The sequence below is a fragment of the Amycolatopsis sp. PSD-21 genome, from assembly GCF_055561455.1.
In genome coordinates this window covers 8,589,553-8,647,223 of the sequence record NZ_CM145712.1, presented here as the reverse complement: position 1 = coordinate 8,647,223, position 57,671 = coordinate 8,589,553, and the positions used below count along the sequence as shown (strand labels likewise).

At 65.2% G+C, this 57,671-nt stretch carries 53 protein-coding genes (2 of these 53 only partly in view); 40 read left to right on the top strand and 13 right to left on the bottom strand.

Annotation, left to right across the window (positions count from 1 at the left end; genetic code table 11):
• The 5 genes in view from ACZ1DY_RS40645 to ACZ1DY_RS40625 are tightly spaced (at most 32 nt apart) and all read left to right on the top strand, a layout consistent with a single transcriptional unit that may run on beyond the window.
• Nucleotides 1-762 carry the 3' portion of an ABC transporter substrate-binding protein gene (locus ACZ1DY_RS40645; RefSeq protein ID WP_465482840.1) on the top strand. It extends 567 nt beyond the left edge of the window, so the window shows 762 of its 1,329 coding nt (coding positions 568-1,329); the start codon falls outside the window, past its left edge; the stop codon is at nt 760-762.
• Between the two features lie 32 nt (nt 763-794).
• Nucleotides 795-1,748 carry a carbohydrate ABC transporter permease gene (locus ACZ1DY_RS40640; protein ID WP_465482839.1) on the top strand — a complete coding sequence of 318 codons (954 nt, stop codon included), beginning with the start codon at nt 795-797 and terminating at the stop codon, nt 1,746-1,748.
• Entirely contained in the window at nt 1,748-2,602 is an 855-nt protein-coding gene (locus ACZ1DY_RS40635; RefSeq protein ID WP_465482838.1) for a carbohydrate ABC transporter permease, read from the top strand. Before ACZ1DY_RS40640 ends, ACZ1DY_RS40635 begins: the two co-directional genes overlap by 1 nt.
• Nucleotides 2,599-3,609 carry a hydroxyacid dehydrogenase gene (locus ACZ1DY_RS40630; RefSeq protein WP_465482837.1) on the top strand — a complete coding sequence of 337 codons (1,011 nt, stop codon included), beginning with the start codon at nt 2,599-2,601 and terminating at the stop codon, nt 3,607-3,609. Before ACZ1DY_RS40635 ends, ACZ1DY_RS40630 begins: the two co-directional genes overlap by 4 nt.
• A 2-nt stretch (nt 3,610-3,611) precedes the next feature.
• The gene (locus ACZ1DY_RS40625) at nt 3,612-5,447 is read left to right on the top strand and encodes a DUF2264 domain-containing protein (RefSeq protein WP_465485779.1); all 1,836 of its coding nucleotides are present in this window, start codon (nt 3,612-3,614) and stop codon (nt 5,445-5,447) included.
• Between the two features lie 14 nt (nt 5,448-5,461).
• Here the strand turns inward: ACZ1DY_RS40625 and ACZ1DY_RS40620 are convergent, their stop codons facing one another.
• The 5 genes from ACZ1DY_RS40620 to ACZ1DY_RS40600 are packed head-to-tail and all read right to left on the bottom strand — an operon-like array spanning nt 5,462 to nt 10,830.
• On the bottom strand, nt 5,462-6,463 hold the full coding sequence (locus ACZ1DY_RS40620; RefSeq protein WP_465482836.1) for a LacI family DNA-binding transcriptional regulator: 1,002 nt from the start codon (nt 6,461-6,463) through the stop codon (nt 5,462-5,464).
• A 2-nt stretch (nt 6,464-6,465) separates the two neighbouring features.
• The gene (locus ACZ1DY_RS40615; protein ID WP_465482835.1) at nt 6,466-7,788 is read right to left on the bottom strand and encodes a GH1 family beta-glucosidase; all 1,323 of its coding nucleotides are present in this window, start codon (nt 7,786-7,788) and stop codon (nt 6,466-6,468) included.
• On the bottom strand, nt 7,785-8,606 hold the full coding sequence (locus ACZ1DY_RS40610) for a carbohydrate ABC transporter permease (RefSeq protein WP_465482834.1): 822 nt from the start codon (nt 8,604-8,606) through the stop codon (nt 7,785-7,787). The genes ACZ1DY_RS40615 and ACZ1DY_RS40610 overlap by 4 nt, the downstream gene beginning before the upstream one ends.
• 3 nt (nt 8,607-8,609) lie before the next feature.
• Entirely contained in the window at nt 8,610-9,536 is a 927-nt protein-coding gene (locus ACZ1DY_RS40605) for a carbohydrate ABC transporter permease (RefSeq protein ID WP_465482833.1), read from the bottom strand.
• A gap of 7 nt (nt 9,537-9,543) precedes the next feature.
• Nucleotides 9,544-10,830: an ABC transporter substrate-binding protein gene (locus ACZ1DY_RS40600; RefSeq protein WP_465482832.1), complete on the bottom strand. Its 1,287-nt coding sequence runs from the start codon at nt 10,828-10,830 to the stop codon at nt 9,544-9,546.
• 293 nt (nt 10,831-11,123) lie between these two features.
• Here ACZ1DY_RS40600 and ACZ1DY_RS40595 point away from each other — a divergent pair, with 293 nt between their 5' ends.
• From ACZ1DY_RS40595 to ACZ1DY_RS40585, 3 genes are all read left to right on the top strand, one after another.
• A complete protein-coding gene (locus ACZ1DY_RS40595) occupies nt 11,124-13,337 on the top strand; it encodes a glycoside hydrolase family 9 protein (RefSeq protein ID WP_465482831.1) in 2,214 nt (737 codons plus the stop codon).
• A gap of 33 nt (nt 13,338-13,370) precedes the next feature.
• Nucleotides 13,371-14,315 (top strand): glycoside hydrolase family 6 protein, encoded by a 945-nt coding sequence (locus ACZ1DY_RS40590; RefSeq protein WP_465482830.1) that lies wholly within the window; start codon nt 13,371-13,373, stop codon nt 14,313-14,315.
• Nucleotides 14,316-14,466: 151 nt separating this feature from the next.
• Nucleotides 14,467-15,288 carry a sugar phosphate isomerase/epimerase family protein gene (locus tag ACZ1DY_RS40585; RefSeq protein ID WP_465482829.1) on the top strand — a complete coding sequence of 274 codons (822 nt, stop codon included), beginning with the start codon at nt 14,467-14,469 and terminating at the stop codon, nt 15,286-15,288.
• Between the two features lie 147 nt (nt 15,289-15,435).
• On the opposite strand, the gene ACZ1DY_RS40580 is transcribed toward ACZ1DY_RS40585, so the two are convergent.
• Nucleotides 15,436-16,527, bottom strand: a complete 1,092-nt coding sequence (locus tag ACZ1DY_RS40580; RefSeq protein ID WP_465485778.1) for a PucR family transcriptional regulator — start codon at nt 16,525-16,527, stop codon at nt 15,436-15,438.
• A gap of 228 nt (nt 16,528-16,755) precedes the next feature.
• Here ACZ1DY_RS40580 and ACZ1DY_RS40575 point away from each other — a divergent pair, with 228 nt between their 5' ends.
• From ACZ1DY_RS40575 to ACZ1DY_RS40530, 10 genes are all read left to right on the top strand, one after another.
• The gene (locus ACZ1DY_RS40575; protein ID WP_465482828.1) at nt 16,756-17,178 is read left to right on the top strand and encodes a nuclear transport factor 2 family protein; all 423 of its coding nucleotides are present in this window, start codon (nt 16,756-16,758) and stop codon (nt 17,176-17,178) included.
• Between the two features lie 159 nt (nt 17,179-17,337).
• Complete coding sequence (locus tag ACZ1DY_RS40570) at nt 17,338-18,480, top strand: LLM class flavin-dependent oxidoreductase (RefSeq protein WP_364148177.1); 1,143 nt, start codon at nt 17,338-17,340, stop codon at nt 18,478-18,480.
• 251 nt (nt 18,481-18,731) lie between these two features.
• Nucleotides 18,732-20,363: an amidohydrolase gene (locus ACZ1DY_RS40565; protein ID WP_465482827.1), complete on the top strand. Its 1,632-nt coding sequence runs from the start codon at nt 18,732-18,734 to the stop codon at nt 20,361-20,363.
• Between the two features lie 48 nt (nt 20,364-20,411).
• On the top strand, nt 20,412-20,780 hold the full coding sequence (locus tag ACZ1DY_RS40560; RefSeq protein WP_465482826.1) for a VOC family protein: 369 nt from the start codon (nt 20,412-20,414) through the stop codon (nt 20,778-20,780).
• Nucleotides 20,781-20,820: 40 nt separating this feature from the next.
• On the top strand, nt 20,821-21,135 hold the full coding sequence (locus ACZ1DY_RS40555) for a DUF1330 domain-containing protein (protein WP_465482825.1): 315 nt from the start codon (nt 20,821-20,823) through the stop codon (nt 21,133-21,135).
• A 46-nt stretch (nt 21,136-21,181) separates the two neighbouring features.
• Nucleotides 21,182-22,552 (top strand): NAD-dependent succinate-semialdehyde dehydrogenase, encoded by a 1,371-nt coding sequence (locus ACZ1DY_RS40550; protein WP_465482824.1) that lies wholly within the window; start codon nt 21,182-21,184, stop codon nt 22,550-22,552.
• A 108-nt stretch (nt 22,553-22,660) separates the two neighbouring features.
• Complete coding sequence (locus ACZ1DY_RS40545; RefSeq protein WP_465482823.1) at nt 22,661-23,137, top strand: flavin reductase family protein; 477 nt, start codon at nt 22,661-22,663, stop codon at nt 23,135-23,137.
• Nucleotides 23,138-23,257: 120 nt separating this feature from the next.
• The gene (locus ACZ1DY_RS40540; protein ID WP_465482822.1) at nt 23,258-24,499 is read left to right on the top strand and encodes a bifunctional 3,4-dihydroxy-2-butanone-4-phosphate synthase/GTP cyclohydrolase II; all 1,242 of its coding nucleotides are present in this window, start codon (nt 23,258-23,260) and stop codon (nt 24,497-24,499) included.
• A gap of 14 nt (nt 24,500-24,513) precedes the next feature.
• Nucleotides 24,514-24,948 carry a riboflavin kinase gene (locus ACZ1DY_RS40535; protein WP_465482821.1) on the top strand — a complete coding sequence of 145 codons (435 nt, stop codon included), beginning with the start codon at nt 24,514-24,516 and terminating at the stop codon, nt 24,946-24,948.
• Nucleotides 24,949-25,535: 587 nt separating this feature from the next.
• On the top strand, nt 25,536-25,745 hold the full coding sequence (locus ACZ1DY_RS40530; protein WP_465482820.1) for a hypothetical protein: 210 nt from the start codon (nt 25,536-25,538) through the stop codon (nt 25,743-25,745).
• Between the two features lie 300 nt (nt 25,746-26,045).
• Here the strand turns inward: ACZ1DY_RS40530 and ACZ1DY_RS40525 are convergent, their stop codons facing one another.
• The 6 genes from ACZ1DY_RS40525 to ACZ1DY_RS40500 all read right to left on the bottom strand — a co-directional run bounded on the left by ACZ1DY_RS40525 (nt 26,046) and on the right by ACZ1DY_RS40500 (nt 33,540).
• Nucleotides 26,046-27,764: a GMC oxidoreductase gene (locus ACZ1DY_RS40525; protein WP_465482819.1), complete on the bottom strand. Its 1,719-nt coding sequence runs from the start codon at nt 27,762-27,764 to the stop codon at nt 26,046-26,048.
• Between the two features lie 23 nt (nt 27,765-27,787).
• On the bottom strand, nt 27,788-29,806 hold the full coding sequence (locus ACZ1DY_RS40520) for a fatty acid desaturase (protein WP_465482818.1): 2,019 nt from the start codon (nt 29,804-29,806) through the stop codon (nt 27,788-27,790).
• Nucleotides 29,806-30,123 carry a ferredoxin gene (gene fdxA, locus ACZ1DY_RS40515; RefSeq protein ID WP_465482817.1) on the bottom strand — a complete coding sequence of 106 codons (318 nt, stop codon included), beginning with the start codon at nt 30,121-30,123 and terminating at the stop codon, nt 29,806-29,808. The genes ACZ1DY_RS40520 and fdxA overlap by 1 nt, the downstream gene beginning before the upstream one ends.
• A gap of 10 nt (nt 30,124-30,133) precedes the next feature.
• Entirely contained in the window at nt 30,134-31,087 is a 954-nt protein-coding gene (locus ACZ1DY_RS40510; protein ID WP_465482816.1) for an NAD(P)/FAD-dependent oxidoreductase, read from the bottom strand.
• Between the two features lie 29 nt (nt 31,088-31,116).
• Nucleotides 31,117-32,097, bottom strand: a complete 981-nt coding sequence (locus ACZ1DY_RS40505; RefSeq protein WP_465482815.1) for a R2-like ligand-binding oxidase — start codon at nt 32,095-32,097, stop codon at nt 31,117-31,119.
• 174 nt (nt 32,098-32,271) lie between these two features.
• Nucleotides 32,272-33,540: a sensor histidine kinase gene (locus ACZ1DY_RS40500; RefSeq protein ID WP_465482814.1), complete on the bottom strand. Its 1,269-nt coding sequence runs from the start codon at nt 33,538-33,540 to the stop codon at nt 32,272-32,274.
• Nucleotides 33,541-33,614: 74 nt separating this feature from the next.
• On the opposite strand from ACZ1DY_RS40500, the gene ACZ1DY_RS40495 reads away from it, so the two are divergent.
• The 13 genes from ACZ1DY_RS40495 to ACZ1DY_RS40435 all read left to right on the top strand — a co-directional run bounded on the left by ACZ1DY_RS40495 (nt 33,615) and on the right by ACZ1DY_RS40435 (nt 46,053).
• Complete coding sequence (locus ACZ1DY_RS40495; protein ID WP_465482813.1) at nt 33,615-34,292, top strand: response regulator; 678 nt, start codon at nt 33,615-33,617, stop codon at nt 34,290-34,292.
• A gap of 280 nt (nt 34,293-34,572) precedes the next feature.
• Nucleotides 34,573-35,619, top strand: coding sequence for an ABC transporter ATP-binding protein (locus ACZ1DY_RS40490; protein WP_465482812.1), 1,047 nt, complete (start codon nt 34,573-34,575; stop codon nt 35,617-35,619).
• A complete protein-coding gene (locus ACZ1DY_RS40485; protein ID WP_465482811.1) occupies nt 35,616-36,401 on the top strand; it encodes an MlaE family ABC transporter permease in 786 nt (261 codons plus the stop codon). The genes ACZ1DY_RS40490 and ACZ1DY_RS40485 overlap by 4 nt, the downstream gene beginning before the upstream one ends.
• Before the next feature lie 2 nt (nt 36,402-36,403).
• Nucleotides 36,404-37,264 (top strand): MlaE family ABC transporter permease, encoded by an 861-nt coding sequence (locus ACZ1DY_RS40480; RefSeq protein WP_465482810.1) that lies wholly within the window; start codon nt 36,404-36,406, stop codon nt 37,262-37,264.
• Nucleotides 37,265-37,311: 47 nt separating this feature from the next.
• Nucleotides 37,312-38,616, top strand: coding sequence for an MCE family protein (locus tag ACZ1DY_RS40475; protein ID WP_465482809.1), 1,305 nt, complete (start codon nt 37,312-37,314; stop codon nt 38,614-38,616).
• A complete protein-coding gene (locus tag ACZ1DY_RS40470; RefSeq protein ID WP_465482808.1) occupies nt 38,613-39,653 on the top strand; it encodes an MCE family protein in 1,041 nt (346 codons plus the stop codon). Before ACZ1DY_RS40475 ends, ACZ1DY_RS40470 begins: the two co-directional genes overlap by 4 nt.
• Complete coding sequence (locus ACZ1DY_RS40465; RefSeq protein WP_465482807.1) at nt 39,650-40,672, top strand: MCE family protein; 1,023 nt, start codon at nt 39,650-39,652, stop codon at nt 40,670-40,672. The genes ACZ1DY_RS40470 and ACZ1DY_RS40465 overlap by 4 nt, the downstream gene beginning before the upstream one ends.
• Nucleotides 40,669-41,841, top strand: coding sequence for an MCE family protein (locus tag ACZ1DY_RS40460; RefSeq protein ID WP_465482806.1), 1,173 nt, complete (start codon nt 40,669-40,671; stop codon nt 41,839-41,841). The genes ACZ1DY_RS40465 and ACZ1DY_RS40460 overlap by 4 nt, the downstream gene beginning before the upstream one ends.
• Entirely contained in the window at nt 41,841-43,016 is a 1,176-nt protein-coding gene (locus ACZ1DY_RS40455; protein WP_465482805.1) for an MCE family protein, read from the top strand. Before ACZ1DY_RS40460 ends, ACZ1DY_RS40455 begins: the two co-directional genes overlap by 1 nt.
• Nucleotides 43,016-44,251, top strand: coding sequence for an MCE family protein (locus ACZ1DY_RS40450; protein ID WP_465482804.1), 1,236 nt, complete (start codon nt 43,016-43,018; stop codon nt 44,249-44,251). Before ACZ1DY_RS40455 ends, ACZ1DY_RS40450 begins: the two co-directional genes overlap by 1 nt.
• Nucleotides 44,252-44,349: 98 nt before the next feature.
• Nucleotides 44,350-44,802, top strand: coding sequence for a hypothetical protein (locus ACZ1DY_RS40445; protein WP_465482803.1), 453 nt, complete (start codon nt 44,350-44,352; stop codon nt 44,800-44,802).
• Nucleotides 44,803-45,004: 202 nt separating this feature from the next.
• On the top strand, nt 45,005-45,484 hold the full coding sequence (locus ACZ1DY_RS40440; protein ID WP_465482802.1) for a hypothetical protein: 480 nt from the start codon (nt 45,005-45,007) through the stop codon (nt 45,482-45,484).
• Nucleotides 45,481-46,053: an RNA polymerase sigma factor gene (locus ACZ1DY_RS40435; protein ID WP_465482801.1), complete on the top strand. Its 573-nt coding sequence runs from the start codon at nt 45,481-45,483 to the stop codon at nt 46,051-46,053. Before ACZ1DY_RS40440 ends, ACZ1DY_RS40435 begins: the two co-directional genes overlap by 4 nt.
• 564 nt (nt 46,054-46,617) lie before the next feature.
• On the opposite strand, the gene ACZ1DY_RS40430 is transcribed toward ACZ1DY_RS40435, so the two are convergent.
• On the bottom strand, nt 46,618-47,586 hold the full coding sequence (locus tag ACZ1DY_RS40430; protein WP_465482800.1) for a R2-like ligand-binding oxidase: 969 nt from the start codon (nt 47,584-47,586) through the stop codon (nt 46,618-46,620).
• Between the two features lie 1,166 nt (nt 47,587-48,752).
• On the opposite strand from ACZ1DY_RS40430, the gene ACZ1DY_RS40425 reads away from it, so the two are divergent.
• From ACZ1DY_RS40425 to ACZ1DY_RS40385, 9 genes are all read left to right on the top strand, one after another.
• Nucleotides 48,753-49,190 (top strand): hypothetical protein, encoded by a 438-nt coding sequence (locus ACZ1DY_RS40425; RefSeq protein WP_465482799.1) that lies wholly within the window; start codon nt 48,753-48,755, stop codon nt 49,188-49,190.
• Entirely contained in the window at nt 49,187-50,005 is an 819-nt protein-coding gene (locus ACZ1DY_RS40420) for an MlaE family ABC transporter permease (protein WP_465482798.1), read from the top strand. Before ACZ1DY_RS40425 ends, ACZ1DY_RS40420 begins: the two co-directional genes overlap by 4 nt.
• A 10-nt stretch (nt 50,006-50,015) precedes the next feature.
• Nucleotides 50,016-50,882: an ABC transporter permease gene (locus tag ACZ1DY_RS40415; protein ID WP_465482797.1), complete on the top strand. Its 867-nt coding sequence runs from the start codon at nt 50,016-50,018 to the stop codon at nt 50,880-50,882.
• Nucleotides 50,883-50,896: 14 nt separating this feature from the next.
• Nucleotides 50,897-51,703: an ABC transporter ATP-binding protein gene (locus tag ACZ1DY_RS40410; RefSeq protein WP_465482796.1), complete on the top strand. Its 807-nt coding sequence runs from the start codon at nt 50,897-50,899 to the stop codon at nt 51,701-51,703.
• Between the two features lie 34 nt (nt 51,704-51,737).
• Nucleotides 51,738-52,937 carry an MlaD family protein gene (locus tag ACZ1DY_RS40405; RefSeq protein ID WP_465482795.1) on the top strand — a complete coding sequence of 400 codons (1,200 nt, stop codon included), beginning with the start codon at nt 51,738-51,740 and terminating at the stop codon, nt 52,935-52,937.
• Entirely contained in the window at nt 52,934-54,304 is a 1,371-nt protein-coding gene (locus tag ACZ1DY_RS40400) for an MlaD family protein (RefSeq protein WP_465482794.1), read from the top strand. The genes ACZ1DY_RS40405 and ACZ1DY_RS40400 overlap by 4 nt, the downstream gene beginning before the upstream one ends.
• Nucleotides 54,304-55,590, top strand: a complete 1,287-nt coding sequence (locus tag ACZ1DY_RS40395) for an MlaD family protein (RefSeq protein WP_465482793.1) — start codon at nt 54,304-54,306, stop codon at nt 55,588-55,590. The genes ACZ1DY_RS40400 and ACZ1DY_RS40395 overlap by 1 nt, the downstream gene beginning before the upstream one ends.
• Nucleotides 55,591-55,667: 77 nt before the next feature.
• The gene (locus ACZ1DY_RS40390; protein WP_465482792.1) at nt 55,668-56,927 is read left to right on the top strand and encodes an MlaD family protein; all 1,260 of its coding nucleotides are present in this window, start codon (nt 55,668-55,670) and stop codon (nt 56,925-56,927) included.
• A protein-coding gene (locus tag ACZ1DY_RS40385) for an MlaD family protein (protein WP_465482791.1) crosses the window boundary here: on the top strand, nt 56,924-57,671 show its 5' portion. The gene runs 512 nt beyond the window's last position; the window shows 748 of its 1,260 coding nt (coding positions 1-748); the start codon lies at nt 56,924-56,926; its stop codon lies off the right edge, out of view. The genes ACZ1DY_RS40390 and ACZ1DY_RS40385 overlap by 4 nt, the downstream gene beginning before the upstream one ends.

Sequence of the window (57,671 nt, the reverse complement as noted above, 5' to 3'; positions counted from 1 at the left end):
CTGGGCGTGTTCGCCACAGATGGCGCGCCGCAGTTCGCCGCGTTCTCCTGGCAGGCGGGTGCCCAGTGGTTCGACACCCGCGGCGGCGCGTGGAACGTCTCCATCGCCGACGCCCCGACCCGCGAGGTGGCGGGCTACTGGCAGCGCCTGATCGACGACGGCGATCTGTTCGTCAACGCCGCCACCGGCAGGCAGTACGACGCCCAGCTCAGCCAGAACCTGGTGCTCACCAAGCTCAGCGGCGCCTGGGATGCCGGTGCCCAGATGAAGGCGCGGCCAGGCCAAAAAGGAAAGTGGGCGATCGCACCGCTGCCGCAGTGGGATCCGGCGAACCCGGCCGTCGGCACCCACGGCGGATCGACGTTCGCCGTCACCAAGGACAGCCGGAATCCCGAAGCCGCCATGGAATTCATCGAATGGCAGGTCTCGCATCCCGACGCCCTGCGTGCCCGGCTCTCCAGCGGTGCCAGCAGCCAGTACCCGGTCGCGCCGGCGCTCGTCGACGTCGGCAGACAGGCCTTCGACCGTGCCTACTACGGCGGCCAGGACATCTACAGCCTCTTCGCCGAGGAAGCCGAAAAGGTCCGCGACGGCTGGACCTGGGGGCCGCGGATGACCGCGACCAACCGCGTCATGCAGGACGGCTTCGCGCGGGCGGGCGGCGGTGACGGGTCGATCCTCGACGCCGTCCGCGAGGCGCACAGCGGCACGATGCCGGATCTCGCCGCACTCGGCCTTGCCACCACCGAACACAGTTCCTGAACCGCCGCGACGAGAAAGGTGGTGACCCACCGATGACCGCGACCCTTTCCCCGCCCGTCACGCGGCCGCCCGCGCGACCTGGACCCCGGGTGAAGTCCCGGCGCCGTGAGAACTTCGCCGCCGGTGTGCTGATGACGCCGTTCTTCGCCCTGCTCGTGACGGTCTTTCTGATCCCTGTCGGTACCGCTGTCTGGCTGAGCCTCTTCGGCGCCGACCAGCCAGGCCTCGGTTTCGGCCCGGAAGCCACGGTGTTCGCCGGGCTGCGCGGCTACGCCGCCGTCCTGTCCGATCCGACGTTCCTCAGTGGACTCGGTGTCGTTGTCCTGTACTGCGCGCTCTACATCCCGCTGCTGGTCGTCGGCTCGCTCGTGCTGGCGCTGCTGCTGGATTCCGGCGCGGCGAAGCTGCGCGCGTCGGCACAACTCGCGCTGTTCATGCCGCACGCGATCCCCGGCATCATCGCCGCGCTGATCTGGATCTACCTCTACACCCCCGGCCTCAGCCCGGTGGTCGACCTGCTCGGCAAGGCCGACATCGAGGTGAACTTCCTCGGCGTGCACGGGGTCGTACCGTCGATCGTGAACATCGCGCTGTGGAGCAACCTCGGCTACAACATGGTGGTCTTCTACGCCGCGCTGCAGGCGATCCCGCGCGAGGTGATCGAAGCCGCCGTGGTCGACGGCGCCGGCCCGGTCCGGACGGCGGTGCGCATCAAGGCACCGCTCATCCGGTCGTCGGTGGTCATGGTCGTGCTGTTCTCGCTGATCTGGGCCCTGCAGCTGTTCACCGAACCGATGCTGCTCAGTCAGTCCACGCCGATGGTCGGCGCCCGCTTCTCGCCGAGCATGTACATCTACGACGCCGCCTTCACCCGCAACAACTACGGGCTGGCCGCGGCGGCGTCCGTGATCCTCCTGGCCTGCACGATCGCGCTCTCCTACGGCGTGACGCGCTGGTCCAACCGCGATCGGGGAGAGAACGCCTGATGACCGCTCCAGCGTTGAAACCCCGCCTGCTCGGCCGGTCGGTCGTCAATGTCGTTGTCGGCGTCTCGGTGCTGTACACCGTGTTGCCGATGCTGTGGCTGATCCTCGCCGCCTCGAAGGACCGCGATTCGCTCTTCGGCAGTGATCTGTTCTCCGCCAGAGGGTTCTCGTTCTTCCGGAACGTGGGCGAGCTGTTCTCGATGGACAACGGCATCTACGGCCGCTGGTACGGCAACAGCCTGCTCTATGCCGTCGTCGGCGCGGCGATCAGCTCGCTGGTGAGCGTCGCCTGCGGATACGCCTTCGACAAATACGATTTCCCCCACAAGGAAAAGCTGTTCGGGCTGGTGCTGGCCGCGGTGATGGTGCCGCAGACAGTGCTCGCGCTGCCGCTGTACCTGATGGCGTCGGAGGCCGGGCTGGTCAACACGTTCTGGTCGGTGTTCATCCCGGTGCTGTTCAACCCGTTCGGTGTGTACCTCGGCCGGATCTTCAGCCAAGGCTACGTTCCCGGCGAGGTACTGGAGGCCGCTCGGATCGACGGCGCCGGCGAACTGACGATGTACCGCAAGGTCGTCCTGCGTATGCTGGCGCCGGGGGTGGTCACGGTGTTCCTCTTCCAGCTCACCGCGATCTGGAACAACTTCTTCCTGCCGATGGTGATGCTCTCGGACCAGAAGCTGTACCCGGTCAGCCTCGGGCTCTATTCCTGGAACAGTTCCGCGTCGGTCTCGCCCGAATACTATCCGGTGGTGATTATGGGATCGCTGCTCGCGATCATTCCGTTGGTGCTCGCTTTCGCGCTGCTGCAACGGTTCTGGCGATCCGGGCTCACCGCGGGGGCGGTCAAGTGACCGTGCTGCCGCGCGCCGCGCTGGCGATGAGCAAGGAGGCGGCGTCCGCCGTGCTCACCCCGGACCCGCTGGCCGAATTGGGCCGGGTCTGTGACCTCGTCGCGGATCCGGTGCTCGACGACTTCACCGCACCTGAAGCGCTCGACGTGCTAAGGGACGTCGAGCTGCTGGTCACCGGCTGGGGTTGCCCGCCCCTCGACGCCGCCGCGCTGGCCGCCGCACCGCGACTGCGGGCCGTCGTCCACACCGCCGGTTCCGTGCACGGGCACGTCACCGGCGCCTGCTGGGACCGGGGGATCGCGGTCGCGTCCGCCGCGTCGGCCAACGCGCTCCCCGTGGCCGAGTACACGGTGTCGATGATCCTGCTGACCGGCAAACGTGTCTTCGAGAGTGCCCGCGACTACCGGGTGAACCGAGACCGGGAAGACTGGCTCTCGACCCCGCCGGACGTCGGCAACTTCGGCCGGACGGTGGGGATCCTCTCGGCATCGCTGATCGGGCGCCGGGTGATCGAGCTGCTGCGGCCGTTCGACCTCCGGATCCTGCTGCACGATCCCTACGTGACCGACGCGGACGTGGCGGAACTCGGGGTGGAGCGGGTGGGGCTCGGCGAGTTGTTCGCACGCGGTGATGTCGTCAGCGTGCACACCCCGCTCCTGCCCGAAACCCGTGGCCTGGTCAGCAGGGAACTGCTCACCTCGATGCGCGCTGACGCCGTCCTGATCAACACCGCACGCGGCGCCGTCGTCGACCAGGACGCCCTCGCCGACGTCACCGCCACCGGGCGGATCCGGGCCGTCCTCGACGTCACCGATCCCGAGGTGCTGCCCCGTGACCATCCTTTGTGGACCATCGAGAACGTGCTGATCACTCCGCATCTGGCCGGATCACAGGGCAACGAATGGCGGCGGCTGGCCGATCTCGCCGTCGCCGAGGTCGCCCGCTGGGCCTCGGGCGAGGAGTTCGCCCATCCGGTCAAGCGGGACAGGCTCGGGAGGACAGCGTGAAGATGCCGGCCGAAGACAGGGAACTGAGCCCGCACACGGGGTACACCCGGTGGCACTGGGAGGCGGCCGCCGACGGACTGCTCGGCGCCGCATGGCGTTGGGCGAGTCCGGGCGGCGCTTTCCTCGACCTGCCGGGCAGGCCGTCGGCCAGCGGCGTCCGCTCCGACGGGCTGGAGGGCTACGCCCGCACGTTCCTCGCCGCCGCGTTCCGGGTGACCGGTGCCAAGGGCGACGATCCGCACGGGTGGCTCGACCGCTATGCCGAGGGGATCACCGCGGGCACCAGGAATCCCGGCCGTGACGACGCCGAATCGTGGCCGCTCATCCTGGACCACGACGTACAGGGGCAGCCGATGGTCGAGTCCGCGTCCGTGGCGTTGAGCCTGCGTTTGACCAGGGAATGGCTGTGGGATCGGCTCGATTCGTCCACTCAGGACAGGGTGGAGCACTGGCTGCGGGGCGCGTTGCGGCATGTCCCAGCGCCCAACAACTGGTACCTCTTCCCGTACACCGTGGCGGGTTTCCTGGAGGCGACCGGCCGTGGAGACACGGAAACCACGCGTGCCCGGGAGCGGGCGCTGGACCTGCTGGAGACCTGGTACCGCGGCGACGGCTGGTACGCCGACGGCGACGGCCGCGCGTTCGACCAGTACAACGGCTGGGCACTGCACCTGTATCCGGTGCTCGACGGGTATCTCGCGGGGGAGACGCCGGTCCACGGGGAAAGGCTGCGCGAGCACCTGAAAAGCTTCGGGCTGCTCTTCGGCGGCGATGGCGCGCCTGTGTACTTCGGACGGTCGCTGACCTACCGGTTCGCCGCCGCGTCGTCGATCGGTCTCGGGGCGCTCACCGGGAACACTCCGCTCGCCCCCGGCGTCTCCCGCCGTTTGATGAGCGGGACCCTGCGGTACTTCCTCGACCGCGGTTCGGTGGACGAGGACGGGTTGCTGAGCCTCGGCTGGCACGGACCGCATGACGCGTCGCTGCAGTATTACTCGGGACCGGGTTCACCGTATTGGGCCTCGAAGGCGTTCGTCTGCCTGCTCGTACCGCCGGACGATCCTTTGTGGACCGACGTCGAGGGAACGGCGCCGAGCGAAGGACCGGACACGGTACTGGCCGTCCCGTCCGCCGGATTGCTCGTGCAGACGACGGGCGCCGACGGCGTCGTCCGCTTGCACAACCACGGCAGCGACCATGCCCGCCCCCACGAGGCCGACGCGGTCGAGGGCGAGGACCCGCTGTACGCCCGACACGCCTACTCGACCCGGACCGGGCCGACGGCGCCGGGCAACGTCCGGGACAACCACTTCGCCGTCGTGGTCGACGGTGCCCGGAGCGTGCGACGCCGTATCCACCCACTGGGGGCGGGGAGCGGGGATGGCTGGGGTTGGGCAGCGTCCTGGCACAACCCGGTATTCGCGGCCGGGCCGCCGATGGTGCCGGGCCTGCGGGTCGAGAGCGTGACGGTCGCGCGGGGCCGGTACGAACTGCGGGTGCACCGCGTGCTCGGCGCGCCGCCCGGCGCCCGGGTCGAACTCACCGGCTGGGCCACCGATCCGGGGGAGTCGATGTTGCGGCCCCTGCTCGGCTGGACCGGGCAGGACGAACTCCGCGCGCCCCAGGGCACCGCGTTCACCCGGTGGGCGGTCGTTCCCCGGCTCGCAGCGAAAGCGGAAGGCACCGGGATCTACGCCGCCCTCGCGACACTCTCCGCCGGGCCGCTCGACGACGCCGTCGACGAAGTCACCGCCGGCCCGTACGCGCTCGTCGTCCACTGGGCGGACGGGCCGGTCACTCGGATCTCCTTCGGTCCGCTCAGCGTGAGCCACGCATGACCACGGAGTGGGGATCAGGCGGATTCGCGGACGACGAGGGTGGTGGGCAGCAGGAGCGGTGTCGGTTGCTCGCCGTTGATGAGCCGGATCAGCATCCGCGTCATCTCCCGGCCCAGTGCCTCGATGGGCTGGCGGATCGTGGTCAGCGCGGGCACGGTGTGCTGGGCGGTCACGATGTCGTTGAATCCCACGATGGCGACGTCTCCCGGTACCGCGAGGCCGCGTTCCCGGAGCACGCGCAGCGCACCGGCGGCCATCGCGTCGGACGCGACGAACACCGCGTCGAGGTCCGGATGCTCGTCGAGCAGCCGGCCCATCGCCTCGATCCCGCTCGCTTCCCCGAAGTCGCCGTGGGCGACCCGGTGATCGCTCAGCCCCGCGAGCGCCAGTGCTTCGCGGAAACCGAGGTACCGGTTGACACCCACGTGCATGTCGAGCGAGCCGGTGATCGTCGCGATGCGCTGTTTCCCCAGTGAGATCAGGTATTCCGCGGCTTGGTGCGCGCCGCCCCGGTTGTCGGCGTCGACGTACCACTGCGGTGTCCGGTCCAGCGAACGGCCACCGTGGACCACCGGGACGCCGCCCTCCTCGGCTACCTTCGACAGCGGGTCGTTCTGCCGCAGCGCCAGCAGCATGACACCGTCCGCACCTCGTGACTGCAGGATCCGGGTGAGCCGTGACCGGCCGCGTTCGGACGCGGCGAGGATCAGCATCAGCTGCAGGTCGGTCTCTTCGATGACCGCGTTGACCCCGGTGATCACTTCGGCGAAGAACAAGTTCGCGAACAGTGCCGGATCGTCGCTCGAGATGGCCAGCACGACCGCTCCGCGCCGCGATGTCGCCAGCGACCGGGCGGCGGTGTTGGGTACGTAACCGAGTTCCTCGATCGCCCGTTCCACCGCCAGCCTGGCCTTCTTGCTGACGTGCTGCGCGTTGTTGATCACCCGGGACACCGTTCCCGTGGACACGCCCGCGCGCTGGGCGACGGCGTCGAGGGTGGGTGGCCGCTCGTTCATGGTCACAGTCTGCCCCTGGCCACGACTTCGGCGTACCAGCGGGCACTGTCCTTGAGCGTGCGCTCCTGCGTGGCGTAGTCGACATGGATGATCCCGAACCGCTGCGCGTACCCGAACGACCACTCGAAATTGTCCAGCAGCGACCACAGGAAATACCCCTTCAGCGGTACTCCGAGGCCGATCGCCTCCGCACACGCCTCCAGATGCCGCTTCAGATAGTCGATCCGTGCCGAGTCGTGGATCTCGTCGTCGTAGGCCGCCCCGTTCTCGGTGATGTACAACCGTACGGCCGGATATTCGTCCTTGAGCCGCACGAGCAGGCCTAGCAGCCCGCGCTCGTCGATCTCCCAGCCGATCCCGGTGCGCGGGCGGCCGCCGTCGACCTGGGCGACGCGATCCGAGCCGACGTAGGCCGAGGGCGTCGGCACCCTCCCGGCCTCGACGAGCATGGGCGCGTAGTAGTTGATGCCGAGGAAGTCCAGCGGCGCGGCGATGGTCTTGAGATCGCCGGGCAGGACATGGTCGAACGAGGTGATCCCGGCGAGGTCGGCCAGGACGTCCTCGGGGTACTCGCCTCGCAGCAACGGGTCCAGGAAGATCCGGTTCTGCATCCCGTCGATCCGCCTGGCGGCGTCGAGGTCCGGCGCCTTCCCGCTGGCCGGGGTGACCTCGGTCAGGTTGAGCGTGATGCCGATCCGGGCGTTCGGCATCGCCTGGGTCGCGAGGCCGTGACCGAGCAGCAGATGGTGCGCGGCGCGGATCGCGGCGGCGGGCTCCTGCCGCCCGGGAGCGTGGCGACCCGTCGCGTAGCCGAGGAACGCCGAACACCACGGTTCGTTCAGCGTCGTCCAGTCGGCGACGCGGTCGGACAGCGCCTCGTACACCGTCGCCGCGTAGTCCGCGAATCGGCGCGCGGTGTCCCGGGACGGCCAGCCGCCGGCGTCTTCGAGCGGCTGCGGCAGATCCCAGTGGTACAACGTCGGCCACGGCTGGATGCCGTGTTCGAGCAGTTCGTCGATCAGGCGACGGTAGAAGTCGAGGCCGCGCTGGTTCACCGGGCCCGAACCGGACGGCTGGATCCGCGGCCACGCGAGGGAGAACCGGTACGCGCCGAGACCGAGCCCCTTTATCAGCGCGACGTCCTCTCGGTAGCGGTGGTAGTGGTCGGCCGCTACGGCGCCGGTGTCGCCATTGTCCACCTTGCCGGGAGTGGCCGCGAAGGTGTCCCAGATGGACGGGCCACGTCCGTCCTCGGTGGCCGCGCCCTCGATCTGATAGCTCGCGGTCGCGGCTCCCCACAGAAAACCGGGATCGAACGTCGTCACGCTTTGACAGCTCCTTCCATGATGCCGCCGATGATCTGCTTGCCGAACGCGAGGAACACCAGGAATAGCGGAACCGTGGCGATCAGCGCGCCGGCGAACATCAGCGTGTAGTCGGTGTAGTAACTGGTGGAAAGCTGGCTGAGGGAGAACTGCACGGTCGGGTTGTCCGCCTCCAGCACGGCCAGCGGCCAGAGGAACTCGTTCCAGGTGTGCATGAACGTGGTCAGCCCGAGCACCCCGATGCCAGGGCGCAGCGCGGGCAGGACCACGGTGAGGTAGATCCGGAATGTCGAGCAGCCGTCGATCCGGGCGGCCTCGATCAGCTCGTCCGGTACCGCGCGTTCGGCGTACTGCCGCATCAGGAACACGCCGAACGCCGAGACCAGGAACGGCACGATCACCGCTTCGAGCCGGTTCTGCCAGCCGAGTTCTACCATGATCATGTACAGCGGGATGATGCCCATCTGCACCGGGATCATCATCGTCGCGAGGATGACCAGCAGCAAGCCGTTGCGTCCGCGGAACTTCAGCTTGGCGAAGGCGAACCCCGCCAGCGAGCTGAAGAACACCACGGAGACGGTGACCGCCACCGACGCGATCGCCGAGTTGAGCATGCCGAGCAGGAAGTTGGCTTCCTCGGCCGCGAACAGCCGGGAGACGTTCGCGCCGAGGTTCGGGCCCGGCAGCAGGGGCGGCGGCCAGTCCCCGACGACGTCGTTGGACCGGGTCGCCACCACGAACAGCCAGTACAGCGGGAACGCCGAAAGCACGATGCCCACGATGAGTGTGACGTAGACGAGCGGAGAGGTCTTGCGCACGGGCTACTTCGCCCTTCTCGTGACGAGGAAGTTGATCAGTGCCAGCAGCGTGATCAGCAGGAAGATCATCCACGCGACCGCGGAGCCGTAGCCGTAGTCGAAATCGCGGAACGCCTTCTCGAACATGTACATCGACACCGTCTGGAACTGCCGCAGACTGCCGCCGGAGATGGCGAACGTGCCCTGGCCGAAGATGAGCGGCTCGGTGAACAACTGCATCCCGGCGATCGTCGAGACGATCACGGTGAACACGATCGCGGGCCGGATCATCGGCACCGTGATGCTCCGGAACTGGCGGAACTTGGACGCGCCGTCCACTGTCGCCGCCTCGTACAGTTCTTTCGGGATCGACTGCATCGCGGCGAGGTAGATCAGCGAGTTGTAGCCGATCCACCGCCAGTTCACCATCGTGGAGATGGCGATCCACGACGACCACTTGTCGGCGCGCCAGTCGATCGCGTCCACACCGATCAGGCCGAGCAGGCCGTTCACCATGCCGGCGTCGCGGTCGAAGATCTGGCTGAACACGATGCCGACCGCCGCCACCGAGGTGACGATCGGCAGCAGCACGCCCATCCGCAACGCCAGCAGCCCGCGCAGTTTCTGGTTGAGCAGGCTGGCCAGCCCCAGAGAAAGCAGCAGCTGCGGTACCGCCGACATGACGAGCATGCCGACGGTGTTCGCCACCGCGTTCCAGAAATCGGGGTCGCCGAACAGATCCGCGTAGTTGCCCAGACCGATGAAACCGTTGTCGCCGCTGGCATCCCAGTCACGCAGCGAGACCCAGGCGGTGTACAGCAGCGGGAACAGGCCGAAGATCGCGAAGATCACGAAGAACGGCGCGATGAACAGATAGGGCGAGCCTTTGATGTCCACTCGGGACAGGAAACCCGCGCTCTCGACGGGTCGTGCCCGCTGGGTTTTCAGCATGGTGGCGTCACTTCACCAAACGCTTGGCGTCTTCGACGGCCTTGGCCCAGGCTTCGTCCGCCGAAAGCTTCCTCTGTTCGACGGCGGCGAGCGCGTTCGTCACGCGGTCGTTGATCGCGACGTTGGCCGGGCCGAGGTAGACCGGTTTGATCGCCTTGGCGCTCTCGCCGAAGATCTTGCCGACGGGCGCGTTGTTGAAGTACGGGTTCGTGAAGTCCTGCACGGTCTTGTCGTCGATCGCCTCCGGTGAGGACGGGAAGTTGTTCTTCGCCTTGAACGAACCGACCTGGCCTTGGGCACTGGTCAGGAATTTCACCAGTTCGACGGCCGCGGCCTGCTGCTTACTCTGCGAGGGAACGGCCAGGAAGGAGCCGCCGCGCACAGCGCCGTTGCCGGGGATCTTGGCGACGTCCCACTTGCCCTTGTTGTCCGGGCCCGCCTGCTTCTCGATGGTGGCGAGCATCCACGACGGACACGGGATCGTGGCGAACGTGCCGTTCTTGAAACCGGCGTTCCACGGGGGGCTGTACTGGTCGATCCCGGCGGGCAGCCCGGCCTGGATCATCGCGATGGTCTTGTCCCATGCCGTCCGCACGGCGGTGTTGCTGTCGATCACGAGCTTGTTCTCGCGGTCGTAGTAAGTGTGATCACCCTGTTGCATCAGGATGTTCTGGTACACGCCTCCGGAGGAGTCGTAGAAGGCCGCGCCGGTGCCGGCGCCGATGAATTTCTTGCCGGTTTCGAGGTAGGCGTCCCAGGTGGGCCACAGTTCGGCGACCTGTGCGCGATCGGTCGGCAGCCCGGCCTTGGCGAACAGGTCGGTGCGGTAGCACATGCCCTGCGCGCCGATGTCCGTGCCGAGGCCGATCAGCTTGCTCTCGTCGGCGGACGCGGCCTGCTTCCACTTCCATTCCAGGTAGTTCGGCTTCAGCGACGCCGCGCCATGGTCGAGCAGATTCACGAACTGGTCGGGTTTCGCCAGATATTGGCTGATGATGCCCTCTTCCAGCGCGACGACGTCGCCCGCGCCGGAGCCCGCCGCCATCCACTGCTGCAGCTTGGGCGTGTAGTCGCCCAGCTTGCCGACGTTCTCTTCCTTGATCGTGATGCCCGGATGCGCCTTCTCGTACTCCTTGTAGAGCGCGTCGTAGCCGAACTGGCCGAACGTCTTGACGATCAAGGTGGTATTCCCCGAACCGGCGCCGCCGTCCTCCCCGCGGCCGCAGGCACCGGTCGCCACCAAGACGATGCCGAGCGCGGCCACGAGCAGGGCTCTCTTCGGGCGGATAGTCATGTCGAACCTCCAAGAAGTGGGTTGATTCGGAAGCGATAACAGTCGAATCGAGACCCTTTGATCACCGTTCACCTGCGCTGACGCCGCGACCCGTGCCGGTTGGAAGAGGATTTTACTGGTGGAATCTGGAAGCGCTTACAGGACTGTAACCCGCAGGTCATCGTTCTGTGAAGAGGCAAAATTCCCGGCATCCTGTCTCGACGTGACCGTTGACACATCAGGGGAGGGCGGGTGACCATTCCGCATTGACGCCGCGGTCGGCTGGTGACCCTTCGACCTCGAAAGGGCCCGGTATGTCCGTCAGACTCAGGCTGTCCGCAGCCTGCCTTCCCTTCGTGCTCCTGGCCGGAACGGCCACCGGCGCACACGCTCAGCAGTCCTATGAACGGGTGCTCAACGGCACCTTCGACACGGTCAAGGCCCCTTGGTGGAGCAGTGGCACCACACCGTCCCGAGTGGACGCCGGACGGCTATGCGCCGACATCCCGGCCGGGACGGTGAACCCGTGGGAATCGATGATCGGGCAGAACGACATACCACTGGAGGCCGGGCAGACGTACACCTTGCGGTTCACCGCGTCCGCGACCAGGGATGTCACCGTTCGGGCGGCTTTGGGCACGGCCGTCGCGCCCAGCGTCACGATGTTCAACCGGGCGGCGGCGCTCACCACCACACCCAAGGCCTTCGAGTTCACCGGCACGTCCACCGCGGCCACCCTGCACGGGCAGGTATCGCTCCAAATGGGTGGCGCGACTCAGCCGTACACGCTGTGCCTGGACGACGTCTCCCTGGCCGGCGGCGCGATCGCGCCGGGCGGCGGTCGTGACTTCGGCTCGCCGGTCCGGGTCAACCAGTGGGGCTACGCGTCGTCCGGCCCCAAACAGGCATCCATTGTGGACTCCTCGACGGGGCCGGTGCGGTGGTTGCTGCGCGATGGCGCGGGCAGGACGGTCGCCGGCGGCCGTACCCAGGTGCGCGGCGGCGACGCGATGTCGGGCGACCATGTGCACATCGCCGATTTCTCGTCGGTGCGCAAGCTGGGTACGGGGTACACGCTGGCAGTCGGTGACGCGGTCAGCCTGCCGTTCGACATCCTCAAGAATCCGTACGGCTCGCTGCGCCGCGACGCGCTCACCTACTTCTACCATCACCGCAGCGGCACCCCGATCGAGGCGAAGTACGTCGGGGAGGCCTACGCGCGCCCGGCCGGACATGTCGGTGTCGCGCCCAACAAGGGTGACGTCGAGGTCCCTTGCCTGCCCGGGACCTGCGACTACTCACTCGACGTGCGCGGCGGCTGGTACGACGCGGGTGACCAGGGCAAGTACGTGGTCAACGGCGCGCTCGCCGCTTGGCAGCTGATGGACCTCTACGAACGCTCTCTGTTCACAGGGGACTTCGAAGGTCTGCGCGACGGGCTGTTGCCGATCCCCGAGCAGGGCAACCGCGTCCCCGACGTCCTCGACGAGGCCCGCTGGGAGATCGAGTTCCTGCTGAAGATGCAGGTGCCGCCGGGTAAGCCGCTGGCGGGCATGGCGCACCACAAGATCCACGACCTCGCCTGGACACCGCTGCCGACCAGGCCGGACAAGGATCCGCAGCCGCGTTACCTGCACGCGCCGTCGACGGCTGCCACGTTGAACCTGGCCGCGGCGGGGGCGCAGTGTGCCCGGATCTGGGCGGTCTTGGACCGGGCGTTCTCACAGCGGTGCCTTGCGGCGGCCGAAAGCGCGTGGACGGCGGCGCTGGCGAACCCCGAGCGCTACGCTCCGAGGACGGACAGCGTCGGCGGCGGCCCTTATGACGATAACGAAGTCTCCGACGAGTTCTCCTGGGCCTCGGCTGAGTTGTACGCGACCACCGGCAAGCGCGCCTACCTGGACCGGGTCACCACCAAGCTGACGGCCGCCGGTTTCTCCTGGCGCGACACCGGGGGACTGGCCGACCTCACCATTGTGCGGCTGCCGTTCCGCTTCCCCCTCAGCCGGGTCGTAGCGGCCCGCGAGCGCGTCCTGCGGGTCGCCGACGGTTACGTCCGGAACATCTCCTCCCAGGGGTACCCGAACCCGTACCTGCCATCGGACGGCGTATACGTCTGGGGGTCGAACAGTGCTACGACGAACAACGCGATGATCCTGGCCACGGCATACGACCTCAGCCACCGCAAGGAATACCGCGACGCCGTGTGGGCGTCGATGGACTATCTGCTCGGCCGCAACGGGCTCAACCAGTCGTTCGTCACCGGCTACGGCGAACGAGCCAGTCACAACCAGCATCACCGGATCTTCGCGAACGAACTCGATCCGAGACTGCCGAACCCGCCCGCCGGGTCCATCGCGGGCGGCCCGCATTCCGCGCTGGCCGACCCGGTCGCCAAGCAGAACCTGCCCGGCTGTGCGCCGGCGAAGTGCTACATCGACGCGATCGGTTCGTATTCCACCAACGAAGTGGCGATCAACTGGAACTCGTCTTTGGCGTGGGTGGCGGCGTTCGCCGACTCCCGCTGAGTCCTCCTCCCCCCACCGGAAAGGAGGTCCACAATGAAGTGGACCGTCCGCCTCACGGCGGTGCTCGTGTCACTCCTCGCAGGAACGGCGACGCCCGCGAGCGCCGCCAGTCCGATCGATCTGACCAGCGGTTTCTACGTCAACACGAACTCCCTGCCCGCGACCTGGGCCAGGAGCAACGCCGGGGATCCGCGGGCCGCGCGGATCCAGTCGGCGATCGGCGCGCGGCCGATAGCCCGGTGGTTCGGCAATGACGCGAACATCGGGAGTACCGTCGCGAACTACACCGGTGCGGCCGACGGGCAGGACAGGCTACCCGTCCTGGTGGCCTACAACCTGCCCGGCCGCGACGCCTGCGGCGGGCATTCCGGCGGTGGTGCGGGCAGTGTGAGCGCCTACCGGACGTGGATCTCGGGGTTCGCGGCCGGGATCGGGACCAAACCCGCGGTCGTGATCATCGAGCCGGACGCGCTCGGAGACTTCAGTTGCATGACCGACGCGGCGATCCAGGACCGGCTCGGCATGCTGACCTATGCCACGCAGATGCTCCAGCAGAAGGCGCCCAACACCTACGCTTACCTCGACGGCGGCAACGCCGGCTGGGTCGCGGCGGGCACCATGGCGAGCAGGCTGAACTCGGCGGGCGTACGCAACGTCCGCGGCTTCTCGGTCAACGTTTCGAACTACTACACGACCGCGCAGTCGGCGTCCTACGCCAACTCGGTGAACTCATCCTTGGGCTACGCGGCGAAGTTCGTGATCGACACCAGCCGCAACGCCAACGGCCACAATGGGCAGTGGTGCAACCCGCCGGGCCGGAAACTGGGTGTTCCCGCGCAGGTCGGCGGCGGTGGAGCGGAGCTGCTGCTGTGGGTCAAGACTCCGGGAGTCTCGGACGGCACCTGCGGGATCGCGCCGTCGGTGCCCGCCGGGCAGTTCAGCCCGGACCTGGCCATCCGGCTGATCGACGGCACGTGACAGCGTGAGCTGAAGCGGACTTTGCCCACCAGTCGATGCGGCGAGAGCTCCTGTTGCCGCATCGACTGGTGGGAAAGCCTCCTTCGGCTCTCTCGCTTGACATACTGAGAAAGCGCTTTCAGGATGGACGCGACCGGTCAGAGGAGACAAAGTGCACCGACGATTCGCCATGAGCACGCTGGGCACGCCCGGTGTCTCCGTGGCCACTGCCGCCGACGTGGCCGCGGCTCACGGCTGTCACGGCCTGGAACTCCGCGCCTATGCCGGCGAGGACGTCCACTTAGGCCTTCCGGAGCGGAAAGCCGCGGGGGTACTGACGCGGATCCGAGACGCTGGACTGGAAGTGTCCTGCCTCGCCGGCTATGCGAAGGTCTGTTCGCCCGGTCCGGACGAGCCGGTGATCGCCGAACTCAGGGCTCTGATCGATCTGGCTCACTGGCTTGACGCGCCTTCGATCCGCGTTTTCCCTGGCGGTGACGGCCAGGCCCACGACCGGATCGCCGCCGTGCTCGACGACCTCGAAGCCGCCGGAGTCCGCTTGCTCGTCGAGACCCACGACTCCCATCCGACCGGCGGGTGCGCGATGAGCCTCGTCGAACCGTTCGGTGACCCCGCCCGCGTCGCGGTGCTCTGGGACGCGCTGCACCCGTGGCGCTCCGGCGAAGCCCCCACCGAGACCCGGGCCGTGCTCGGCGAATACCTCGGTTATTTCCAGGTCAAGGACGCTGTTTCGGTCGAGGACACAACGCCCGTCTCGCCGGGGGAGGGCGCCGTCCCGCTCGGCGAATGTGCCGAGCTGCTGCGGGACTGGTCCGGCTGGATCTCCCTGGAGTGGGAGAAGGCCTGGTATCCGGACATCGTGCCGGTCGCCGCGCCCCTGCGCGCGGCCGCTGCCTGGTTCGCCAGGCTCGGGAGTGTGAAAGCGCCTTCAAAGGAGGATGGACGAACACGCGGGTACTCGGCGTCGTCATGAAGGACATCAGTTGGGCAAATGGACACTCCGGCGCGCTCGGACCCGGCGACCGGTGAGACGGCTGGGTGGCCGACGTCGGCCACGAACCGCGTCGCGTCCTCGGGGGAACTTTCCGCGAATGCCGGGCAGCTCTGACATCCGGGCGCGTCAGTCCAGGAGGTCGTGAACAGCTATCAGGAAGAGTACCGAGCGGGTGGGGACGGTGAGATCGAGGCCCGTGAGCGTTCGGATGCGCCGCAAGCGGTTGAGGATGGTGTTGCGATGGCAGTACAGCCGTGTGGCGACCTCTGACATCGAGCCGGAAGATGCGTACTCCACAGCCACCTGCAGCAGGACCTTCAGCTCTTTCTCCGGGAGTCCGCGGATGCCCGCTGTGACGCTCTGGGCGAACTCCGGGGCGGCTTCCACAAGCCGGGTCGACAGGAACGGTATCCAGACGTCCTTGAGTTCCACTGGCCAGGAACGAACAGTGGAGCGGCTGCACTCGTACAGCTCGACGGCGAGTTTGCAAGTGCGCGCGAGTTCGGCCAGCCCGCCGACCACCGGCCCGATGGCGGCAGAGGTGTGCTTGAGGAGCTTCCGCAACGGGTCCGTGTCTTCGCTTCGCCAATCCGTGACCAGCAGGCTGTGCTGTTCGCCGACGTAGATGCACGCCTTGTTACCGGACGCGACCAGCTGAGTGGCGACCTGGCGGAGCTCGTGGTCGCGTGCGATTTCGGTCGCGACCGCCACGAACTGCCCGTCGATCGGAACCTCGAGTGCCTCGCCGAGCTCCTGGATCACCTTGGTGGACCGTTCGCCCCGCTCGATCACCGCTGTCAGCAAGCGAGATCGATCGCTGAGGCGTTTGTCGGTCATCCTCGACAGCTCTTCGAGGTAGCCGATTTGGACGTCAGAGGAATAGCCCTCGACTACCCCCCAGATCGTCTCGACGCCATCGATGAGCAAGGCTAGGTCAGCGGCTTCCGCGTGGCGCCGGATGCTCGCCCACAGCACGTGGAAGTCGAGCCTCACCGCGGTCAACAGATCGCTGAGAGGAACGCCGACGCGCGCCCTGCCCTGTCCGAGCCGCCTGCCCGCCCGGATCGCGTCCGCCCCGCACATCCGGTCGGCCGGATCCGCCAGCTGGCCCAACAAGTAGCTGAACGCTTCGGTGGCGTCGGCACGGACGTCTGTCAGCGAGACGCTCCCATCGCGATAGGCCTCCAGCGCCATCACTCGGTCCATGAAGTCATCCACGAGCAGCGGAAGGTTCGAGCGTACCTGCGCGATCAGCTGTTGCCACCTCGATGTCACGGTGCGAGCCCATCACATCAGGGCCGCTTCGCTCAACTGTGTGCAAGTGCACAACGTCGAGCTCGCCTGGGCCGGAAAATTTGATGCATGCGCACCTATGCGCCGACGTGACGTACGTCTTAACCTTTTTGGCGGATGGTGAATTGCGGGTAACCGGGAAGGAGAGAACGAATGTCGGCGAACGATCAAAAAGAGGTGGTCGAGCTATACAAGAGCTGGTGCACCGCGTTCCAGTCGCTCGACGTGTCTGGTATGAAAAAGCTGTTCGACCAGGAGTTCCAAGGCTTGATCTATCAATCCGAGGAAACCGAGTCGCCGATGTACACTTGGGGCGAAATCGACGCCTACTGGGACAATATCCCGGGTATCGTGTCGTCCATTCCGGAGTGGCGGGTGCTCGACGAGAAGGTCGCTGTCGACGACGACGCGGCGACGGTCTACCTCAAGCTGGCGACACATATCGAACTCGTCGGCGCGAAGGAGCCGTTGGTGGGCGTCCTGCGTGCGACGCTCGGTGCACGCAAGCGTGACGGCGTCTGGAGGCTTGTAAGCCTGCACGAATCTCGCCACGTCGATCTGACGCACCTGTTCTAGGGAGCTCATCGCGACCCTTGTTCTGGGCAGCGATGCATCTTCACATCTATTTCGCTCGGGTTATCCGCTCGCGGTGAAAGTCGTTACTCGTTGCGGGCGGTGAATGCTGCCCTATTTTCCTGTATTTCCAGGCGCAGGTTCCATGCGAAAGGTTTAGGTATGAAGTTCGGGCTAATCACAGAGGCCGAAGTCGCGAAGGGCACCACGCACCACGTAAGGTACCACGAAATCATCAAAGAGGCCCTGTTCGCGGAGGAAATGGGCTTCGACTTCTGGGGAACGTCGGAACAGCACATGGTGCCGACCGCGTACACGGTCTCCGCTCCGGAAACCCTCTACGGCGCGGTTGCCGCGCTGACGTCGCGGATGAAGATCCGCCCGATGTCCGTCGTTATGCTGAAATTCAACCACCCGATCCGCATCGCGGAGCGGCTGGCCACTTTGGATATCCTCACCAACGGCCGGCTGGAGGTGGGCACCGCCCGCTCGAACAACGTCGCGTATCTCAACGCCTTCGGGGTCGACCCGACGACGACCCGGGATGAATGGCTGGAGACGCTGGAAGCGTCGATGATGGCTATGCAGCAGGTGCCCTTCAAGTACAAGGGCAAGTTCTACGACATCGACGAGTGCTACATCTCGCCTCGGCCGTACTCGATCGAACCCCCGCCGGTGTACGTCGCGGCGACGAGCTTCGAGTCACACCACCTCGCCGGCACCCTGGGCATCGGGACCATGACGCTGGAGACGTGGTTCGGCTGGGAGTATCTGGAGAAGTGCGTCGAGGCGCACAAGGAAGGCTTCAAGGAGGCGAAGCCCATTGGTGGCTTGTGGAAGCCGAACCCGGCTCGCGCCTTCCTCACGTTCCCCGCACACGTGGCCGAGACGCGTGAGAAGGCCATCGAGGAGGCTCGCAGCACGATTCAGGGCCTGTTCGTGCACGTGGCCGAGCTCTACACCGCGGTCGCGAAGGGCGAGGCCGCCGCGGGTGGCAGTTCCTACAGCTATGCCATGAAGATGCTTGACCTCCTTCCCCACAAGGACGACATCGATTACCTTATCGAGTCGAGCCCGACGATCTTGGTCGGCACGCCTGACGAGGTCATCGAAAAGATCAAGAGGTACCGGGAACTGGGTATCGACGAGGTCATTCTCAAGATCGACAACTACGGCCACGCCGCGAACATGCGCAGCATCGAGATGTTCGGCAAGTACGTCTTCCCGGCGATCAACAACCCCTCGGCGATCCCGGAAAACGAGTACGAGCACATGGGAGTTCCGGTCAAGCAATTCATGCTCTGAGGCCTTCTCGGCTCGGTTTGCGCGAATGGCCCGGAGGGGCACCGAAGTGGTTCCCCTCCGGGCCATTCGCGGCACGAGTCCGCGTCGTCAGCGGTGCGGGGTACAAGCCGGAGCAAGGTTTATCCGGATTTGTCGATCCCTCTTGCCCGGTTGCCGCCGAAAGCGGGGAAGTGCCACCGGCTTCGGCACACTCGTTCTTGGTCCTGCGTCGGCCGGGTGACCCCACCCCCAGAACACGAGGTTAGGAGATCATGGACGTCGACCTCATCGTCCGCAACGCGCGAGTGCTCACCCTCGACGCTCATAACACGGTGTCCGGCGCGGTGGCAGTGCTCCACGGACGCTTCGTCGCTGTCGGCGACACCTCCGGATTACGTGCCAGCAGGACCGTGGACGCACAGGGCGCGGTAATGGTTCCGGGCTTCAGCGACGGGCACAATCACATGGCATGGTACGGACTCGCGCTCAGCGAGATCGATCTTCTCGCCGCGACCAGCCTTGACGAGCTGTACGAAATGGTCGGCGAGCGCGCCAAGATCACCCCACCGGGAGAGTTCATCCTGGGCAGTGGCTACTACCATGAACGTCTGGGCGGGCATCCGGACCGGTTCGTCCTCGACAAGGTCGCGGACGGCCGTCCCGTCTGGCTCAAGCACGGTTCTGGCCACATGGCGTTCGTCAACTCGGCCGTTCTCGAGCGTATCGGTCTGCTCGACGGGACAGCCACCGTTCCAGTCGGAGGGGTCGCGGCCCGCGACGAGCACGGTAGGTTCACCGGCCTGCTGGAGGAACGGGCCCAGAATCTCGTCGTCGGCCTCGTCACCCCGTACTCCGTCGACCGGCTGAGCGGGGCTCTCGGCGAGGCATCGCGGATCTACGCCGCTGAAGGACTGACCCACGTCACCGAGGCCGGTATCGGCGCCGGATGGATCGGCAAGTCCCCGATCGAGCTACAGGCGTACGCCAAGGCACTGGCTGACGGAACGCTGACGGTGCGAGCGCAGCTCATGCCCACCGTCGACGCGTTGCACGATCTGCACGCCCACGCGGACGACGATGTGGAGTTCGGTCTCGATCTGGGCATCTGTACCGGCTTCGGCGACGACCGGCTGCGGCTCGGCCCCATGAAGATCTGGGTCGACGGTGGTATGGCCAGCCGTACGGCCCATATGCACGACGCGTTCTGCGACCACCCTGGTCACGGCTACTTCCAGGATGATCCCGAGCTTATGCGTGCCCGCATGCTGCAGGCGCATCGAGCGGGCTGGCGGATCGCCGCGCACGCCATCGGCGACAAGGCGATCGACCACACGCTCGACACCTTCGCCGAGGCGCAGCGGATCAAGCCCCGCCCCGCCGCGCGGCACCGGATCGAGCACGCCGCGTTCACCCACGACCGGCAGTTGCGAAGAATGGCTGAACTCGGCGTGACCCCGATGCCCCAGGCGCACTTCGTGCACGACCTGGGCGAGACGATGCTCGCCGCCGTCGGGCAGGAGCGCTCGCACATGCTGTACCGGCACGCCTCCTTCCTTGCCGCGGGACTGCGGGTGCCTGGAAGCTCGGACCGTCCGGTCGCCACCGGCGCCCCGCTGCGGTGCATCCAGTCCATGGTCGAACGGGTGACCGACGCGGGCAACGAGGTGGGTCCCGGCGAACGTGTCGACGCGCTGACCGCCCTGCGTTCCTACACCGTCGACGGCGCGTGGATCGCCGGCGAGGAGGACGTCAGGGGAACCATCGAAACGGGCAAGTTCGCCGATTTCGTGCTGCTCGGCGACGACGTGACCACCGTCGACTCCAGCGCGATCGGCTCCGTCGAAGTCGCCGCGACCTTCCTCTCCGGAGAGCCGACGCACGGTGCCGCCGCTGTCGGCTGGTGACTCCGACATCGTGACCGACCACTCATCCGACTTCTTGAACGGAGCACTATGAGCCCTCAAAACCCTGGTGACGCAGTTCGTATCGGCAACGTTCTCGTGCCGACCTCGGACATGCGGCGCATGCGCGAGTTCTACACCATCGCGCTCGGCCTGGCCGTCAAATTCGCCGACGGTGACCGTTTCGTCGCGCTCGACGGCGGTTCGACAACCCTGGCTCTGGTTTCGCCGGAGGAGGATGTCACCTCCGGCAGGGTCGCCGCTTCGTTCAAAGTCGCCGACGTGCACAGCGTTCTCGAGGCTGTCCAGCAGGCCGGTGGCACTGTCGTGAGGCAGCCGGAAGAGGGACCGCATGAGATTCGTGCGGTAGTCGCGGACCCCGCGGGCAATATCTCGGTCGTCTACGCGCCGATCCCCTAGTCCCAGTGGCCTGGTTCCCACCTCACAGGAAGTGGAGTTCATGATGACGCAACCGGCATACATGCTGTTCGCCCTGACTGTCACCGACGAAGACACGCACCAGGATTATCTCGCCAAGGCTGTCGACAGCCTGGCCGGTACCGGTGTCGAAGTCGTCTTCACCAGCGATGCGGTGGCCGCGGTCGAAGGTGACATTCCGTTCGAACGGCTGGTGCTCCTGAAGTTTCCGAGCACTGAGGCGGCGAAGGACTGGTACTCCTCGCCCGCCTACGCGGCCGCCCGGCAGTTGCGGTTCGCGTCCGCCGCGACCGCCTTCGCCGCGCGTATCGAATCCGGCGCGGCCGAAGGCCAATGACCTCTCTCCGAGCGGAAAAGCAGACGCGAATGAAAGGCGGCAACGCATGTACAGGGTGACCAATCCGCTCACCGGTGGCGTGGAGCGCGAGTATGAAGCGCATACGGACGCGGGGCTGGAAAAATTGCTCACCGCGGCTCACAGCGCGTATGGGGCGTGGGACATCTCACAGCGGCAACGCCGCGCGGAAGCGCTGAACCGCATCGGTGACACGTTCCTCGAACGGCGTGACGAGCTCGCCGAGATCCTCGTGCGTGAGATGGGCAAACCGATCCGGGAGGCCCGTGACGAGGTCTCCTTGACCGCGTCGATCTTCAAGTACTACGCCGAGAACAGCGAGACGTTTCTTGCCGACGCGGCGATCGAGGCCTACGCCGGCGGTGAGGCGGTGATCCGCAAAGAACCGGTCGGCACACTGCTCGGGATCATGCCGTGGAACTTCCCCTACTACCAGATCGCCCGTTTCGCGGGCCCCAACCTGGTCGCGGGTAACTGCGTGCTGCTCAAGCCGGCCCCGCAGTGCCCTGAGTCCGCGCTGGCGCTGGCGGAGATCTTCTACGACGCCGGTATCCCACGCGACGCGTACAGCACGATCTTCGCGACCAACGAGCAGATCCACCAGCTCATCGCCGACCCGCGGATCGCGGGCGTCTCGGTCACCGGCAGCGAGCGGGCCGGTTCCGCGGTCGCCGAGGCCGCTGGGAAGAACCTGAAGAAGGTCATCCTCGAACTCGGCGGCTCGGACGCCTTCATCGTCCTCGACACCGACGACCTCGACGCGACCGTGGACGCCGCTGTCGGCGCGCGTGTGTACAACGCCGGCCAGATGTGCAACGCGGCCAAGCGCATGATCGTCGTCGACCAGCTGTACGACGAGTTCGTCACCCGGTTCGCCGCCAAGATGAAGTCGCTGGTGGTCGGCGACCCCCGTGAGGACGGCACCGACCTCGGCCCGTTGTCGTCGGTCCAGGCGGCCGACTCCCTCCTCGAGCAGATCCAGGATGCCGTGGACCGGGGTGCGACGGTCCACACGGGTGGTCGTCGCGTCGAAGGGCCTGGCGCGTTCGTCGAGCCGACCGTGCTCACCGATGTCAAGCCGGGAATGCGGGCCTACGCCGAGGAACTCTTCGGGCCGGCCGCCGTGATCTACCGGGTCCCGGACGCCGCCGCCGCGGTGGAGCTCGCGAACTCCACGCCCTACGGGCTCGGCGGCGCCGTGTTCAGCAAGGATCTCGACACCGCGCGGCAGGTCGCCGCCCGGCTCGACACCGGCATGGTCTGGATCAACAGCGCGCAAGGAACCTCGCCTGAGCTGCCCTTCGGTGGCACGAAGCGATCTGGGTTCGGTCGCGAGCTCGGTCCGCTGGGCATCGAGGAATTCATCAACAAGAAGCTCGTCTACATCCCGCGGCCGTAAACGCTGGAAGCCGAGTGAACCCTGTCGGGTAGTGGCTCGCCGCGAACCACGCAGCAACATCGAGGTACGGAGCTGTAGGGACCCCTATTCAGGAAGAGGTGGCTCAACTTGACCGAATCACAGGCGCTTCGGACAGCCTTCTCCGCGTTTCCGAGCGGCGTGACGGCTGTCGCGGCCCTTGTCGACGGCGCTCGGCCCCACGGCCTGGCGGCCAGTTCCTTCACCTCCGTCTCGCTGGACCCGCCTCTGGTCTCGGTGTGCGTCGCCAAGACGTCGACATCGTGGCCACTGTTGCGCGAGTGCCGTCGCATCGGGGTCAGCGTGCTCGCAGTGCACCAGGGCCCGCTCGCGCGGGTTCTCGCGTCGAAGACGGACTCGCGTTTCAACGAAGTCGGGTGGACGGCGTCCGACGAGGGCGCGGTCTTCATCACCGACGCCGCACTCTGGCTGGATTGCTCGATCGAGGACATCCTGCCCGGTGGTGATCACGACATCATTCTTTTCCGGGTGGGCTCGTTCGAAGCCTTCGACGGTGTCTCGCCTCTCGTCTTCCACAGCAGCAAGTTTCGTGAGCTGGTGATCTGAATGTCCTTGACATCGTTCGGACGGGCCCAGTCAGGCGCTGTCCGGCCTTCCGGAGCGTCGCGGCTGACGAATCGCGGACCCGCTGTGACACGTGTGCCGACCCACGGAAGGGGGGAAGTCGTGAACGGACCAGCCGCGGTCGAAGCGGCGATAGCCGATTTCGCCGCCGGGCGACCGGTGATCGTGGTCGACGACGAAGACCGCGAGAACGAAGGCGACCTGATCTTCGCCGCCCAGTTCGCCACCGCCGAGCTGGTCGCGTTCACCGTTCGCCACACGTCCGGATATATCTGCGTGTCGCTGACGGAAGAGGACGCGGACCGCCTCGACCTGCCGCCGATGGTCACCACCAACCAGGACCGGCGGGGGACGGCCTATGCGGTCACGGTCGACGCGAAGCACGGGATCTCGACCGGAATTTCGGCGAGCGACCGGGCGAAGACCATTCGCGGCCTGGCTGACCCGGCGTCCGGCAGCGGCGACTTCGCCCGGCCCGGTCACGTCGTCCCGTTGCGGGCCAGGCCCGGCGGGGTGTTACGCCGGCCGGGGCATACCGAGGCGGCCATCGACCTGGCGATGCTCGCGGGTCTCGCCCCGGCGGCGGCGCTGTGCGAGATCACCAGCGAGGACAACCCGGTGGAAATGGCCCGCGGCCCGGAGCTGAAGCGCTTCGCGGAAGAACACGACCTCAGGATGATCTCGATCGCCGATCTGATCGCCTACCGGTGGCGGGTCGAGAAACTGGTCCTCCGTGGTGCCTCGGCCCGTCTCCCTTTGCCGGCTGGGCGGTTCACCGCGATCGGCTATTCGTCCCTCCTCGATGAGCGTGCGCATATCGCATTCGTCTTCGGCGACTTGTCCGACGGCGAGGATGTGCTCGTCCGTGTGCATTCCGAGTGCCTCACCGGTGACGTCTTCCAGTCGATGCGTTGCGACTGCGGGTCCCAGCTGACCGCCGCCCTGTCCTCCGTCGCGCGGGAGGGCCGAGGTGTCGTCCTGTACTTGCGGGGACACGAGGGCCGGGGGATAGGACTCCTACGCAAACTGCAGGCCTATCAACTGCAGGAGCTGGGGGCGGACACCGTCGACGCCAATCTGGAGCTCGGGCTGCCTTCGGACTCCCGCGACTACGGCATCGGGGCCCAGATACTCGGCGACCTCGGGATCCATTCCGTGCGCCTGCTGACCAACAATCCCGCCAAACGCGAAGGGCTGGAAGGGTACGGACTGCAGGTTCTCGGTCAGGTGCCGCTGCCGGTGCAGGCGAACCCGCAGAACATCCGTTACCTGGAGACCAAGCGGGATCGGATGGGGCACGATCCGAAGCTGATCCTCGACGAGAACGGCGGAATCGCCCAGTGACCCGGGGAGCCGACATGAATGAGCACGTATTGTGCACGGTCAGCGGTGTCGTCGTCATCGGGGCGCAGCGCGGCCGGAAGCTGGGGTTCCCCACCGCCAACGTGCACCATAGCCCCGCGTCGGTGGCATTGCCGCCGGACGGCGTCTACGCCGGATTGTGCGACACAGGCGAGCCCATCGACGGCAGGGCCAGCTTCGCCGCCGCCATTTCGGTGGGCACCAACCCTACTTTCGATGGCACGGAGCGGACAGTAGAGGCACATCTCCTGGATTTCGCCGGTGACCTGTACGGCCGGGAGCTCACGGTGCACTTCCTGTCGTTCATCCGTGGTATGCGCAAGTTCGGCTCGGTCGACGAGCTTGTTCGTCAGATGCACGACGACAGGAGGGTCGCCCGGTCCCTGGCGGCTCGATCCGTCGGCGGGAAGCAAACGGAGGCTACAGGCTGACTGAGTTTCCCCGTCGCCCGGACAGGTTGGCGTCGCCCCAGATCACGGACTCCGATCGGCGGAGTCGATGGCGGCTTTCCCGGCGCTCGGGTTCTCGGGCGCTGGTAAGGAGATGCTCGGTCGCGCCGAAATCGTGCGGGGCCGGTCTGGTGCTGGCTCCGGAGGAGCTGAGAGATCTGCGGCCTGCTGCGGACACCTTCACGATTTCGTCTCCGTCACCGTGCTCGCCGGAATTACCGGACGGCCTGTCGAATCAAGTATTCGGGGCGTGTTCGAGTTCATCGTTGATGCATTGTCTCCACCGGTAGGATCTGCGGTCCTTTCGGCAAGTTCGCGGTCGTCCGGAAAACTTCGACGGTCCCGTATGTCGCACTGGATCGCCATTTTGGCGGTGTCAGGTCCGACGAGTCGCAAGTGTCAGGCACGGCTGGCCGGGTGCCGGTTTCCGTGTTGAACCCGCACGTCGTGAGAAGCCTTATGGCAATGGCCGGCATCGTCGAACCAAGCGGACATTCACCTGATCGGGAGTGTCGCAGGAGCATATAGTGTGGACGTATCGAGCTCATGCTGCGACAACGGGATTGACTATGTACTCAGATGCCGCGAAAAACATCAGCGGAGAGGCGACGCCGATTTTCGATGAGGTCGCGGCCTCTGTGTTGAGCTCGCTTCGCGAAGCCGCGCGTCCGTCGACCGAACTGAAATCGGCGCTCGCCTCGGCTGCCGGAGAAGTGCCGGAAGGTGTGCGCGGAGACCCAGCTGTCGCGTCGGCTGCTGAAATCGGCCGAGGTGCTTGAACGGGCGCGGTGTTTCTGATCCCTATGCGGTCCCGGGCCTTGACTGGAGGGCGTGCAGGCCGCCTCCGACGAGGGGTGACATTCACCTGTGACGCGATGGTGTCGTCGGGGATCGCGATTTCTTGCGAGAAAGTCAGGGTGACGCCGACCGCTTGAGCGGCCGGCGTCCGCGCCAGTTTCAGCTTCAGCCGAATTTCTCGCTTCTCCAGGTCCCTGAGCCGTCGCCAGTCCCTCTGGCCGCCGCGCGGCCGACGATTCTCGCGTAGTGGGGTACCGGGGAAACGGGTGATGGGGTCGTGCTCACCTGCCGTTGCGAATCTGGACGATCGGCAACCGTAAGGCCCCGGGTGCGTTCGCGGGAACGGCCGGTGCCGACGGTGTGATCGGCCGGAGCCTTCGGTAACGCTCACCGAGTCCCGGCCGTGGATCGGCGCCACCCTTGTTGGGCCAGAAGGCCAGTGCCCGTTCGGCCTGGGCGGTGATGGTCAAGGAGGGATTGACGCCGAGGTTCGCGGAAACGGCGGATCCGTCGATGACGTGCAGGCCGGGGTGACCGTAGAGCCTGTGCCATGGATCGATGACACCGCGTTCCGCCGATTCTCCGATCGGACATCCGCCGATGAAGTGTGCCGTCAACGGAATATTGGCGATTTCACCCACCGTACCGCCCGCGATGCCATTGATCTTCGCGGCGGTCCGCCGCGCTGCGTCGTTCGCCGCCGGAATCCATGTCGGGTTGGGTTCACCATGACCTTGTTTGGAGGTGAGCTTGTGTCGTCCGAAGATACCTTTCCGGCCAACGACCGTGATCGAATTGTCCAAGGACTGCATAACGAGGAGAATAATGGATTTCTCCGACCAGCGTCGCGGCCAGAGGTGCCAGGACAGGTGCCTGGGATTCGTTACGATCTCCTTGAGCCATCGCAACCAGCGGGGGAGGCGGCCGCCGCCGTCGGTCAACGCGGTCTGCAGAAGTGCCATCGCGTTGCTGCCCTTGCCGTAACGTACCGGCTCAATGTGAGTGTTCTCGTCTGGATGGAAAGAAGACGTGATCGCGATTCCGCTGCTGTAGTCGGCGCCGGCTTGTCGTGATTTGGCGCTGAGGATGGATTCGGAATTCGTACGTGTCAGTGTGCCGAGTCGACTCGAGATATTAGGGAGCGTGCCCTCGTCCTTGAGCCGGTGAAGAAGCTTCTGTGTGTTATAAGTACCCGCAGCGAAAACCACTTCTTTGGCAACGAAGGTGCGAATCTGTTTGGCTTTGGTCGATTTGCCCGTCTTGACCGTGTCCACAGCGTATCCGCTCCCCGGCAAGGGCCGTACGGAGGTGACTGTCGTCAAGGGGTGCACTCGAGCGCCGGCTTGCTCTGCCAAGTGGAGATAGTTTTTGGGTAAGGTGTTCTTGGCGTTGTATCGGCAGCCGGTCATGCAGGATCCACACTCTGTGCAGGTGCCGCGCTCCGGCCCGGCGCCGCCGAAGAACGGGTCCGGTACGGTGGTTCCGGGTGGTGTCCCGTCGGGGCCGAAGAACACCCCCACCGGGGCCGGCCGGTAGGTGTTCCCGACACCCATGCCTTCGGCGACCGCCCGCATCACGGTATCCGCCGGTGTGTGCAACGGATTGCGTACAACACCGAGCATCCGTTTCGCTTGATCATAGAACGGCGCGAGTTCGGCACGCCAGTCGGTGATGTCACGCCATTGCGGGTCTTCGTAGAACGAGTCGGACGCGGGCTCGTACAAAGTGTTCGCGTACAACAGGGAGCCGCCGCCGACCCCGGCTGCCGCGAGTACTACCACATCGCGCAGCAGTGAGATGCGCTGCAGGCCGTAACAACCGAGCCTGGGGGCCCAGAGGAAGTTGCGTAAGTCCCACGAGGTCTTTGGCAGGCTGTCCTCGTCGAATCGCCGCCCGGCTTCCAGAACTCCGACGCGGTACCCTTTTTCGGTGAGGCGCAATGCGGTGACCGACCCGCCGAAGCCGGAGCCGATCACCAGGACGTCGTATTCGCTGGTCATTGTGATTCCTGTAGTGAGAAGGGTCAGGCGTCGTAGTCGACGTCGAGACGTTCCGTCACCGGCCTGGTCTGGCAGGTGAGCAAATACCCCGCCGCGAGCTCCTCGTCGCTCAGGGCGTAATTCAGTTCCATTCGGCCGGAACCGCGGATGACCTTGGCTCGGCAGGTTCCACAGGCGCCACCCATGCAGGCGTAAGGTGCGTTCGCGCCCGCGCGCACCAATGCCTCCAGAACCGACTCGTGCCCATCGCTGTCTACGCTGGTGACATCGCCGCCCACTGTCGCGGTGATTGTCGCGGGAACGTGCTCGGAGTTGGTGGGCTCGGCGGGTTCTGTATGGAAAAGTTCGAAATGGATACTCTTGGCCGGTACCTGCCGGGCGATCAGGAGTTCCCGGGTTTCCTTGACGAGTGCTGGTGGCCCGCAGAGGTACCATGAATCGATTTCGTGGGGAGCCAATGGACCCGCCATGAGCTCGCTGATGTGCGCCGGGTTGATCCGGCTGTCCACGCGACGTTCGAATCCTGACCCTGGCTGGAATTCCGTCTGCTCGCCAGTGTTGAAGTGGATTATTTGCAAACGACCCTCGAACTGCCTGGCGAGCATCGTGAGTTCGTCGCGGAACATCGTGGTTTCAGCTGTCCGGTTACCGTAGAGAAGTGTGAACCGATTGTGCTGATGCATTGAAAGTGCGGTACTGGCCATTGAAATAATGGGGGTGATACCGCTGCCTGCCGCGATTCCGGCATAGTGCTTCGCTTTGCCGGAAACGGGATTCAAGACGAACCTGCCCGCGGGTGGCAGTACGTCGATGACGTCGCCGGCCTTGGTATCGTCGTTAAGCAGTGTGGAGAACGCGCCTATGCGTTTCACTGCGATGCGGATCAGGTTCGAGGTTGCGGACGTGCAAATCGAATAGGTACGCCGTACCTCCACCCCGTCGTCAACTCGACGTAACGTGATGTGCTGACCCGGCTTGAATCGAAAGTCGTCGCGCAGTGAGTCTGGTATGTCAAAACTTATTGACACACTGTCGGGTGTCAGCCGGCGAACTTCGGAGACCGTCAGTGGATGGAACGCCGGCCGGGCAACCGGATCTGTTGTGGCCTCGCTGGTTATTCTCCTCCAGGCGCGGTATTCCGACGCGCTCAACTCGCGACCCCAGGCGGTGAGAATCGGCACGTTTCGGCTGAGATAATCCTCCTGGTTTCGACGCCAGGCCAGAACGTAACGATAGAAAGGGATGGCAGGGTGCAGGTGGTGCACCAGGTGGTAATTCTGGTAAAGCATTATCGGAGTCAGAAGCCACTCCATGCCGACTCGCAGCCGGGTGGCTCGGAAGCGATTTTGTGCGGCGGTCTCCGGCAGCCCGTGATGTGGCAGCCAATCGAACCACCAGGCGAGTACCGCCAGCCCGATTCGCTGCGGGATCAGATAGATGACCGCGAGTTCCCAAAGGTGGCCGGAGGCTATCGTGAAAGTGACGAGCACTGCGGCGAGCGTGGCCAATGCGAGAGTTTCGAGGACTTCGCCTCGTGGTCGATGCCTCATTCGGGGCACGTAGAATCGGACGTACCAACCGTCGATGGTCAGCCAGCGGTAGGGTAATTGCCACCACGGGCCGTGACTCGTCCATGCGTCCGGGTCGACGTCGATGGCCTCATTGGTATTCCGGTGGTGTTCGATGTGGATATAGCGTATCGCTCCGAAACTCACATAGCCGGCGACGAACGGCAGGGATAGCCTGCCGAGGACCTCGTTGGCCCAAGTCCAACGGCCGGCCGCGTGGTGCGTGGCTTCGTGGAGTACCGTGAACATGGTGAAAGTGACGGCAGAGTGCAACGGAATGGTCGCCCAGGCCGAGGTATCCGTGCCGAGCGCCAACCAGGTGGCGAATATCCATAGTGCCAGTGACGCGAAGAACAGCGCGGCGGTGGGAAGCGAGATACGCGCGAGTGGGATGCCTGGGTCGGGTACTCCCCGTCGCACGGCCTGCGCCTCGGCCTCGCTGAGTACCGCATTAGTAGAATCGATGGTGGACATCAGTCGCACTTTTCGAATTCTGCGACGAAAGGCGGGTCGGCCAGCTTTTCATTCACATTGAACGAGCCGCCAGGAGAGCCGAGCTCGGCAAAAACGAGATTGCTGGTCTCTTGGAATGGCCGCCATTGGTCGTCGACGCGCTGCGCGGGGCGGATTGCCTCCACTGGGCAGACCGCTTCGCAGGCGCCGCAATCAATGCATTCGCTGGGATGGATATAAAGCATTCGTCCGCCCTCGTAGATGCAATCCACGGGACATTCTTCGATGCAGGATTTGTCCATCTCATCGATGCATGGTTCGCCGATCACGAATGCCATGAGGTTCTCCTTACTGGGTCGTGACCTGTCGGTGCGGAGCATCGGACGAATGCCCTGGCGCCAGTCCCGCGTCCGGACGTAGCTCGGCCGCCGCGTGATTCACTGCGGTCGCGACCTCGCCGAAGCCGACCGTGATCAGTTTGACCTTGCCATCGTGGGTGGCGATATCGCCCGCCGCGTAGACCCGGGGCAGGTTGGTGGCCATGGCCGTGTCGACCACGACCGAACGGTCACGCAGATTCAGTCCCCAGGTCGCGATGGGCCCGAGCTGGAGTTTGAAGCCGAGAGCGGCGACCACCATGTCCGCGCTGAGCATCGTCCCCGAGTCGAGTTCGGCGGCGTGCACCCGTTCGTTGCCGTGCAACGCGGCCACTTGCGAACCCAAGACGAGCTCGCAGCTGGAATCGTGCAGCCGCGCGACCGAATACTCGTGTGCGCGAAAGCTCTGCCGGCGGTGAACGAGCCGTACGCGGCGTGCCCTTCCAGTGGCTGCCAAGGCCCAGTCGACCGCCGAATCGCCACCGCCGACCACGACGACGTCCCGGTCAAGGAATTCGTCCAAATCAGGTACGAAGTAGTGCAGGCCACGTCCGAGAAATGCTTCCCCGCAGGGGAGCGGCCGCGGCGTGGCGGCACCGACACCCGCGGTCAGGATCACCGCACCTGCCTGAACCTCGACTCCTTCGTCGCTCGTCACTGATAGCAGGCCGTCGCGATTCTCCAGCTTCGTGGCGCGATGACCGAGCAGGTACTCGGGTTCGAATGGTGCTGCCTGCTCGACCAGCCGGTCGATGAGGTCCTGTCCCCGCACTCGCGGGAAACCAGCTATGTCGTAAATTTCCTTTTGTGGATACAGAGCGCTCACTTGGCCGCCGACCTGCGGAAGTGAGTCCATCACGGCCACGCTCAACCCGCGAAATCCCGCGTAGTATGCACCGAACAGACCTACCGGTCCGGCGCCCACCAGCAGGACGTCGGCCCGGACGGACGACCTCACCCGGCCATCCCGATGGCGGTCTCGACCTGCACTCGGTCCTCTTCTGCGAACTTGTCCTCAAGATTCATCGGCGAGTAGTCGTCGTCGATCTCCTCCACCGGGCGGCCCCGGGCGCTTTCAATCGACTCGAGTCGGCGAGTGACCTTGTCCACGGCGTATTCGGCCAACGTCTGAACGCTGATCCCGAAGGGGGCATCATCGCCGAATGGCGAGAGCATCTCGGTGATCAGGCTGACGGCGTGCGGCAGGAGCTCTTCCATCCTGCCCGTCACCACCGCCCAGTTGGCATCGTCGGCAGCAACATGGCGACGGCACGTGAAGGTGCCCCAAGCCATGTGGCGCCGCTCGTCGTCTCCGATGTACTTGATGATCTGTCGGATGCCTGGCAGGATTCCGCGGCTCTGGCAGATCTTCGCCCAGGCGAAGTAGCCGGTGAGCGCGAGACAACCCTCGACGACGTGGTTGTACGTGACCGAAGCGCGGATCTGGGCGGCGGGCGAGGTGTCGCTGGTGAGGGTGTAGAGAGAGTCAGGCAGTTCTTCCATGAAGATCTTGCGGTAGGCCTCGCCGTTCTCGGTGAACGAGTGCAGGTCGTCCGTGACTCCGACCGCGTCGAACCACATTCGGAAGGCCTGCATGTGCTTGCCTTCTTCGAAGGTGAACTGAGTCAGATAAGTCTCGTCGCCGAGCCTGCCTTCCGCGGCCATCGCGTTCATGAACGGCTGCAGATCTTGGGTCACCGATTCTTCGCCTGCCATGAAATTCGCGGCGAGCACGCAGGTCATCCTCTGCTCTTCCGCGGTAAGGGCGGCGAAATCCGCCGCGTCCTGGGCGAGGTCGATGTCATCCGGATTCCAGAACTTCTTGTTTCCCTTACGGAACAGTTTCATCGGGAATGAGTCAAGACGGAGTCCGCCCTGGGAAAGACTGCCGAAACCGGTCCGGTTCCCGTGTTCGATACTGCGAGTGAGAGGCATGAAAGCTCCTGACGGTCGTGAACGACGTTGTCCGCGAGGCGTGCGGGGAGGACAGGATCACCTGGGCGCGCCCCTCCGTGCACGGTCCGTGCGCGCCAGTTCTGGCCCGGTCGTGCCAGTTCACCGGAGGTCGGCGGCCGGGCCGCCGCACTTCATCGCGGACGCCTGACGGCGTCAGCTCACAGGAATGTCGATCGTGGCGATCAACCCGCCGCCTTGTCGTTGTCGGAAGTCGAGCCAGCCGCCGAGTGCCTGTACTATCTGCTCGACGATCCAAAGGCCGAGCCCGGCAGTGCCGCGATTCGAACCGGTCGAGGTGAACTTGCCCGTGAGCTTTTCGAGGTTCGCCGCCTCGATACCGGGGCCCCGGTCGAGTACGCGGACCCGCAGCCGTCCGTCCCGTACGGCGGCTTCGACGAGCACCGGCTTTCCTTCGCCATGGCGGGCGGCGTTTTCCAGCAAATTCGTCAATACGCGTCGGAGACGCTGGGTGTCGGTGGTGATCGTACGCGCTTCGTCGTCGAATGCGAGCAGGAGCCGTGGTGGCCGAAGGCCGGCGGCGTCCGCGGAGGCGAGCACAAGTCCACGCAGTTCGACGGCGCTGACGCGGCCGGTGCTGAATGTGGGGCGGCGGCTCGCGGCGACGTCCGCGAGTGCGTCGAGCATTTCGGACAAATGGTTCGCATGTTCGGCGACCAGGCGAGTGCTGGCTTCTCGATCCGATTGGGAGACCATGCCATGGGGAGTCGCCAACCCGTATGCGAGCGCTCGAAGGGAGGTCACCGGGGTGCGGAACTCGTGCAAAAGGACGGCCAGTCCATCCTGCTGGGACTGATAGGACTCCAGAAGCCGTTGCCGCAGATCGCGTTCCTCTTCCGCGGCGGTATGTTCGGCCATCGCCTCCACTCGTGCGGCGATCCCGGCTTCCCTCTCCTGTTCGACTAGCCGCGAAAGACTGGCTCCGAGCACCCCGACCAGGACGAGGTAGCCGGCCCACCACGCGCCTTGTCGAGTCCGTTCGCCCCAGCTGGCGAACTGTGGATCGGCCAAGACAGCGGTGGCGAAGTAGACGATGGCGAGCGTGGCCGCCAAGAGCACTGTCGGTCCCAAAGGGAGCCGGATCGCGGCAGCGGTCACGACGAGCAAGAGAATCGCCACAGCGGGACTTTGAGCTCCGCCGGTGAAGGCGACCGCGAGCAGTGCCAAGGCGGAGTCCGCCGCGGTAAGTAGCCAGGCCGCTCCCCCACCGTGTAGTTCCCAGCGGGGGTTCATCGCGACCGCGCCGGCGTAGCAGAACGCCAGCACCAGCACTCCGGCGATAAGGGGCAGATGCCGTCGTACCTCACTGCCGCCGATCACTAGGAGTAGTCCGGCTGACACGACGACGGCGAACCGTACGCAGACCATCACTCGTGCGATGCCCGGTGCTCTGGTAGTGGTCACGATGGCCGTCCTTCGGGTGTGACGTGTTTCCTGCTGACGCGGATTCCTCGGAACCGTCGTGTAACACTAGGACGGTGACTCAACGGCGCTTGGTTGTGGTGATCGTGGACGACCACGAATTGTTCGCCAGAGGACTTTCCTTGCTCCTGACGACCAGCGCCGGCGACCGGTTCGAGGTCGGCGGGATCACCACCCACGTCGAGGAGGCGTCCGCGCTGGTCGAATCGTGTGGTGCGGACCTCGCGCTGGTGGATCTCGCCATGCCACCTCTGGGTGGAACAGCCGCCATCCGTCACATCAAGCGGCATCTTCCGGCTACCAAGGTGCTCGCACTATCCGGTTCGGATGACCTCGAACTCGCCGAACAGGCTCTTCGGGCCGGCGCGGACGGTTATCTCACCAAGTCCGCCGATCCGGAGGTGCTCGTCGCGCCACTGCTGACGGTGGCGGCGGGCTTTCGCGTACTCGAAGCCGAGTTACTGGACCTCTTGCTGACCACTGCGAGAAAGCCGCCGGAGACCCTGCTCGACACACTCGGGTCGCAAGATCTCCGGCTTTGGACATTGTTGGCCAAAGGCTTGGAGACCAACGACATAGCGAACCGGATGTTGGTCTCCGAACGCACCGCGAAGCGGATGGTGGCTTCGTTGCTGAACCGGATCGGCGCCGCGAACCGGGTAGAGGCCGCAGGGCTCGCCGGTGCCTACGGCCTGCTCGACAACCCCGTGTGGGGCGAGAACGATCTGACCTGACTCGCCCAGCGTCACATGATCGCGCCGCGTCCCGTCCGACGTGGATCCTCGCGTCTTCCGGCAAGGGGGAGGATGGTCGCTCGTTCTTGGGCTTTGCCTTACGCCGCCGGATGTCACGTAGGCCAAGGCTGAGATAGGCGGCAGGGACGGGCGCCACAAGAGGCCAGGGCGAACGGCGGTCCCAGGTGGCCTACCGGGGCCATGGTTGGCCCTCCTGACCATGGCGAACGCCTCCATGAGCAGACAGAGTCCCATCATTCCGACTCGACGAGGAGTTATGATGGGTGCTGAGGTGGTCATCGAAGGTCTTTCGAAGTCCTTCGGTAGGCAGGCCATCTGGCGGGACGTCACGCTGACCCTGCCTCCGGGCGAGGTTTCGGCGATGCTCGGTCCGTCCGGAACCGGTAAGTCCGTCTTCTTGAAGTCGATGATCGGTCTGCTGAAGCCGGACCGCGGCCGGTGCATGATCAACGGTGTCGACATCGTGACGTGTTCTGAGCATCAGCTCTATGAGGTGCGTAAGCTTTTTGGTGTCCTTTTTCAGGACGGCGCGTTGTTCGGTTCGATGAACCTCTACGACAACGTGGCGTTTCCTCTGCGGGAGCATACGAAGAAGTCGGAGACCGAGGTCCGCCGGATCGTGCTCGAGAAGCTGGAGATGACCGGTCTCAACGGCGCCGACAAGAAGCTGCCCGGCGAGATCTCCGGCGGTATGCGCAAACGCGCCGGTCTCGCCCGCGCGCTGGTGCTGGACCCGCAGATCATCCTGGTCGACGAGCCGGACTCCGGTCTCGACCCGGTCCGCACCACCTACATCTCCCAGCTCTTCCTCGACGTCAACGCGCAGATCGACGCGACGTTCCTGATCGTCACGCACAACATCAACCTCGCCCGCACCGTCCCGGACAACCTGGGCATGCTCTTCCGCAAGGAACTGGTCATGTTCGGTCCGCGCGAGGTGCTGCTGACCAGCGAGGAGCCGGTCGTCAAGCAGTTCCTCAACGGCAAGATGGACGGCCCCATCGGCATGAGCGAGGAGAAGGACTCGGCTCAGCTCGCCGCGGAGCGCGCGATGTTCGAGGCCGGTCACCACGCGGGCGGGGTCGAGGACGTCAGCGGGGTGCCGCCGCAGATGCAGCCGACGCCCGGCGTGCCGACCCGGATGGGCGCGGTCCGCCGCAAGGACCGCGTCATGCAGATCCTGCACGGCCTGCCGCCCGAGGCGCAGCAGAGCATCATCGAGTCGCTTTCCCCGGAGGAGCAGCAGCACTACGGCGTCTCTTCCCATGGCAAACACCACAGCACCGCCGGCGGTCGCGCGTCATGACCAAGCAGCTTTCCTTCCCCGGCATCGGTGCGTTCCGCGAGACCGGCCGGTTGTTTGCGCTGGGGCTCGACGTGCTCAGACTGATCCCCAAGCGGCCATTCCAGTGGCGTGAGTTCCTGCAACAGGCATGGTTCGTGGCAAGCGTTTCCCTGCTGCCGAGTGCGCTGGTGTCCATCCCGTTCGGCGCGGTGATCGCGCTGCAGATCGGTTCGTTGACTCGTCAGCTCGGCGCGCAGTCGTTCACCGGTGCTGCGGGCGTGCTCGCGACCGTCCAACAGGCCGCCCCCATCGTCACCGCACTGATCATCGCGGGGGCGGGCGGCAGCGCGGTATGCGCGGACATCGGGTCCCGGACCATCCGGGAGGAGATCGACGCGATGAAGGTGCTCGGGGTGTCTCCGATCCAGCGCCTGATCGTGCCGAGGGTACTGGCGATGACGGTCGTCGCGGTTCTGCTCAACGGTTTGGTGAGCATTGTCGGGGTGGCGGGTGGGTACGCGTTCAACGTCTTTTTGCAGGACGGCACGCCGGGCGCTTACCTCTCCAGTTTCAGCGCGCTGGCCCAGCTGCCGGACATCTACATCAGTGAGTTCAAGGCGCTGATCTTCGGCCTGGTCGCCGGGATCGTCGCGGCTTACCGAGGACTCAATCCACGTGGCGGCCCCAAGGGCGTGGGTGACTCGGTCAATCAGGCGGTGGTGATCACCTTCCTGCTGCTGTACTTCGTCAATTTCGTATTGACGACCCTGTACCTCCACGTCGTACCGCCGAAGGGGAGCTGACGATGCCGGACACAGTCTCCCGGACCAGCACGATCACCAAGCGGGCTCGCGCCGTCGCGAGGAAGCCAGTGTCCTCTTTGGACGAGTACGGTGGCCAGCTCTGGTTCTATCTTCGTGCCGTGTTCTGGATACCGAGGACGCTTCGGCGCTATCCCAAGGAGGTAGTCCGGCTGCTGTCCGAAGTGTCGTTCGGCAGTGGCGCGCTCGCGGTGATCGGCGGAACGATCGGTGTCATGGTGGCGCTCAATCTGTTCGTGGGAACAGTCGTCGGCCTCCAGGGTTACGCTGCGCTGAACCAGATCGGCACCGCGGCGTTCACCGGATTCGTCTCTGCCTACTTCAACACACGCGAGATATCACCGCTGGTGGCGGGGATGGCGTTGTCCGCGACGGTCGGCTCGGGTTTCACCGCCCAGCTCGGTGCGATGCGGATCTCCGAGGAGGTGGACGCACTGGAGACCATGGGCATTCCAAGCCTGCCCTATCTGGTCACCACGCGAATGATCGCGGGATTCACGGCCATTCTGCCGCTGTACACCCTTGGTCTGCTGTCGACCTACGTTGCATCTCGGTTCATCACCATCACGCTCAATGGACAGTCGGCCGGAACCTACGACCACTACTTCACGCTGTTCCTCCCGCCTGAGGACGTACTGTGGTCGTTCGGCAAAGTGCTGGTCTTCTCCGTGGTGATCATTCTCATCCACTGCTATCACGGGTATTTCGCGGGCGGTGGACCCGCGGGCGTCGGAGTTGCGGTCGGGCGTGCGGTCAAGAACGCGATCGTGACCATCGTGGTGCTCGACTTCTTCCTCAGCCTGGCGATCTGGGGAACTACGACCACGGTGCGGGTGGCCGGATGAGCGCCGATCGGAATGCGTTGCCCGCGCTCCCGCGGCGGGTGCTCGGCGTGGTCTACCTGGTCGTGATCGTGCTGTTCTTCGGGTTGACGATCGCCGTCTACCAGAAGCGATTCACCCCCGTGGTGATGGTGGACCTGAGGGTTCAGAAACTGGGTGACCAGCTGCTGCCCCAAGCGGACGTCAAGGTGAGGGGAGTCCGGGTCGGTGAGGTTCGCGAGATCGAGATCGCGCCCGACGGCGCGAACCTCCGCCTCGCGCTCGACCCCGCCAAAATCGACCTGGTGCCGCGGAACGTCTCCGCGAGGTTGCTCCCGAAAACGCTGTTCGGAGAACGGTATGTCAACCTGGTGCCACCCTCGGCGGGGCGGGACCGGGTGATCGAGGCGGGCGACACCATCGGCCTCGACCGATCGTCGGCGGCGGTGGAGCTGAACAGCCTGCTCGACAGACTGCTCCCGGTATTGCGAGCGGTTCAGCCGGAGAAGCTCGCCAGCGCACTGACAGCAGTTTCCGAGGCGCTGGCAGACGGTCGCGGTAAGGCGCTCGGGAACACCTTGGCTGGGCTTAACGACTATGTACGTGAGCTGAACCCGTCACTACCGGATCTGACCGAAGACATCCGTCAGCTTTCCGGTGTTGCTGACATCTATGCCGAAGCCGCGCCAGACCTCATTCAAACACTGTCCGATCTCACGGTGACCAGCAAAACCCTCGTCGAGGAGCGACAGAACCTGCAGGCGCTGTTCAGCGGCCTCACTGCCGCGTCGGTGACTTTGCAGGACTTCCTCGAAGGCAACAAAGAGAACTTGATCGGGCTCGCGGCGAGCAGCAGGTCCACTTTGGAGCTTTTGGCGAAGTACGCGCCCGAGTACCCGTGTCTGCTGGGGCAACTGTCGACGCTCAAGCCCAAACTCGACGAGATCTGGGGTGGCGGACGGAATGACAACCACGCATTGAACCTGACCATCGAAATCACCGCGAGCCGCGGAAAGTACGTTCCGGGAAAGGACATCCCCGCGTACCAGGAGAACCGCGGCCCCGCCTGCTACGCGGCGGCGGATGGCGGGAACTTCCCGCAGTACCCGCCTGGCGGGCCCCTGCGTGATGGCTCTACCAGCCCTGCCGCCGGAGCCACTCGTGAGCCAGGACTGAGCCCACTGCTCGACGGCTCGTTCGTCACGCCGGTGGCGAACGGGCGGCAGGTGCCCTCGCCCGCCAACTCTCCACAGGAACGGGCGTTGGTGGCGGCGCTGGTCGCTCCGTCGATGGGTACCAGTCCTGGCGATGTTCCGCAGTGGAGCAGCGCGCTGATCGGTCCGCTCTACCGGGGAAAAGAGGTGAACGTACTGTGAGGTCGTTGGCCGGGCCAGTGACGAAGCTATCGATCTTCGTGGTTTTCACTTTGGCCTCGACGCTACTGCTTTCGATGACGATCGCGAACATCACCTTCAAGCCGTCTGATACCTACCATGCGGAGTTCTCCGACGTCACGTCACTCAACTCCGGCGACGACGTCCGTGTTTCCGGGGTACGAGTCGGCCAGGTGGTCGACATCGCAACCGGGTCCCGAAACCGGAACGTCGCAGAGGTGACCTTCACCGTCGATGCCGGAAGACGGCTGCCCTCGTCGATCCAGGCCGTGCTCAAGTACCGCAACCTCGTCGGGCAGCGATACCTCTCGCTAGAGCAACGACCGGGTCGTCCGGAGGGGATACTCGAGCCTGGCCAGACCATCCCGTTGCGGCAGACGACGCCCGCGCTGAACCTGACTCAGCTGTTCAACGGGTTCAAGCCGCTCTTCCAAGCGCTGTCCCCAGAGGATGTCAACAAGCTGTCGTTCGAATTGATCCAGGTATTGCAGGGCGAAGGTGGAACCATCAGCTCTTTGCTCGGACATATCACCCAGCTGGCGTCGACCATCGCGGGGAAGGACGAGGCGATCGGGCAGGTGATCGACAACCTGAACGTCGTCCTCGACACCGTCAACGGTCGTGGTGATCAGTTGTCGGGGCTGCTGAAAACCCTGCAACAGCTTGTCTCAGGTTTGGCGGCCGACCGTGGCCCGATCGGAGAGTCGGTCAGCGCGTTGGACGGGTTGAGCGAAACGGCGGCGGGTTTCCTCTCGGAGGTCCGGGAACCGCTGGCACGAGACATCGCCGGACTGGACCAACTCGCCGGCACGCTGAACCGCAATTCCCCCGAGGTCGAACGGTTCCTGGCCGACTTACCCAAGAACGTCGAGACGATCACACCGACCGCTTCGTACGGGTCCTGGTTCAACTTCTACCTGTGCGCGGCGAGGGGGGACATCGGCATCTCATCGCTCGGGGTGAACGTTCCGGTGATCCCGCTGCCCGCCACGCAGACCCCGTCGAGGTGCACATCGTGAAAGCGTTCGAACAACGTAACCCGGTTCCCATCGGGATCGCCGGGGTGGTGATCATCGCTCTACTGACCGTTTCGGCCTACTTCTACGACGATCTTCCAGTCATCGGCGGGGGAACGCTGTACCAGGCCGAATTCACCGAGGCGGCCGGGCTGAAGGCCGGCGACGAAGTCCGGATGGCCGGGGTCAAGATCGGTCAGGTCAAGCGGATCGAACTGGCGAATGGTCACGTGCTGGCTACCTTCCGGGTGAGGGAGGCTTTTCTCGGTGACCAGACCCGCGCCTCGATCGAGATCAAGACCTTGCTTGGACAGAAGTACGTCGCGCTGGAATCAGCGGGCAACGGGCCGCTCGACCCCGGCGCGGCGATCCCAGCGGCTCGTACGAAGGCCCCGTTCGACGTCAACGAAGCCTTCGCCGACTTGTCTCGCACGGTCGACCAGGTCGATACCAAGCAGCTGGCGACGAGTTTCGACACCATCGCGCGTGAGCTGTCCGGTACGCCCGAGCAGATCCGCCCCGCGCTCGACAGTCTGTCCGCGCTTTCCACCACGATCTCCAGCCGGGACGAGCAGCTACGAAAGCTGCTGAGCAACACCGGAAAGCTCAGCAAGACACTTGCCGACCGCAGCGGGCAGTTCCAGCGCCTCATCGGAGATGGCACGTTGCTCTTGGACGAGGTGCAGGCCAGGAAGAGTGCGATCAGCAACCTGCTCCACGGCGCTCGGCAGCTTTCAGCGCAGCTCGCCGGCCTGGTGACGGACAACCAGCGGCAGCTGGCCCCTGCTTTGAAACAACTCGACCAGGTGACGGATCTGCTCCAGCGCAATCAGGAGAACCTGAATTCCAGTCTCAACCAGCTCGCACCGTTCTACCGGTTGTTCGCCAATACCCTGGGTAATGGACGCTGGTTCGACGTATACGTCTGCGGCCTGCTCCCGCCGACGGTCGACCTCAACCTGCTCAACATCAACCCCGGAGGTTGCCAGCCTTCCGCGTCGAAGCCCGGAGGGGGCCGATGAAGCTTCGTACCTCGCCTACTCGTTGGCTGTCGGTTCTGCTCGTGCTGAGCCTCGTCGCCACCGGCTCCGTCTGGTGGATCAGCTCACGGTCCGGCGGTACCAGGATCACCGCGGTCTTTTCCCAAGCCGTGGGTGTCTTTCCCGGCGGAGACGTCCGCGTGCTGGGAGTACGAGCAGGGACGATCGAAACGGTGACTCCCGAGGGTGAACAGGTCCTGGTGGAGATGACAGTCGATCCCGGGATCGAGCTTCCCGCCGACGCGGGCGCGGTCGTCGTTCCGCCCAGCTTGGTCGCCGACCGCTACGTACAGCTGACGCCGGTGTACACCGGGGGACCGAGGATGACCGAAGGCGCGCTGATTCCGAGGGCGCGCACGGTCACCCCGGTCGAGGTCGACGACCTCTATAAGAGTCTTGAGCAGGTCGCCACAACCCTCGGACCAAGTGGAGCGAACGCCGACGGTTCGTTGTCGCGGTTGCTCGACACCGGGGCGCGGAACCTGCACGGCAATGGTGCCGCCATCAACGAGACCATCGGGAAGCTCGCCGGCCTGACTTCGACACTCGCGAACGGCAGCAAGGATCTCTTTGCCACCGTGGACGGGCTGCGAAAGTTCACCGGGACGCTCGCCGTGAGCGATGGACAGCTTCGTGACTTGAGTGGGCAGCTGGCCGACGTCGCCGGGTTCCTGGCTGGTGAGCGCCAGAATCTGACCGCCGCGCTAGGAGAGCTGGCGACCGCACTCGACCTGGTCCGCGGGTTCGTCGCCGAGAACCGGGGGCGAATCAAGTCCAATGTGGACAAGCTGGCGTCGGTGACAAAGGTACTGGTCGACCAGCGTGCCGCGCTGGCCGAATCGCTCGACGTGGCACCGCTGGCCCTCGGCAACCTCGCCAATGCCTACAACGCGTCGTCCGGCACGCTGGATATCCGCGCTAACCTGAACGAGCTGTCGGCACCGCCGATCGTGACGGTTTGCGGCCTGTTACGCCGTGGCACACCCACTCAGCTGCCACCGATACTCGCGGACGCGTGCGAGAAGCTGGCGCCGGTGCTCGACGGGGTCGTCCCGCTACCCTCGGCGGCCGACGTGATGGGTGGGCTGCAGAGCGGAAAACTTCCCCCTCTGCCTTTGCTCTCCTCCACGCGACCAAGGGGTGGCCGGTGATGGTCAAGCGGATCTTCCTCGGGTGTCTGGCCGCAGTGGTGGCCTTGAGCGGATCCGCGTGCGGAGCCGGTGGATTCGGCGGGGTATACGACACACCCCTGCCGGGCGGTGCGCCGGTCGGCGATCATCCGTACCGGCTGAAGGTTCAGTTCGCGGACGTGCTCGATCTGGTACCGCAGGCCGCGGTCAAGGTCAACGACGTTCCGGTCGGCCGGGTGGAAACGATCGGCTTCGCGGCCGATGGTTGGACCGCGGAGGTCACCGTCCTGCTCAATGGTGACGTCGCGCTGCCTGCCAACGCCGGTGCGCTTCTCGTGCAGTCCAGCCTGCTCGGCGAGAAGTACGTGTCGTTGAGCAGTCCGCGAGAGCCGGCTCGGGAACGGCTCGTCGACGGCGGAGTCATCCCGATACAGCGTACGAACCGCAATCCTGAGGTGGAGGAGGTGTTCGGCGCGCTCTCGATGCTGCTCAACGGTGGTGGGGTCGAACAGATCCGTACGATCAGTCGTGAGGTCAATGACGCGCTAGCCGGTAAGGAAAGTGACATCCGGGCGCTACTCGCGAACGTCGACAAGCTCGCGGGGGAACTTGCCGGGCATCGCGGGGACATCACCAAGGCCATCGACGGACTCAACCGGTTGTCGGGCACGCTGGTCGGGCAAAACGCCGGAATCGCGACCGCGCTCGACGAACTCGAACCCGGCCTGCGCGTATTGACCGAGCAGCGGGGAGACCTGGTTCGGATGTTGCAATCGCTCGATAATCTTTCCGGAGTCGCGGTGAACACCCTTGATCGGTCTCGTGAAGACCTGGTCAGGGATCTGCGAGCGCTCCAGCCTACGCTGGCGAAACTGAACGAGTCAGGCGACAAGCTGCCTCGCGCGCTCGACGTATTGTTGACCTTTCCGTTCACGAGCAGGTCTCGCGAGGCCATTCGTGGTGACTACACCAACCTCGATCTCAGGCTGGATCTCAAGCTCGACAGCCTCCTCACCAATTTGTTCCTCAACCCGAAGCAGCCGCCGATAGCGTTGCCGGGACTGGGAAATCCGCCTGCGTCCCCGGATCTCGCGGCACCACTGCCGCTGGCTTCCCCAGCACCGACGACCATGGTGCCGCCTGACCTCGCAGCGGTCGTTCCCGGTGTGCTCGGCTCTGTGCTGGGAGGACGCTGATGCTGACGCGCAGAATTCGGATCCAGGTCGTCATCTTCGTACTGATCGCCGTGGTCGCGATCGGCTACACGGGTTTCCGTTACGCCGGATTGGGTACCTTGCTCGGACAAGACGGAACGGTGGTCAAGCTTCAGCTGGCCGACTCCGGCGGCATCTTCACCAATGCCGATGTCACCTACCGGGGAGTGACAATCGGCAGGGTCGGCGAGCTCACTGTGATCCCGGAAGGTACCCAGGTCGACCTGGTGCTCGACGAGGAGGCGCCGCAGGTTCCCGCTGACGTGGAAGCCGTGATCGCGAATCGGTCCGCCGTCGGTGAGCAATACGTGGACCTGCGGCCCCGCACCGGCGGCGGCCCGTTCCTTGGTGAGGGGGCCACGATCAAGGTCGCGGACACGATCGTCCCAGTGCCTCTGGAGCGATTGCTGGGCAACGTCGAAGCACTGGCGGCGAGCGTGCCGACAGAGTCATTGAAGACAGTCGTGGACGAGCTCTACAACGCGTTCAATGGCGCCGGGCCGGACCTGCGCACCTTGCTCGACTCGACCGGGACGCTGGTGGGGAGCGCGAAGGAATACCTGCCGGCGACCAAAGAACTACTGGCGTCGACACGCACTGTTCTGTCGACGCAGAACGTAGAAGCAGGGAACATTCGTTCGTTCAGCAAGGATCTGAAGCTGCTCGCGGCGGAGTTGAAGAAGTCTGATCCGAGCCTGGAGCGTTTCGTGCGCGCCGTGCCTCCGGCGTCCGCGGAGATCGATGGATTGCTGGCAGAGTCGGGGCCGGGGCTGGGAGCCGTGATCGCCAACCTCCTCACCACGGCCGACATTCTCGGTCCGCGCACGGCCGGACTCGAGAACGTCCTTGCCACCTATCCACTGCTCGCCGCGGCCGCGAACACCGTTGTTCCCGGAGACGGGACCGCCCATCTGGGACTGGTGCTCAACTTCTTCGATCCGTTGTCGTGCACCAAGGGGTATGGGGGCGTCCAGGCCCGGTCGGCGGAGGAAGTGACGACGCGGCCCGTACCGGCAGGCATCTATTGTGCGGAAGCCGCGGGAAGCCCTACTTCCGTACGCGGCGCGCAGAACGCGCCCTTCGGTGGTATTCAGCGGACCGCGCCGGCCGCCCGGACTCCCGGCCCCGACCGGGGTGCGGTATTGCCCGGTTTGGCCGGACTCAGCTCCAGCAACGGCCCGACCGACCTCGCCGGAATGCTTGGGCTCGGCCGGTGACCAGCAGTAAGGAAGAGACCGTGAAAGACAGCAGCACAACGCCGATCTGGGCTCGAAAGCGATCTTTGACTTCCCTGTCCGTCCTGACCGTGATCGCCATGGCCGCGGCGATCTGGTTCGGCTACGGCTATCTCAACACCGATGACGGTGCTGTGGCGACGGCCGGCGCCCGTGCCGAGGCCGAACGTGCGGGCGAGCGGGCGATCGCGGTCTTCGGCACGCTCGACCACCGCGCGGTGGACGCCGGACTCGATGAGTGGCAGCAGGTTTCGACGGGTCCGCTCGGCGACGAGGTGCAGAAGTCGCGTCATCAGCAGGCGCAAGTGATCAAGAACGGCAAGACCTCCTCCAACGCCAAGATCCTTGCCGCGGGGCTGACCGAACTGGACGTATCCGGTGGTGTCGCGAAGATGATCGCCGTCGCCGAGATCGTCGTCACTCCTGAGCAGGGCCAGCCCGTCACGAAGCGGAATCGCTTCCTCGCCGAGCTCAAACGAACCGACCAGGGCTGGAAGCTCAGCTCTCTGCAGGCACTCGCCATCGGTGGATGAGCACAGGATCTCCCGAAAGGATCTTCGTATGTCTCAGCAGAGCAACCACGCGACCCGGAGTCGTAGGCGTCCAGTAGTGGCAGGGCGTCGGATGTCTGCCACGCCGAGCCCAGTTCCGCGGAGTGCGCCGGAACCAGAGCCGGAGCCGGCACTCGAAAGCGGAGAGGTCGTCAGACGGGACCGGGGTACTCTCGTCGCAATCGTGCTGCTTGTGCTGGTGGCGGTCTTTCTCAGCATCGCCATCACCGCCGGTATCGCGACGAACAGGATTCCAGACGAGGAGGCTCGAAATCTGGCGCTGACCGATGCGGCGGCGACAAGTTCGGTTCTGAGCCAGGTGGAGTCGGCCGTTGAGACGGTTTTCTCGTATGACTTCAGCAATACGGCGAAGACGCATACCGCGGCACAGAATCTGCTCCGAGATCGGGCGGTTGAGCAGTACAACCAGTTGTATGAGCAGGTGAGGAAGCTCGCTCCGGAGCAGAAGCTGGTCCTGACCACCACGATCCGGGCCTCTGCCGTGACCAGGCTCGAGGACGACCGGGCGCAGCTTCTCGTCCTGGCCGACCAGCGGTCGACGCGCGGTGATACCAACCAGACCGGTAACGCGGCCGCTCAGCTGTCGATTGTCGCGAGAAAGACCGATGAGATGTGGCGCATCAGCGAACTGAATGTTCTGTGACCACAAAAGAGGAAATTGCGAGAACGAGTGAAGATTGGGATCTCACCGGTCTTGCCAGGTGTGGCGACCTTGATGCTTTTTCGCAGTTGTATGAGCGCTATCATAGTAGCGTTTATCGCTACGCCCTCGCGCGTACTAAAAGTCAAGTTCTCGCCGAGGAGGTGGCCAGTGAGACATTCTATCGTGCGTTTCGGCGACTTGATTCGCTCTCTTATCGTGGTGCATCGCCCCGCGCGTGGTTCATGACAATCGCACGGAACATCATTTTCGACGAGGTCAAGTCTGCGCGCCGGCGTTACGAGGTATTTCTGCCGGAGGGTTTTGATGTGGCTGCGCACAATTCCGATCCGGCCATGGACGTTTGTTGGCGTGCGGAAGCGGCAAGGGTTCGGGAAGGTATGCGAGTACTGACCGCTGATCAGCGGGACTGCCTCTACTACCGGTTTTTCGAGCAGCTGCCGGTGCGCGAAGTCGCCAGGATCATGGGGCGCACCGACGTCGCGGTCCGGGTGCTGCAGACGCGAGCTGTTCGACGCCTTCGGGCCTACGTGCTCGCTGAGGGCGACTGATCGCGGTGGGGGTGGGACTTCCAGGAAGTCTGCCGTCGCCGGACTGAGCCCGTCTCTCGGAAACCCGCTTGTCACCGCCGGTGGACGAGCGGGTGGTCGCAAATCGCATCGCCGAGCTGAGGGTGGTTTGCGGGAGATGCCAGGCGAGTACACGATTTGCTTGAAGCTCGCCCGGTCGTGACGGGGGCTACGACCCGCAGGAGCGGAAGGGGGTGCGGCCGCGGCGGCGAGGAAGCGGTGAAGGGGACGTCTCGCGGGAACGTCACGAAGGGAGGCACCCCCGGGTTCGCGCGAGCAGTTGCCGACCGCTGTCGTCGTACTCGCAGCCACACACGATCCGGACGATGTCGACAAGATCCTGGTCGGCGCCCTTGCCGCTCATGTCCGCCTCACCGTCCTCTGCGAAACTGCGCAGTACCTTCGTCCATGTCCATGCCGGTTGGGTCGGCGAGCTCCGGCGCGGTCTGCTCGCCGCTTTCGGTCGCGCCGGACGGGAGCGTGTCGATTTGTGAGCCGTTGAGCCGTCGAAATCGAGTTCGGGGGCTTGGTCTTCTCGGCGGTAGGCTATACACCTTTGTAATTCGGTGAAGTGCTGCTCGTGGAGATCTTGTGCTCAAGGCGCAGCGGCGAGTGGTCGCGCTCGATGTCCTCGCACTGTCGCCCGCGTGCCTGCGCGACCGAATCCAGCCGCAGACGGGCCTTGGCCAGTGCGGACGAGGCGAGTAAGTCGGCCTTGATCTCACAGGGCGCATTCGACTCGAACGGTTCCAGCACGTTTGAGATGAGTGCAGTGGCGAGAGGTAGAAGGTGCTGTGTCCGTTCGATCACGGTCGTCCAGTTGTCGTCGTTGGCGGCGACGTGGCGGCGGCAGGTGAACGTGCCCCAGGCTACTTGACGGTGTTCATCGGCAGAGATGTGCCGGACGATTCGGCAGAGACCGGGGAATATGCGGCGATGCTGGCAGATCTTTTCCCAAACGGCATAGTAGGTCAGGCTGAGACAGCCTTTGGCGATGTGGTTGTGGGTAACCGCGGCACGGATCTGAGCGGCCGGCGAGTCGTCCTCGGTGAGGGTGTACAGAGACCACGACAATTCCTCGAGGAAGATCCGCTGGTGGACGTCCCCGCCGGAGGTGGGGCGGGAATGGACGTCATCGAGCCCGACCGCGTCGGACCACGCCCGTAACGCAAGTCTGTGCTTCGCCTCCTCGAAAAGCAGTTGCGTCAGGTAGCTCTCGTCCTCCGGCCTGCCTTCGGCGGAGACCGCTGTCATGAACGGTTGCAGGTCTTGGACGCCCGGCTCGCCGGTGGCCATCAGGTTCGCGGCGGCCACTCGAATCAGGCGCTTCTGCTCGGCGGGCAGGGCCGCGTAGTCGGCCGCGTCTTGAGAAAGATCGATGACGTCCGGGTTCCAGAACTTGGCGTTACCGTCGCGAAAGAGCTTCCTCGGAAGGGGTTCGGGACGATTCTTGTGAACAGGCCCGAGATTTGCTCCGTTGGGCCGGCCGGGCGCGAGATCACGGGTGATGAACATGGCCACTCCAGACGTTCGGCAACCGGCGCCGCAAGGATCACCTGGCCCGCCCCGGCCTGACTTGGTCCGCGAGTGCCAGGGTTGGCCTTCGCGGGCCAACGTTCGAAGCTCGAGGTCGGTAGAAGGAGATCTCGACCTTGGCGCCCAGGCCATCGCAACGAGAGTGATGGGGTCGATGCGTCAGTCACCCGATCGTGGCGTCTGCTCGACGATCCACAGGCAGAGGCCTTCCGTGCAGTGGTTCGAGCCTGCCTGTCGGCGGCCAGGTGAGATTCCTCGCGGACGGCCACACAAGGACGGCCATCATGGTTCCCCGCTGACGGCCAGTCGCACGCACGGTAAGCACCCCTGCGGGCTGCCGGTCGACGCCGAGGCGCCCGGCACACGCGGCGAACCCGGACACCGCCCCCGAACGTCCGCGCCCCGACCTGGGCTATCGAGCACCGCCGGAGCGAAGCGCGCGGACACCATGCCCGTCGTCCCGGATTCAGCTCTGCCTCTCCACGCACCCCGCGATTACGCAACGCAAGCCTCACTGACGGCCAGATAGCTCCTCGGTAACCGGCCGCCAAGCGGGGAGAAGGAACTGGCCACTGACACCTGCCGCGGTTGAACTTGCCGGTCGACTTTCCGAGCCCGCCCTCGTCGACATCCGGGCGGCGGAGCCGAAGCTCGCCACCTGCGATCTCGGTTCAGACGGCGACGGGCTTGCCCTCCCATGACGTGCGGCCTTCTTCTGCTGATCAGCCGGCATACGACGGAACCGTCGACGAGTGGCGCCGGTCGGCGCTTCGCTCTCGCGACTCAGAGTGACCGCAGTGCGCCGATTGGTGGCGGAACGGTGCCCGGGGTGCCGATGCCGGTGATCACGGAAGCCCAGCCCTCTTTTTCGTGGGCGGCGCCGTTGACGAGCGGCGCGGGCGGTCGGTTCGAGGCCGGCGGCGGGCGCACGCGGTCCACGGCGTCGCGTCGTCCTGCGGCTCCCACCCGCCTCGGACCCCGCGGTTCCGGCAAGCCGAGGGGGACCTTGGCTACCCCAACGGGTAGGTGATTTGCCGCCAGGTGGTGATGTAACCCCGGTTCTGTGACCAGCATCATTACCCACCATCGCAGTCCACGACGCGGCTGACCAGTGTGGACGGTCACGCTCGGAGAAGGAGTTGGGTTTGATGGTGAGCCGATCCCGAGTCGGACCGGGCGCGCGCTCCGGCGACCAGCCGTCTGTATCGGGGGGAATAGATCTCTCGGCCTTCGGACGCGGCGTTTGGCGTGGCTTCGCAGTGCTGGTGATCGGTGCGCTGCTCCAGCCCATCGCGGCCGCCGTCGCTCCGGTGGCGGGGGCGAGCTTCCTGCTGATCACCGCGGTCACCGCCTTCGTGATCGCTGGTTTCCGCACGGGTGGTGCGCGATCTCCGATCCTGCACGGCGCGGTGACCGCGGTCGGTAGCTACGCTCTCGTGCTGCCGCTGGTCTTCATCACCTCGGTGCCGATCGGACCGGCGCAGATACTGGCCACCGTCGGAGTCGCGGTCGCGGCCGGTGGATTGGCGGGGCTTGCCGGGAATCTCATTCGTGCTCACCGGCATCAAGGCGGGGAAAAATGACGGTGGCCAAATCCGCCCCCACTCGTCGATGGACCACAGTCGTCCAGCGCCCGCTGGTCGAAGCCGGAGAGATCGTCCATCTGCTCGGCCGAGTGCTTTGGCTGGCGGTTCGGCACCCATTCGGTTACTGGGGCGAAGTCCGCGACCTCATGTTCGAAACGCTGCGCAGATGCTGGCTTCCGGTCATCATTTCCACGACCGCGCTTGGTTTCGCCGGCCCGGGGATGCAGGGTGGCAGCCTCTACAGCGTACTGGGCATTCCTGACCGGCTCGGTTCCTTTCTGTTGATGGCGAGTGTCCGTGAGTTCGCACCGTGGATCGACGCGATGATCGTGGCCGGTGTGATGGGCACCGCCATCACCGCCGACCTCGGCGCGCGGCGGATCCGTGAGGAAATCGATGCGATGGAGGTACTGGGGGTCGACCCGGTCCGGACCCTGGTGCTGCCCCGGATCGTCGCGGTCACTCTGATGACGGGGCTGCTCGAGGTGTTCGCGCTGGTCTGCGGCGTGATCGGCGGATACATCGCGGCGGTGCCGATCTTCGGTGCCACCGGCGCGGCCTTCATCGGCAACTTCTGGTCCAACGCCACTACGACGGATATGTGGGGCAGCATCGTCAAGACCCTCGCATTCGGGCTGATCCTGTCGGTTGTGTGTTGCTACAAGGGGCTGAACGCACAAGGTGGCCCGATCGGCGTCGGCCGTGCGGTCAACCAGGCGGTGGTCATTTCGTTCGCATCGATCTGGATCTTCAACTATGTGTACACATCCGTGCTGCTCGGACTGAACCCCGACATGCAGGTTTTCAAGTGAGGGAAGCGGAATGACCGGAAAGGTTCGGCGCGGGCCCTTGGAAAACCCGACTGGCCGGCAGAAGACGCCCGACGTCGAAATCACCTTCGCCGGCATGGCTGCGAAACTGAAAGGCGGGGTCGCGGTCGGCGGGGAGATCATGAAGTTCGCGGGCCGCACGGTCCGCAGCCTGCCAGAGCTGCGCCACCATGTCGCCGAGGTGTTCGCTCAAGCGGGCATTCTCATCTTGTCCAGCGGAATCATCATCTGGTTGATGCAATTCGTTGTCGGCACCATGTGTGCGACGGAGGCCAGCTACACCCTCAAGCAAATCGGCGCACCGATCTACTCCGCGGTGTTCAACGACGTTTGTGGTCTGCGCGAGATGTCGGTCTACATGTGGGCATATATTTTTGCCGCCAAGGTCGGCTGTGGACTCGTCGCGGAGATCGGGTCGATGCGTATCGCCGAGGAGATCGACGCGCTCGAGGTTCTCGGTATCAAGTCCCGCAGTTATCTGGTCGGCACCAGAATCGCTGCGGCGTGGCTGTGCATGCCGTTCCTCTACATCGTCGGTTTGGGACTGATGTTCATTTCCATGCACCTGGTAACGGTGTACCAGCTGGGAACGGTTTCAAGCGGTGGATATTCCTTTGTGTTCTGGTTGTTCCAGAATCCATATGACCTTATGGCGGCGATGTCAAAAATGGTCGCGATGGGTACGGTCATCATTTTTGTCGGCTGCTACTACGGATACACCGCCTCCGGTGGATCGGTAGGGGTCGGAAGGAACACGGCGAAGTCGATGATGCTGAACATGGTGCTCATTCATGTCATCGGATTGCTCGGCACCTGGTTCTTCTGGGGTTCCTACCCGAACATGCCGATCGGTAACTGACAAGGAGAGAAATCATGGTCACCGAGGTGAACGGCACGGCCGTCGACGCGATCGGCTCGGCAGGGCGAGTGCACACGATGGAGGTGCGCAACGTGCATAAGTCTTTCGGCAGCTTCGAGGTGCTGAAGGGGCTTAACCTGGAATTCGCCGATAATGCCATTACCACCATCCTCGGCCCTTCGGGGACCGGTAAGAGTGTGCTTATCAAGCATCTCGTCGGGCTGCTTGAGCCGGATCAGGGCGAGGTGATGATCTTCGGGCGCGACATCTGGAAAATCGACGAACGTGAACGTTACGACCTGCGGAAGCGTTTCGGTGTTCTGTTCCAGGATGGTGCCCTGTTCGGGTCCATGAACATCTATGACAACACCGCTTTCCCGCTGCGTAAGCACACCGATATGAGTGAGGATGAGATCGAATCGATCGTCAATCAGCGTCTTAAAGAGGTGGGCCTCGAACGGTCTTCTTACAAGTATCCAAACGAAGTTTCCGGTGGTATGCGCAAACGAGCCGGATTCGCGCGGGCGCTGGTGATGAACCCTGATATCGTTCTGTTCGACGAACCGGACTCAGGGTTGGACCCGGTTCGCACCAGTCTGCTCAACGACCTGATCCTCGGCATGCACCAGGAGTACCGGGGTACCTATCTGCTGGTGACCCACGACATCCGCACCGCACGCAAGGTCAGCGACTACGTCGGGGTCATCTGGAAAGGCAAGGTCGTCCATTACGGACCGACCGAGGAGGCGTTCAACTCTCCGGACCCGTTCGTTCGTCAATTCCTTTCCGGTGACTCCGCCGGGCCGCTGGGGATGGACTGAAGTGATGCGCAGAATTCCTCTCCTCGTACTAGGGGTGGCCACGCTCGCCGTCGGCGCGTTGGTCGTAATGCCGGGCGACGATGAATATTCGGCCAACGTGGTGCTTCCCTCGGCCACTGGGTTGATCGCCGGCAGCAAGATCCTCGTGAATGGGTTCGACGCCGGCCAGGTGGACGACGTGTCCATCAAGGACGGACGTGCCCACGTCACCATGAAGCTGGCCGAGGATTTCGCGCCATTGCACTCTGGGGCGTCGGCGAGCATCGTATGGAAGGCGGTGCTGGGTGAGCGGCAGCTGGACGTCCGGGACGGCCCGAAGACCAACCCTCCGATCCCGGCGGGCGGCACCCTGGACGGAAAGGTGTCCGACCCGGTCGAGATGGACAAGGTGCTAGACGCGCTGGATCCAGACACTCGTGGCCATCTCAGTTCGCTGGTACGGGGACTCGACCGGACGGTCACGAGCAACGAAGGAGATCTCCGGCAGACCGTGCGGACGGCGGGGCCAGCGGTAGAGGCACTCGGTGAGGTACTCCGCGCCGTCGGCTCGGATGGGCCGGCGATCAAGGATCTCGCCGGGCGCATGAACGGCATGGTCACCACGCTGGTCAACCGCGATCAGCAGGTGCGCGCCATCGTCGCCGGGTTGTCCAGCGCAACCGACACGATCGGGCGGCAGCGTGAACAGTTGCGCGAGGCGTTACGGAAGCTTCCCGGCACCCTTGGTACGGCGGAGAGTACGTTGGCCGCCGTGCCTGGCACGGTCGACAAGGCTGTGCCGCTGCTCGCCGACCTTCGCCCTGCCACCGATCGCCTGCCCTCCGTGGCCCGCAACCTGCGACCAGTACTGGCAGATCTACGGCCGACTGTGGCACAGCTGCGGCCGACCCTGGGGTCGCTCGGGACTTTGCTGCAGTTCACCCCGGGACTGCTCGACAGCGCGCATGGTGCGTTGCCCGGCACGAATTCCGCTGTGGCTTCACTGGCGCCTGCCTTGGACTTTCTGCGGCCCTACACGCCCGAAGTCGTCGGATGGCTGTCCAACTGGGGCTCCTCAGCCGCGAACTACGACAGTAACGGCCATTACATGCGGGTCAACATCCCTGCTGGGATCTCGAGTTTCGTCAACAACCCCGGTGTCATGCCGCCCGGGATGGTCAGTGACCCGTTCCCGGCTCCCGGCGCGATCGCCGGGCAGCCGTGGACCGATGCGTTCGGGAGTGGTGTCCGGTGAAGCGGTCGCGGAAGATCCAGGTCGTGCTCGCCACGGCGGCGGTAGCGACAGCGGTGGCCGGAACGTCGGTGACCAACACCGATTCCGGTGCGCAGCCAGGAAAACTGACCGTCGCCGCGGAGTTCACTGACGCCAGCCCGTTGGTCATCGGCAACGACGTCAAAGTCAAGGGCGTCACCGTGGGCGAGGTGGCCGACATGGTGATCCGTGATGCCAAGGCGATCGTCACACTGAAGATCGACGGAGCCGCGCTTCCTCTGCACAAGGACGCCCGCGCCACCGTGCGGCCGGTCAGCCTGCTGGGAGAGCGTTACGTCGACCTCGACCGAGGTACCGCATCGGCGCCGCTGCTGAAGAACGGTGACGTTCTCCCGGTCGGGCAGACCGGCCAGGCCACCGACCTCGACCAGGTGCTCAACACGATCGACGATCCCACAGGCCAGTCTCTCGCCGCGCTGGTCACGATGCTGGGCCAGGGTATGCAGGGCAACGGTGCCAACGCGCAGGCCTCGATCAAGGCACTCGCCTCGTCCATGAAGGACACCGATGGCCTGGTCAAGATTCTCGGCGAGCAGAACCGGCTGCTCACCGACCTCGTCGACAACGTGCAGCCGGTCGCGAGTGCGCTGGCTGCCGACAAGGGCAAGACGCTGAGCGATCTGGTCGACTCGTCACGGCAAGTACTCGATGTCACGGCGAGCAACCAGCAAGGGCTGGCCGCCACGCTCGCCGAGCTGCCGAGCACCCTCACCGCGGCGCGTGACACCCTCGCCGAGCTCACCGGAACCGCAAAGGCCACCACGCCGGTGCTCGAGGGGATGCGGCCGGCGACCGACGACCTCACCGCCATCAGCGACGAGCTGCGGAGGTTCAGCGAGTCGGCCGATCCCGCGTTGTCGAGCGCGAAACCGGTTCTCGAGCGTGCCGAGCGATTGATGGACGCCGCGCGGCCGGTCGTCGAGGAACTTAGGAAGGCAGGCCCGGGTCTGCGTGGCACGGCGGCAGGGGCGAACCCCCTCGTCGCCCAGCTGACCGGCAACATCGAGAACGTCCTGAACTTCTTCCGGTTCTGGGCGATGTCGACCAACGGGTGGGATGGGCTTTCGCACTACTTCCGGGGGCAGGCGATCATTCATCCGGAGCAGATCACCGGGCTGCTGCCGTCGGCGACGGGTACTCCGCCACCGCCGGCGATCCCGGGTGCGGGGAAGCCGCCACCGGCGTCGCCGTTGCCTGCGCTTCCCGGGCCCCTCGGCTCGTCGGGGCTGCTCGCCCCGGGTTCCCTCGTCGCGCCCGACGGCGGCGTGACCGGGCTCAACGAACGCCAAGAGAGCGGCGTTCTCAACTTCCTGCTCGGAGGTTCCTGATGGCCACCAGTCGGTCGCGCAAATTCCGCTCGGTGTCCACGGGTGCCGTCGTTCTCGTCGTGTTCGCTCTCGCGCTGCAGCTCGCGCTCACGGCGGACCAGGGTCTGCCGGGCGCGACTTACACACTCGTCGAAGCCGACGTCTCAGACGTCGGTGCGCTACGCCCCGGTGACGATGTCCGTGTGGCCAGTGTCCGGGTGGGCCGGGTCAAGAACGTCCGTTTGGTCGACGGCACGCCCCGGGTGACACTCCAACTCGACGGCACACGGGAGGTCTACCGGAACGCGGCCGCAGAGGCAAAGACCGTCACGGTGGCATCGCGGTCAGCCCTCGGGCAGAAGTACATCGCCCTGACCCCCGGCACTCCCCAGGCGGGCAAGCTCGGCCCGGTCGATGTCATCTCGTCGAAGCGGACCGCGGGGTCGCAGGAACTGAGCGAGCTGCTGGACGTCCTCGACTCGCCCACCCGGGAGTCGCTCGGTGCGACCATCCGGGAAGTGGGCGGCGGGGCCGGCGGGCACGCGCAGGACCTGCAGGACGCGCTCAAAGGTGCGCCGGAGCTGCTGCCCGACCTCGCGACCGTGTCGAAGGCCTTGTCGGTGAACGATGGTGCGGATCTGACGGCGCTGCTCACCGTCGCCAACCGGCTGTCGAACCGGTTCGCGGGTCGGCAACACCAGCTGTCAGAACTGCTCGGCCAGCTCGATACGACCATGCGGGCGGCCGCGGTGGATGAGGGAAAACCGCTCAACGACGTTATCCGGCGCGCACCGGGCACATTGCAGGCGGCCCGGTCCGGCCTGCAGGCACTGCAGCCGCCGCTCAAGGACCTGCACGCCGGAATGGCACAGCTCGTGCCCGGCGCGCGTTCCCTCGGCCAGGCCACCCCTGACCTCCGTGGCGTGCTTCGGGAGGCGGTGCCACCACTGGGAAAGGTGCCGGACGTCGGGAAGGTGGCCGAGCCCGCGCTGACCGACCTGACGAAGACCGTCACCGACGCGCGGCCCTTGGCGCCGCGCCTGACGCAAACCTTCGCCAGCGCCGACCAGTTCCTGCGGGTACTGGCCCCTTACGCGCCGGAAGTGAGCGGATGGTTCACGAACTGGGCCGCCGCACTCTCGCACGGAGACGCCAACGGGCATTTTCTGCGGTTGTACTTGTTGTTCAGCGAAGAGTCCGTGCTCGGACAGGGCGGCGTGCGGGATCCGCTGGTCGCCAGGAATCCCTATCCCGCACCGGGTGAAGCGGCTCAAGACGCCCGGAAGATCCCTGGAGGAAACCGGTGAAGGGGCTCTCATCGCACTCCCGTATGACGAAACGTCGTCCGGCGTCAGCGTTCAAACTAGGCGTTATCGTCCTCGTGGTGACTTTGCTGGCCGGGTACGCGCTGGTCGAGAAGGATCGTGTCGCGACCGCCCTGCGGTCGGGCGACATCATCAGCGTCCAGTTCGCCCAGAACTACCATTTGCAGCCGTTCGTCTCCCAGGTCAAGATCGCCGGTGTCCCGGTGGGAGTGGTTGCTTCGATCAGCCGGGCCGGAGACGGTTCGGCCCTGGTCGAGGTCAAAGTGGACGATGGTGTCACGGACAAGCTCGGAGCCGCACCGAGCGCCGCCCTGCGCCCGACCACCATTCTCGGCGGCAAGTATTACGTCGAGCTCGTCCCGGGGGGTGGCCGGTCCTCGTTCACCGGGACCATTCCGATCGAGCGAACCAGGATCCCGGTCGAGCTTCAGCAGCTCGCGGAGGCCCTGCAGCCTGACGCGGTGAAGGGCATTCGGTCCGCTACGCGGAACTTGGACGAAACATTGCGATCGGGTGGGGAATCGGCGATCGACCGGTTGCTCGCCGCCGCACCGGGCACACTCGAAGCGGCGACTCCGGTCCTGCAGGGCTTCCAGGGCACCGACCCGGATTCAGACCTGGCGAACGTCGTGCGCGGGTTCGAGTCGACCGCGCGCGTGCTGACGGAAAACCCCGGACAGCTCGACTCGATCGTGCTGAATCTCGATCAGCTCACGTCCACCCTGGCCAACCGGCGAACCGACGTCGCCACCGCGATCGCCGATCTGCCGAAGACGCTGGACAACGCGAACGACGGGCTGGCCCACCTGGGCGTCACTCTCGGCAAGCTGAGGGACACCGCGGACCCGGCGCGGCCGGTGGTTCGTGAACTCGGCACGTTCCTGAAGAACGCCGATCCGGTGCTGGCCAGGACCCGGCCGCTGCTGACCGATGTGCGTGGACTGCTCACCGACGTTCAACCGCTCGTCCAGCAGCTCGTGCCCGTCACGCAGGGCACCACCAAGGTCTTGGACGACGTCCGCGGACCGGTACTCGACCGTGTGAACGGTCCGATCATGAACAGGGTGCTGTCGCCTTTCAAAGGCACGGGCATCTATGCGGGCGGTGGCTCGGACCACCCCCTCTACAAGGAGATCGGCTACATGTTCGCGACGATGGACCGCGCGTCCTCGCTCACCGACCCGAATGGTGTGGCGGTCGGCCTCCAACCGGGCTTCGGCGGCGGCAGCATCGCCGGCACGCCGATCAACTTCGAGCAGTTGATGAACACGCTCGCCCACCTGCAGGGCGCCACACCGGAGAACAGGAGCGGCCGATGAACGCGCACCCGGGCCGGGTCCGACGTACCTGGCAGCGGATCTCGAGCGAACCGCGACTCAAACGCAACGTCTTCGCGGTGGTCGCGCTCGTGACCGCGGGGTTGCTGGCCGGCGGCTACATCCTCACGATGCAACAGGTCCGCGTCCCCTGGGACGGCAAGAACCGTTACACGGTCACTTTCACTTCCGCCCCCGCGATCAATCCGTCGAGCAGGCAGGAGGTTCGGATCGCGGGTATCGCCGTCGGCGACATCCGCGAGGCGAGCGTCGACGAACGCGGGCATGCGCGGCTCGAGCTGGCCATCGACGAGGAACACCAGATCTACGACAACGCCCGGGTCCTGTTGCGGCCCAAAAGCCCGCTGAACGAGATGTACGTCGAGCTGAATCCCGGGGGCCCGCCGGGCAAGCCGCTGCCTGAGGACGGTGTGCTTCCCGTCGCCAACTCGGTGCGTCCGGTGCAGGTGGACGAGGCGCTCGGACACTTGGATGCCAACACGCGGGAGGCACTGACCACCCTGTTGGCCGAATCGGACGTCGCGCTGGCCGGGGCGCCCGAACACCTGCCGAACGGACTCGACGCGACCGACCGGCTGGTGCGGAATCTGCACCCCGTCGTCACCGCTCTGCAGACTCGCAAGGAGACGCTTCAGAAGCTCGTCACCGCGTTGGGACAGATCGCGTCGGCCACAGGCGACGACGACGAGCGGCTCAGGTCGCTTGCCGAATCGCTCCAGAAGACAC

What these genes read in the sequence shown, in the direction of transcription:
- ACZ1DY_RS40550 (WP_465482824.1), top strand. Translation starts at nt 21,182, where the DNA reads ATGTACAGGGTGACCAATCCGCTCACCGGTGGCGTGGAGCGCGAGTAT.
- ACZ1DY_RS40535 (WP_465482821.1), top strand. Translation starts at nt 24,514, where the DNA reads ATGAATGAGCACGTATTGTGCACGGTCAGCGGTGTCGTCGTCATCGGG.
- ACZ1DY_RS40480 (WP_465482810.1), top strand. Translation starts at nt 36,404, where the DNA reads ATGCCGGACACAGTCTCCCGGACCAGCACGATCACCAAGCGGGCTCGC.
- ACZ1DY_RS40410 (WP_465482796.1), top strand. Translation starts at nt 50,897, where the DNA reads ATGGTCACCGAGGTGAACGGCACGGCCGTCGACGCGATCGGCTCGGCA.
- ACZ1DY_RS40590 (WP_465482830.1), top strand. Translation starts at nt 13,371, where the DNA reads ATGAAGTGGACCGTCCGCCTCACGGCGGTGCTCGTGTCACTCCTCGCA.
- ACZ1DY_RS40575 (WP_465482828.1), top strand. Translation starts at nt 16,756, where the DNA reads ATGTCGGCGAACGATCAAAAAGAGGTGGTCGAGCTATACAAGAGCTGG.
- ACZ1DY_RS40600 (WP_465482832.1), bottom strand. Translation starts at nt 10,830, where the DNA reads ATGACTATCCGCCCGAAGAGAGCCCTGCTCGTGGCCGCGCTCGGCATC.
- ACZ1DY_RS40460 (WP_465482806.1), top strand. Translation starts at nt 40,669, where the DNA reads ATGAAGCTTCGTACCTCGCCTACTCGTTGGCTGTCGGTTCTGCTCGTG.
- ACZ1DY_RS40455 (WP_465482805.1), top strand. Translation starts at nt 41,841, where the DNA reads ATGGTCAAGCGGATCTTCCTCGGGTGTCTGGCCGCAGTGGTGGCCTTG.
- ACZ1DY_RS40520 (WP_465482818.1), bottom strand. Translation starts at nt 29,806, where the DNA reads ATGTCCACCATCGATTCTACTAATGCGGTACTCAGCGAGGCCGAGGCG.
- ACZ1DY_RS40430 (WP_465482800.1), bottom strand. Translation starts at nt 47,586, where the DNA reads ATGTTCATCACCCGTGATCTCGCGCCCGGCCGGCCCAACGGAGCAAAT.
- ACZ1DY_RS40570 (WP_364148177.1), top strand. Translation starts at nt 17,338, where the DNA reads ATGAAGTTCGGGCTAATCACAGAGGCCGAAGTCGCGAAGGGCACCACG.
- ACZ1DY_RS40555 (WP_465482825.1), top strand. Translation starts at nt 20,821, where the DNA reads ATGATGACGCAACCGGCATACATGCTGTTCGCCCTGACTGTCACCGAC.
- ACZ1DY_RS40565 (WP_465482827.1), top strand. Translation starts at nt 18,732, where the DNA reads ATGGACGTCGACCTCATCGTCCGCAACGCGCGAGTGCTCACCCTCGAC.
- ACZ1DY_RS40560 (WP_465482826.1), top strand. Translation starts at nt 20,412, where the DNA reads ATGAGCCCTCAAAACCCTGGTGACGCAGTTCGTATCGGCAACGTTCTC.
- ACZ1DY_RS40525 (WP_465482819.1), bottom strand. Translation starts at nt 27,764, where the DNA reads ATGACCAGCGAATACGACGTCCTGGTGATCGGCTCCGGCTTCGGCGGG.
- ACZ1DY_RS40620 (WP_465482836.1), bottom strand. Translation starts at nt 6,463, where the DNA reads ATGAACGAGCGGCCACCCACCCTCGACGCCGTCGCCCAGCGCGCGGGC.
- ACZ1DY_RS40505 (WP_465482815.1), bottom strand. Translation starts at nt 32,097, where the DNA reads ATGCCTCTCACTCGCAGTATCGAACACGGGAACCGGACCGGTTTCGGC.
- ACZ1DY_RS40635 (WP_465482838.1), top strand. Translation starts at nt 1,748, where the DNA reads ATGACCGCTCCAGCGTTGAAACCCCGCCTGCTCGGCCGGTCGGTCGTC.
- ACZ1DY_RS40450 (WP_465482804.1), top strand. Translation starts at nt 43,016, where the DNA reads ATGCTGACGCGCAGAATTCGGATCCAGGTCGTCATCTTCGTACTGATC.
- fdxA (WP_465482817.1), bottom strand. Translation starts at nt 30,123, where the DNA reads ATGGCATTCGTGATCGGCGAACCATGCATCGATGAGATGGACAAATCC.
- ACZ1DY_RS40420 (WP_465482798.1), top strand. Translation starts at nt 49,187, where the DNA reads ATGACGGTGGCCAAATCCGCCCCCACTCGTCGATGGACCACAGTCGTC.
- ACZ1DY_RS40445 (WP_465482803.1), top strand. Translation starts at nt 44,350, where the DNA reads ATGGCCGCGGCGATCTGGTTCGGCTACGGCTATCTCAACACCGATGAC.
- ACZ1DY_RS40395 (WP_465482793.1), top strand. Translation starts at nt 54,304, where the DNA reads ATGGCCACCAGTCGGTCGCGCAAATTCCGCTCGGTGTCCACGGGTGCC.
- ACZ1DY_RS40595 (WP_465482831.1), top strand. Translation starts at nt 11,124, where the DNA reads ATGTCCGTCAGACTCAGGCTGTCCGCAGCCTGCCTTCCCTTCGTGCTC.
- ACZ1DY_RS40530 (WP_465482820.1), top strand. Translation starts at nt 25,536, where the DNA reads ATGTACTCAGATGCCGCGAAAAACATCAGCGGAGAGGCGACGCCGATT.
- ACZ1DY_RS40625 (WP_465485779.1), top strand. Translation starts at nt 3,612, where the DNA reads ATGCCGGCCGAAGACAGGGAACTGAGCCCGCACACGGGGTACACCCGG.
- ACZ1DY_RS40485 (WP_465482811.1), top strand. Translation starts at nt 35,616, where the DNA reads ATGACCAAGCAGCTTTCCTTCCCCGGCATCGGTGCGTTCCGCGAGACC.
- ACZ1DY_RS40640 (WP_465482839.1), top strand. Translation starts at nt 795, where the DNA reads ATGACCGCGACCCTTTCCCCGCCCGTCACGCGGCCGCCCGCGCGACCT.
- ACZ1DY_RS40415 (WP_465482797.1), top strand. Translation starts at nt 50,016, where the DNA reads ATGACCGGAAAGGTTCGGCGCGGGCCCTTGGAAAACCCGACTGGCCGG.
- ACZ1DY_RS40605 (WP_465482833.1), bottom strand. Translation starts at nt 9,536, where the DNA reads ATGCTGAAAACCCAGCGGGCACGACCCGTCGAGAGCGCGGGTTTCCTG.
- ACZ1DY_RS40490 (WP_465482812.1), top strand. Translation starts at nt 34,573, where the DNA reads ATGGGTGCTGAGGTGGTCATCGAAGGTCTTTCGAAGTCCTTCGGTAGG.